The 56,985-nt window shown below is 51.9% G+C and carries 56 protein-coding genes and 7 tRNA genes (1 of these 63 only partly in view); 17 read left to right on the top strand and 46 right to left on the bottom strand.

Annotated features, from left to right (window positions below; genetic code table 11):
* Positions 1-16: the beginning of a thiol:disulfide interchange protein DsbG gene (gene dsbG, locus BZK41_RS01705; protein ID WP_079936955.1), read on the bottom strand. Its footprint begins 731 nt before the window's first position; the window shows 16 of its 747 coding nt (coding positions 1-16); it begins with the start codon at positions 14-16; the stop codon falls past the left edge of the window.
* Positions 17-390: 374 nt separating this feature from the next.
* Between dsbG and ahpC the strand changes: the two genes are divergently transcribed.
* The 6 genes from ahpC to BZK41_RS01675 all read left to right on the top strand — a co-directional run bounded on the left by ahpC (position 391) and on the right by BZK41_RS01675 (position 7,046).
* Positions 391-954 carry an alkyl hydroperoxide reductase subunit C gene (gene ahpC, locus BZK41_RS01700; RefSeq protein ID WP_002894394.1) on the top strand — a complete coding sequence of 188 codons (564 nt, stop codon included), beginning with the start codon at positions 391-393 and terminating at the stop codon, positions 952-954.
* A gap of 154 nt (positions 955-1,108) precedes the next feature.
* Positions 1,109-2,674: an alkyl hydroperoxide reductase subunit F gene (ahpF, locus tag BZK41_RS01695; protein ID WP_003831260.1), complete on the top strand. Its 1,566-nt coding sequence runs from the start codon at positions 1,109-1,111 to the stop codon at positions 2,672-2,674.
* 223 nt (positions 2,675-2,897) lie between these two features.
* Positions 2,898-3,452, top strand: a complete 555-nt coding sequence (locus BZK41_RS01690; RefSeq protein ID WP_079936954.1) for a molecular chaperone TorD family protein — start codon at positions 2,898-2,900, stop codon at positions 3,450-3,452.
* Positions 3,449-5,725 carry a molybdopterin-dependent oxidoreductase gene (locus BZK41_RS01685; protein WP_079936953.1) on the top strand — a complete coding sequence of 759 codons (2,277 nt, stop codon included), beginning with the start codon at positions 3,449-3,451 and terminating at the stop codon, positions 5,723-5,725. Before BZK41_RS01690 ends, BZK41_RS01685 begins: the two co-directional genes overlap by 4 nt.
* On the top strand, positions 5,722-6,279 hold the full coding sequence (locus BZK41_RS01680; protein WP_047412739.1) for a 4Fe-4S dicluster domain-containing protein: 558 nt from the start codon (positions 5,722-5,724) through the stop codon (positions 6,277-6,279). The genes BZK41_RS01685 and BZK41_RS01680 overlap by 4 nt, the downstream gene beginning before the upstream one ends.
* Entirely contained in the window at positions 6,279-7,046 is a 768-nt protein-coding gene (locus BZK41_RS01675) for a DmsC/YnfH family molybdoenzyme membrane anchor subunit (protein ID WP_079936952.1), read from the top strand. Before BZK41_RS01680 ends, BZK41_RS01675 begins: the two co-directional genes overlap by 1 nt.
* Before the next feature lie 69 nt (positions 7,047-7,115).
* On the opposite strand, the gene uspG is transcribed toward BZK41_RS01675, so the two are convergent.
* Complete coding sequence (gene uspG, locus BZK41_RS01670; RefSeq protein ID WP_003022101.1) at positions 7,116-7,544, bottom strand: universal stress protein UspG; 429 nt, start codon at positions 7,542-7,544, stop codon at positions 7,116-7,118.
* Between the two features lie 183 nt (positions 7,545-7,727).
* Complete coding sequence (rnk, locus tag BZK41_RS01665; RefSeq protein WP_005120853.1) at positions 7,728-8,138, bottom strand: nucleoside diphosphate kinase regulator; 411 nt, start codon at positions 8,136-8,138, stop codon at positions 7,728-7,730.
* A gap of 275 nt (positions 8,139-8,413) precedes the next feature.
* On the opposite strand from rnk, the gene BZK41_RS01660 reads away from it, so the two are divergent.
* Together BZK41_RS01660 and BZK41_RS01655 are read left to right on the top strand one after the other, a co-directional pair.
* A complete protein-coding gene (locus BZK41_RS01660) occupies positions 8,414-9,244 on the top strand; it encodes an alpha/beta hydrolase (RefSeq protein ID WP_079936951.1) in 831 nt (276 codons plus the stop codon).
* Between the two features lie 96 nt (positions 9,245-9,340).
* Positions 9,341-9,964 (top strand): flavin reductase family protein, encoded by a 624-nt coding sequence (locus tag BZK41_RS01655; protein ID WP_079936950.1) that lies wholly within the window; start codon positions 9,341-9,343, stop codon positions 9,962-9,964.
* 41 nt (positions 9,965-10,005) lie between these two features.
* Here the strand turns inward: BZK41_RS01655 and rna are convergent, their stop codons facing one another.
* From rna to citC, 8 genes are all read right to left on the bottom strand, one after another.
* Entirely contained in the window at positions 10,006-10,812 is an 807-nt protein-coding gene (gene rna, locus BZK41_RS01650; RefSeq protein WP_003835606.1) for a ribonuclease I, read from the bottom strand.
* 110 nt (positions 10,813-10,922) lie between these two features.
* Positions 10,923-12,386, bottom strand: a complete 1,464-nt coding sequence (gene citT, locus BZK41_RS01645) for a citrate/succinate antiporter CitT (protein ID WP_079936949.1) — start codon at positions 12,384-12,386, stop codon at positions 10,923-10,925.
* A 25-nt stretch (positions 12,387-12,411) separates the two neighbouring features.
* Complete coding sequence (gene citG / locus BZK41_RS01640) at positions 12,412-13,317, bottom strand: triphosphoribosyl-dephospho-CoA synthase CitG (RefSeq protein ID WP_003831272.1); 906 nt, start codon at positions 13,315-13,317, stop codon at positions 12,412-12,414.
* Entirely contained in the window at positions 13,286-13,840 is a 555-nt protein-coding gene (gene citX, locus BZK41_RS01635; protein WP_079936948.1) for a citrate lyase holo-[acyl-carrier protein] synthase, read from the bottom strand. The genes citG and citX overlap by 32 nt, the downstream gene beginning before the upstream one ends.
* Before the next feature lie 3 nt (positions 13,841-13,843).
* Complete coding sequence (citF, locus tag BZK41_RS01630) at positions 13,844-15,376, bottom strand: citrate lyase subunit alpha (protein ID WP_079936947.1); 1,533 nt, start codon at positions 15,374-15,376, stop codon at positions 13,844-13,846.
* A 9-nt stretch (positions 15,377-15,385) separates the two neighbouring features.
* Complete coding sequence (locus BZK41_RS01625) at positions 15,386-16,294, bottom strand: aldolase/citrate lyase family protein (RefSeq protein ID WP_003831275.1); 909 nt, start codon at positions 16,292-16,294, stop codon at positions 15,386-15,388.
* Positions 16,291-16,587 carry a citrate lyase acyl carrier protein gene (gene citD / locus BZK41_RS01620; RefSeq protein ID WP_003831276.1) on the bottom strand — a complete coding sequence of 99 codons (297 nt, stop codon included), beginning with the start codon at positions 16,585-16,587 and terminating at the stop codon, positions 16,291-16,293. Before citD ends, BZK41_RS01625 begins: the two co-directional genes overlap by 4 nt.
* A complete protein-coding gene (gene citC / locus BZK41_RS01615) occupies positions 16,584-17,660 on the bottom strand; it encodes a [citrate (pro-3S)-lyase] ligase (protein WP_079936946.1) in 1,077 nt (358 codons plus the stop codon). Before citC ends, citD begins: the two co-directional genes overlap by 4 nt.
* Before the next feature lie 391 nt (positions 17,661-18,051).
* On the opposite strand from citC, the gene dpiB reads away from it, so the two are divergent.
* On the top strand, positions 18,052-19,713 hold the full coding sequence (gene dpiB / locus BZK41_RS01610) for a sensor histidine kinase DpiB (protein ID WP_079936945.1): 1,662 nt from the start codon (positions 18,052-18,054) through the stop codon (positions 19,711-19,713).
* Complete coding sequence (dpiA, locus tag BZK41_RS01605) at positions 19,682-20,362, top strand: two-component response regulator DpiA (protein ID WP_003831279.1); 681 nt, start codon at positions 19,682-19,684, stop codon at positions 20,360-20,362. Before dpiB ends, dpiA begins: the two co-directional genes overlap by 32 nt.
* Before the next feature lie 149 nt (positions 20,363-20,511).
* Here the strand turns inward: dpiA and dcuC are convergent, their stop codons facing one another.
* Positions 20,512-21,897, bottom strand: a complete 1,386-nt coding sequence (gene dcuC, locus BZK41_RS01600; RefSeq protein ID WP_079936944.1) for an anaerobic C4-dicarboxylate transporter DcuC — start codon at positions 21,895-21,897, stop codon at positions 20,512-20,514.
* A gap of 462 nt (positions 21,898-22,359) precedes the next feature.
* Here dcuC and pagP point away from each other — a divergent pair, with 462 nt between their 5' ends.
* Both pagP and cspE read left to right on the top strand, forming a co-directional pair.
* On the top strand, positions 22,360-22,923 hold the full coding sequence (pagP, locus tag BZK41_RS01595; RefSeq protein WP_003831280.1) for a lipid IV(A) palmitoyltransferase PagP: 564 nt from the start codon (positions 22,360-22,362) through the stop codon (positions 22,921-22,923).
* A 189-nt stretch (positions 22,924-23,112) separates the two neighbouring features.
* Positions 23,113-23,322 carry a transcription antiterminator/RNA stability regulator CspE gene (cspE, locus tag BZK41_RS01590; protein WP_000034825.1) on the top strand — a complete coding sequence of 70 codons (210 nt, stop codon included), beginning with the start codon at positions 23,113-23,115 and terminating at the stop codon, positions 23,320-23,322.
* Positions 23,323-23,375: 53 nt separating this feature from the next.
* Here cspE and crcB read toward each other — a convergent pair whose 3' ends face one another.
* Positions 23,376-23,759, bottom strand: coding sequence for a fluoride efflux transporter CrcB (crcB, locus tag BZK41_RS01585; RefSeq protein ID WP_079936943.1), 384 nt, complete (start codon positions 23,757-23,759; stop codon positions 23,376-23,378).
* A 90-nt stretch (positions 23,760-23,849) separates the two neighbouring features.
* Between crcB and BZK41_RS01580 the strand changes: the two genes are divergently transcribed.
* Both BZK41_RS01580 and tatE read left to right on the top strand, forming a co-directional pair.
* Complete coding sequence (locus BZK41_RS01580; RefSeq protein ID WP_079936942.1) at positions 23,850-24,638, top strand: deaminated glutathione amidase; 789 nt, start codon at positions 23,850-23,852, stop codon at positions 24,636-24,638.
* A gap of 128 nt (positions 24,639-24,766) precedes the next feature.
* A complete protein-coding gene (tatE, locus tag BZK41_RS01575) occupies positions 24,767-24,970 on the top strand; it encodes a twin-arginine translocase subunit TatE (protein ID WP_003022699.1) in 204 nt (67 codons plus the stop codon).
* A 98-nt stretch (positions 24,971-25,068) separates the two neighbouring features.
* Here the strand turns inward: tatE and lipA are convergent, their stop codons facing one another.
* From lipA to BZK41_RS01525, 10 genes are all read right to left on the bottom strand, one after another.
* Positions 25,069-26,034: a lipoyl synthase gene (gene lipA / locus BZK41_RS01570; RefSeq protein ID WP_003022702.1), complete on the bottom strand. Its 966-nt coding sequence runs from the start codon at positions 26,032-26,034 to the stop codon at positions 25,069-25,071.
* Between the two features lie 206 nt (positions 26,035-26,240).
* Complete coding sequence (gene lipB / locus BZK41_RS01565; RefSeq protein WP_079936941.1) at positions 26,241-26,882, bottom strand: lipoyl(octanoyl) transferase LipB; 642 nt, start codon at positions 26,880-26,882, stop codon at positions 26,241-26,243.
* Between the two features lie 114 nt (positions 26,883-26,996).
* Positions 26,997-27,260: a DUF493 family protein YbeD gene (gene ybeD, locus BZK41_RS01560; RefSeq protein ID WP_003022706.1), complete on the bottom strand. Its 264-nt coding sequence runs from the start codon at positions 27,258-27,260 to the stop codon at positions 26,997-26,999.
* 106 nt (positions 27,261-27,366) lie between these two features.
* Positions 27,367-28,578: a D-alanyl-D-alanine carboxypeptidase DacA gene (gene dacA, locus BZK41_RS01555; protein ID WP_003022711.1), complete on the bottom strand. Its 1,212-nt coding sequence runs from the start codon at positions 28,576-28,578 to the stop codon at positions 27,367-27,369.
* 142 nt (positions 28,579-28,720) lie between these two features.
* The gene (rlpA, locus tag BZK41_RS01550; RefSeq protein ID WP_079936940.1) at positions 28,721-29,836 is read right to left on the bottom strand and encodes an endolytic peptidoglycan transglycosylase RlpA; all 1,116 of its coding nucleotides are present in this window, start codon (positions 29,834-29,836) and stop codon (positions 28,721-28,723) included.
* A 10-nt stretch (positions 29,837-29,846) separates the two neighbouring features.
* A complete protein-coding gene (gene mrdB / locus BZK41_RS01545; RefSeq protein WP_003022718.1) occupies positions 29,847-30,959 on the bottom strand; it encodes a peptidoglycan glycosyltransferase MrdB in 1,113 nt (370 codons plus the stop codon).
* A gap of 2 nt (positions 30,960-30,961) precedes the next feature.
* Positions 30,962-32,863: a peptidoglycan DD-transpeptidase MrdA gene (gene mrdA, locus BZK41_RS01540; RefSeq protein ID WP_057063295.1), complete on the bottom strand. Its 1,902-nt coding sequence runs from the start codon at positions 32,861-32,863 to the stop codon at positions 30,962-30,964.
* Positions 32,864-32,893: 30 nt separating this feature from the next.
* Positions 32,894-33,361: a 23S rRNA (pseudouridine(1915)-N(3))-methyltransferase RlmH gene (gene rlmH, locus BZK41_RS01535; RefSeq protein ID WP_003022725.1), complete on the bottom strand. Its 468-nt coding sequence runs from the start codon at positions 33,359-33,361 to the stop codon at positions 32,894-32,896.
* A 3-nt stretch (positions 33,362-33,364) separates the two neighbouring features.
* Entirely contained in the window at positions 33,365-33,682 is a 318-nt protein-coding gene (rsfS, locus tag BZK41_RS01530; protein WP_003022728.1) for a ribosome silencing factor, read from the bottom strand.
* 254 nt (positions 33,683-33,936) lie between these two features.
* Positions 33,937-34,548 (bottom strand): adenosylcobalamin/alpha-ribazole phosphatase, encoded by a 612-nt coding sequence (locus BZK41_RS01525; protein WP_079936939.1) that lies wholly within the window; start codon positions 34,546-34,548, stop codon positions 33,937-33,939.
* Positions 34,549-34,644: 96 nt separating this feature from the next.
* Between BZK41_RS01525 and cobD the strand changes: the two genes are divergently transcribed.
* On the top strand, positions 34,645-35,739 hold the full coding sequence (cobD, locus tag BZK41_RS01520) for a threonine-phosphate decarboxylase CobD (protein ID WP_079936938.1): 1,095 nt from the start codon (positions 34,645-34,647) through the stop codon (positions 35,737-35,739).
* Here cobD and nadD read toward each other — a convergent pair.
* From nadD to leuS, 4 genes are read right to left on the bottom strand one after another with little or no spacing between them, the layout of a single operon-like run.
* The gene (gene nadD / locus BZK41_RS01515) at positions 35,714-36,355 is read right to left on the bottom strand and encodes a nicotinate-nucleotide adenylyltransferase (RefSeq protein WP_139762565.1); all 642 of its coding nucleotides are present in this window, start codon (positions 36,353-36,355) and stop codon (positions 35,714-35,716) included. The genes cobD and nadD overlap by 26 nt on opposite strands.
* A 1-nt stretch (position 36,356) precedes the next feature.
* Positions 36,357-37,388 carry a DNA polymerase III subunit delta gene (holA, locus tag BZK41_RS01510; protein ID WP_032942687.1) on the bottom strand — a complete coding sequence of 344 codons (1,032 nt, stop codon included), beginning with the start codon at positions 37,386-37,388 and terminating at the stop codon, positions 36,357-36,359.
* Complete coding sequence (lptE, locus tag BZK41_RS01505) at positions 37,388-37,981, bottom strand: LPS assembly lipoprotein LptE (protein ID WP_079936937.1); 594 nt, start codon at positions 37,979-37,981, stop codon at positions 37,388-37,390. Before lptE ends, holA begins: the two co-directional genes overlap by 1 nt.
* A gap of 14 nt (positions 37,982-37,995) precedes the next feature.
* Positions 37,996-40,578, bottom strand: a complete 2,583-nt coding sequence (gene leuS, locus BZK41_RS01500) for a leucine--tRNA ligase (protein ID WP_139762564.1) — start codon at positions 40,576-40,578, stop codon at positions 37,996-37,998.
* A gap of 235 nt (positions 40,579-40,813) precedes the next feature.
* Here leuS and BZK41_RS01495 point away from each other — a divergent pair, with 235 nt between their 5' ends.
* Positions 40,814-41,296 carry a zinc ribbon-containing protein gene (locus tag BZK41_RS01495; protein WP_079936935.1) on the top strand — a complete coding sequence of 161 codons (483 nt, stop codon included), beginning with the start codon at positions 40,814-40,816 and terminating at the stop codon, positions 41,294-41,296.
* Between the two features lie 96 nt (positions 41,297-41,392).
* Here the strand turns inward: BZK41_RS01495 and rihA are convergent, their stop codons facing one another.
* The 10 genes from rihA to miaB all read right to left on the bottom strand — a co-directional run bounded on the left by rihA (position 41,393) and on the right by miaB (position 51,792).
* Complete coding sequence (gene rihA / locus BZK41_RS01490; protein WP_079936934.1) at positions 41,393-42,328, bottom strand: pyrimidine-specific ribonucleoside hydrolase RihA; 936 nt, start codon at positions 42,326-42,328, stop codon at positions 41,393-41,395.
* A gap of 116 nt (positions 42,329-42,444) precedes the next feature.
* Positions 42,445-43,170 (bottom strand): glutamate/aspartate ABC transporter ATP-binding protein GltL, encoded by a 726-nt coding sequence (gene gltL / locus BZK41_RS01485; protein WP_003022754.1) that lies wholly within the window; start codon positions 43,168-43,170, stop codon positions 42,445-42,447.
* Positions 43,170-43,844, bottom strand: a complete 675-nt coding sequence (gltK, locus tag BZK41_RS01480) for a glutamate/aspartate ABC transporter permease GltK (protein WP_003022757.1) — start codon at positions 43,842-43,844, stop codon at positions 43,170-43,172. The genes gltL and gltK overlap by 1 nt, the downstream gene beginning before the upstream one ends.
* Positions 43,844-44,584, bottom strand: coding sequence for a glutamate/aspartate ABC transporter permease GltJ (gene gltJ, locus BZK41_RS01475; RefSeq protein ID WP_003831316.1), 741 nt, complete (start codon positions 44,582-44,584; stop codon positions 43,844-43,846). Before gltJ ends, gltK begins: the two co-directional genes overlap by 1 nt.
* Before the next feature lie 159 nt (positions 44,585-44,743).
* Entirely contained in the window at positions 44,744-45,652 is a 909-nt protein-coding gene (gene gltI, locus BZK41_RS01470; RefSeq protein ID WP_003022762.1) for a glutamate/aspartate ABC transporter substrate-binding protein GltI, read from the bottom strand.
* Between the two features lie 419 nt (positions 45,653-46,071).
* Entirely contained in the window at positions 46,072-47,610 is a 1,539-nt protein-coding gene (lnt, locus tag BZK41_RS01460) for an apolipoprotein N-acyltransferase (protein WP_079936933.1), read from the bottom strand.
* Between the two features lie 24 nt (positions 47,611-47,634).
* Positions 47,635-48,513, bottom strand: a complete 879-nt coding sequence (gene corC / locus BZK41_RS01455) for a CNNM family magnesium/cobalt transport protein CorC (protein WP_003022770.1) — start codon at positions 48,511-48,513, stop codon at positions 47,635-47,637.
* 131 nt (positions 48,514-48,644) lie between these two features.
* A complete protein-coding gene (gene ybeY / locus BZK41_RS01450; protein WP_003831323.1) occupies positions 48,645-49,112 on the bottom strand; it encodes an rRNA maturation RNase YbeY in 468 nt (155 codons plus the stop codon).
* Entirely contained in the window at positions 49,109-50,155 is a 1,047-nt protein-coding gene (locus BZK41_RS01445; RefSeq protein WP_003022776.1) for a PhoH family protein, read from the bottom strand. Before BZK41_RS01445 ends, ybeY begins: the two co-directional genes overlap by 4 nt.
* Positions 50,156-50,361: 206 nt before the next feature.
* On the bottom strand, positions 50,362-51,792 hold the full coding sequence (gene miaB / locus BZK41_RS01435; protein WP_079937018.1) for a tRNA (N6-isopentenyl adenosine(37)-C2)-methylthiotransferase MiaB: 1,431 nt from the start codon (positions 51,790-51,792) through the stop codon (positions 50,362-50,364).
* A gap of 145 nt (positions 51,793-51,937) precedes the next feature.
* On the opposite strand from miaB, the gene ubiF reads away from it, so the two are divergent.
* Entirely contained in the window at positions 51,938-53,113 is a 1,176-nt protein-coding gene (gene ubiF, locus BZK41_RS01430) for a 3-demethoxyubiquinol 3-hydroxylase (protein ID WP_079936931.1), read from the top strand.
* Between the two features lie 120 nt (positions 53,114-53,233).
* On the opposite strand, the gene BZK41_RS01425 is transcribed toward ubiF, so the two are convergent.
* The 9 genes from BZK41_RS01425 to nagD form a co-directional block, all read right to left on the bottom strand.
* Positions 53,234-53,308, bottom strand: a tRNA-Gln gene (locus BZK41_RS01425).
* A gap of 36 nt (positions 53,309-53,344) precedes the next feature.
* Positions 53,345-53,419, bottom strand: a tRNA-Gln gene (locus BZK41_RS01420).
* Positions 53,420-53,462: 43 nt separating this feature from the next.
* Positions 53,463-53,539, bottom strand: a tRNA-Met gene (locus BZK41_RS01415).
* Positions 53,540-53,560: 21 nt separating this feature from the next.
* Positions 53,561-53,635, bottom strand: a tRNA-Gln gene (locus BZK41_RS01410).
* 37 nt (positions 53,636-53,672) lie between these two features.
* Positions 53,673-53,747 (bottom strand) — tRNA-Gln (locus BZK41_RS01405).
* Between the two features lie 23 nt (positions 53,748-53,770).
* Positions 53,771-53,855 (bottom strand) — tRNA-Leu (locus BZK41_RS01400).
* A gap of 10 nt (positions 53,856-53,865) precedes the next feature.
* Positions 53,866-53,942, bottom strand: a tRNA-Met gene (locus BZK41_RS01395).
* Positions 53,943-54,166: 224 nt separating this feature from the next.
* Positions 54,167-55,831 (bottom strand): asparagine synthase B, encoded by a 1,665-nt coding sequence (asnB, locus tag BZK41_RS01390; RefSeq protein WP_079936930.1) that lies wholly within the window; start codon positions 55,829-55,831, stop codon positions 54,167-54,169.
* 300 nt (positions 55,832-56,131) lie between these two features.
* Positions 56,132-56,884: a ribonucleotide monophosphatase NagD gene (gene nagD / locus BZK41_RS01380; RefSeq protein WP_003022792.1), complete on the bottom strand. Its 753-nt coding sequence runs from the start codon at positions 56,882-56,884 to the stop codon at positions 56,132-56,134.
* Positions 56,885-56,985 lie beyond the last annotated feature (101 nt).

Here is a 56,985-nt window from a genome sequence, read left to right as displayed (position 1 = left end):
AGGTGCGTTTAAACATTGATTTTCCTTATAAAATCAGCAGGAAAGGGGACTTAGTTGCAAAACCTATCACAGCCATAGGTAAGATCGACGGTCTGTCGATTGCCCTTTCTTGAGTTGGGTGATGTAATCCCAATCGCTGTTACGACCTTTGTTAAGGTAATGTAGAGCGCAACACATAGCCAGCCCTGCTGGCACTGACGTTACCTGCGGGTAGCTCGGGTAATGAGGCTCCCTGCAAAGGGGGCCTTTTTTACTTTTATCTTTAAGTTCACAACATGTGTTTGAGTGAGTTGTTAGTTATCGCTTATTGATTTGATAAAGGAAACGCATTAGCCCTGCGAAGAGATTTTCGTTAACTTATCTCTCAACGAAAACACGGAGGAAGTACAGATGTCTTTGATTAATACCAAAATTAAACCTTTCAAAAACCAGGCGTTCAAAAACGGTGAGTTCATCGAAGTAACCGAGAAAGATACCGAAGGTCGCTGGAGCGTCTTCTTCTTCTACCCGGCTGACTTCACTTTCGTATGCCCGACCGAGCTGGGCGACGTTGCAGACCATTACGAAGAGCTGCAGAAACTGGGCGTAGATGTGTATTCCGTGTCTACCGACACCCACTTCACCCACAAAGCATGGCACAGCAGCTCTGAAACCATCGCGAAAATCAAATACGCGATGATCGGCGACCCGACTGGCGCCCTGACCCGTAACTTCGACAACATGCGTGAAGATGAAGGTCTGGCTGACCGCGCAACCTTCGTTGTTGACCCGCAGGGTATCATCCAGGCAATCGAAGTTACCGCTGAAGGTATCGGCCGTGATGCGTCTGACCTGCTGCGCAAAATCAAAGCCGCACAGTATGTCGCTTCCCACCCAGGTGAAGTTTGCCCGGCGAAATGGAAAGAAGGTGAAGCTACATTAGCTCCATCTCTGGACCTGGTTGGTAAAATCTAAGTCGCATAGTTTGTAGGCCGGATAAACGTAGTGCATCCGGCATTCCACAGGCGCAAATTTGCGCCTGTTTCATTCCAGCACCATGACGCAAGTTGCATTAATGCAGTCCAGCTAAGTCGGCTTGCATGATGATGTTTTCAGAGAGGGAAGAAGAATGCTCGACACAAATATGAAAACCCAGCTCAGGGCTTACCTTGAGAAACTGACCAAACCTGTTGAGTTGATTGCGACGCTGGATGACAGCGCTAAATCGGCAGAAATCAAGGAATTGCTGACTGAAATTGCTGAGCTGTCAGAAAAAGTCACCTTCAAAGAAGACAATACTCTGGCGGTGCGTAAGCCATCGTTCCTGATTACCAATCCCGGTTCTCACCAGGGGCCGCGTTTTGCAGGTTCTCCGCTGGGCCATGAGTTTACCTCTCTGGTGCTGGCGCTGCTGTGGACCGGTGGTCATCCGTCAAAAGAGGCGCAGACGTTGCTGGAGCAGATCCGCGATCTCGACGGTGATTTTGAATTTGAAACCTATTATTCGCTTTCCTGCCATAACTGCCCGGACGTGGTGCAGGCACTGAACCTGATGGCGGTGCTGAACCCACGTATCAAACATACGGCGATTGACGGCGGTACATTCCAGAACGAAATCACCGATCGTAACGTGATGGGCGTTCCGGCGGTATTTATGAACGGCAAAGAGTTCGGTCAGGGTCGTATGACGCTGACTGAGATCGTGGCGAAAGTGGATACCGGCGCAGAAAAACGTGCGGCTGAAGAGTTGAATAAGCGCGATGCTTATGACGTGCTGATTGTCGGTTCAGGTCCTGCGGGGGCGGCAGCAGCGGTGTACTCTGCACGTAAAGGCATTCGCACCGGTCTGATGGGCGAACGTTTTGGCGGTCAGGTTCTTGATACCGTTGATATTGAAAACTATATCTCAGTACCGAAAACTGAAGGTCAGAAACTGGCGGGTGCGCTGAAAGCACACGTTGATGATTATGATGTCGATGTGATCGATAGCCAGAGCGCAAGCAAACTGGTCCCTGCAGCGCAGGAAGGCGGTTTGCATCAGATTGAAACAGCCTCCGGCGCGGTGCTGAAAGCACGTAGCATTATCATCGCCACCGGCGCGAAATGGCGCAACATGAACGTTCCGGGTGAAGATCAGTATCGCACCAAAGGCGTAACCTACTGCCCGCACTGTGATGGCCCGCTGTTTAAAGGCAAGCGTGTTGCGGTGATTGGCGGCGGTAACTCCGGCGTTGAAGCGGCTATCGACCTGGCAGGTATTGTTGAACATGTTACGCTGCTGGAGTTTGCTCCTGAAATGAAGGCCGACCAGGTGCTGCAAAATAAGCTTCGCAGTCTGAAAAACGTCGACATCATTCTGAATGCGCAAACGACAGAAGTGAAAGGCGATGGCAGCAAAGTTACTGGCCTGGAGTATCGTGACCGCGTGAGCGGCGATGTTCACAATGTGGAACTGGCAGGTATCTTTGTTCAGATTGGTCTGCTGCCGAACACCAACTGGCTGGAAGGCGCCGTTGAACGTAATCGCATGGGTGAAATCATCATCGATGCCAAGTGCGAAACCAGCGTGAAAGGTGTTTTCGCTGCCGGTGACTGCACCACCGTACCGTATAAGCAGATTATCATCGCGACCGGTGAAGGCGCGAAGGCCTCATTGAGTTCGTTTGATTATCTGATTCGCACGACAGTAGCATAAAAAAAGTAAGACTCACCTGCAATGCCTAAACCGCCAGCCATCCGCTGGCGGTTTTTTATTTCCACGCTCTCAAATTGTCAATTCTTGAAACAATTAACCGCATAAAACATTCACTTAATTAGTCTGATCATTAGTTTTATCAAAGAAAGATTAGGCGTTTTCTTTATTATATCAACCTGCATTATGTTTTCATTTGTTGTATGAATAAATGGTTGGTTAATTCATGGGTGAAATATATAAAACCCTGACGATCTTTGAATCGACAGGGTTATTATTGCGTGATTTTTTTATCTCTCACGATGGTCAAACACTGAAAGCGGCTTATTCAGCTCTGGATAAAAATGCCGTGGCGCTAACAGAGCAGGAGTGGCTGGAAGCGGAGTACGACTTCAATGCGCTATTTGTCGGGCCGCAGACGCTAAAAGCCCCGCCGTTTGCTTCGGTTTATCTCGAAGAAGATGCCCTCGTAATGGGTAAATCTACCCTAAGCATTCGGGAATTCATGGCGAACATAGGTCTATCTATAAGTCATGTAAATAATATCCCGGATGATCATATTTCCTGTGTATTGGAATTGGCCGTTTTATTATTGGCTAATGCCAGAGCATCAGCTGAATACCAGGTTACGCTCAATCGATATGTAAAAGAGTATATAGCGATATGGGTGCCCGAGTATATAGAAAAAATAAATATAAATGCACAAACCGCCACGTTGAAAACCGTAGCGGAAAGATTGTCTTCTTGGCTTGATGAATTAAACACGAGAGTATCAATATGAGTAATGAACCGGGAGTTCTGAACAGACGTTCATTTTTAAAAGGGTTAATTGCCCTTGGAACAGTAGCTGCCCTGCCAGGGGGATTGCTGACTTCACGCTGTGCATTGGCGCAACCGCCCATACCGTTTAACCCTAAAACCTACAAAATTTCTCGCAACGCCTGTCCGCGTAACTGCTATGACACTTGTAGCCTGAAAACCTGGGTGAAGGATGACGTCATCACCTTCGTGGAAGGCGCACCTGAGTCAACGTTTACACATGGAACTCCGTGTGTAAAAGGTCTGACTTACCCACGCCGGGTATATAGCCCGGATCGCATTAAATATCCGATGGTTCAGGATGTTCGCGGTAGCGGTAACTGGCGTCGTATCTCCTGGGAAGACGCAATGCAGCGCATTGCAACCAAGATGCTGGAGATTAAAAAGAAAGATGGCTCAATGTTGGGGCTGGCGCTGTCAAAATACTCAGGCAACCTTGGTGTGATGGGCTATGCCGTTGAAGGGATGATGTCTTCGCTGGGTTACACCACCCGTTTTGCCGGGACACCCTGCTGGCCAGCCGGTATCGATGCCCAAAACTATGACATGGGCGATATGTGGTGTAACGACCCGGAAGATTTTGTTAAAGCCAAATACATTATCATCTGGGGCGCGAACCCGGCCTGGTGCTCTATGCACACCATGAAATATATCTATCAGGCGCGAGAAAAAGGCGCAAAAGTGGTCGTTATCGATCCGCTTTTAACTCAAACCGCCGCGAAAGCCGATCTCTATTTACGTGTTCGCCCTGGCTCAGATGGCGCTCTGGCGCTGGGCATGGCGCGCCACCTGGTGGATAAAGGCTTGGTTGACCAGGATTTCGTTAACAACTATTCGCATGGTTATGCTGAGTTTGAAGAGTACTTGCGTAATAACGTTACCGTCGAGTGGGCAGCGGAAATTTGCGGACTGTCGGCGGATGTCATTCGCCAGTTGGCGGAAGAGTTTACGGCGGTTAATCCTGCCACCGTGTGGATTGGTTACGGTATGCAGCGCCATGTCAACGGCGGCGCGAATGTACGTGCGATCGATGCCTTTGTGGCGATGACCGGCAATATTGGTATTGAGGGCGGCGGCGCTCGCTACGGCCATCTGCAGACATGGGGCTATAACTACCATGGAATGATGCAAAAGCCTCCTGCAGGTTCTGTCGGCATGAAAGGCGCTGGTGGTCCGGTGGGTGAGTTTGTCAGTGATAGCGGTGAGAAAAGCGAATACTCCGATCGTGCGCTGAATATCAACCAGACGGCTCAGGGGATCCTGGACGCCAGCGAACCGCCGGTACGTATGCTGTGGGTGGCCTCTAAAAACCCATTTGCTCAGGATTTCGACCGCAACAAGATGATTAAAGCGTTTGATAAACTGGAAATGGTGGTTTGTGTTGACCAGTTCTTCAACGAAACCGTCCAGCATGCGGATATCGTGCTGCCTGTCACTACAACCTTTGAACAATGGGATGTCTCTTCGTCCTATTGGCACTATTGGTTATCTGTCAACGAGCCGGCTATCAAACCGCTGTATGAGTGTAAGAGCGATCCGGAAATCGCTGCGCTGCTGTCTAAAACCATCAATAAACTGGAACCCGGTTCATGTACCTTCCCGCAGGAGTTTGATGCTAAACGCTGGTTGGATCAGGAATTCAATGAGGGGATGGGCAAACAGTTCGGCATAGTGGGCTGGAATGACCTGCTGGAAGGACCCCGCAAAGCAAAAATGGTCAGCAGCGCAGCCTGGTACGATCGCAAATTCAAAACGCCGTCAGGTAAGTACGAATTCAAATCAGAACGTTGTGCGGAAAATGGTCACACGGCCTTGCCGGAATATAAAGCAGGTGCGCAGGGGGCGTTGCCGTTTCACCTGTTTACACCTCATCTTCAGTACGGTCTGCACTCGCAGTTTGTCAATCTGGACTGGATGCAGGTTTTCTGGCCAGAACCTTTTGTCTATATCCACCCGCTTGCTGCGCAGAAAAAGGGCATCACGGAGGGCGCTCACGTCAAAGTCTTCAACGAGGCGGGGCATGTTGAGCTGCGCGCCAAAATCACCACGAATGTGCCGGAAGATTTCCTTGTGATGTACGAATCCTGGTTCAACAAGCTTAGTTACAACGTACAGAACGTGGTCAAAGATACGCCAGCCGATATGGGGAAAATGGCGACCGGCGCACCGGGTGCGGCTATTCACAGTCAATTTGTAGATATTACTCTGTCAGGAAATGAAGGAGCTGCGGCATGAGACGCGCGTTTTTAGTTAATAGCGATAAGTGCATCGGCTGCCGTGGCTGTGCGATGGCGTGTAAAAGTTTTAACCAGCTGGAGCCTGAACGTTTCTGGCGCTATGTCTACCCGCTGGATAAAGAAATTTATCCGCATGAAGAGCGGGCATTCTACTCTCTGGCCTGTAACCATTGTGAAAACCCGGCCTGCCTGGCGGCTTGTCCGGTAGAGGCGTACACCAAACGTGAGGATGGTGTTGTGGTGCATAACCCGGAACGTTGCATCGGATGTAAAAACTGTATCCGCAACTGTCCATACGGTGCGCCGCGCTTTAATGAAGAGACGAAAAAAGCGGAAAAATGCAGCATGTGCTATGAGCGCCTTGATGTTGGCATGCAGCCAGCGTGCGTGAATGCCTGTCCGGTAGGTGCGCTGACGCTCATCGACCTGGATGCCGATCCGATCCCCAACAATGCCGTGCAGTATCCGCCGGGGTTCCCGCGTATGCCGCAGCTTAATCCTGGCACGCGTTTTATCCTCGCGCGTCAACCGAAGCAACCGGAGGGCAAGTAATGGAAAAGTATGAACTTCCTCTGGTGATTTTTACCGTGTTGAGCCAGATGTCGGTCGGGATCACGCTCATTCTGACGCTACGCGCGCTGCAAGGAAAGCTGGAAAGCAAACGCCTGTACTGGCTGGTTAGCGGACTGGTTCTGGCTGCGGCTTCGGTGGCGGCGGTATTGCACCTTGCGCATCCGGATCGCGCCTACGATGCCCTGATTAACCTGCAGCACGCCTGGCTGAGCCGTGAAATTCTTGGCGCAACCTTATACGGTGCGGCGGTCGGGGTGACGTTTTTGGCAAAAGGGCACAAAGCGCCGGCGGTTCTGGCCTCTGTTCTCGGTATCGCGCTGGTGGCGGTACAGGGGATGACCTATGCCGCCCCGGCAATGGTGGCGATCGCCAACGGTCTGACAATGCTGTTGTTCTTTATCACGGTGTGGGTAATGGGTTGTGCGGCGATTCCACTGCTTAACCTTGCACCTGCCGTTGCTGCATTGCGCCAGGGGATTGTCGTGTGTATGGCAGTCATGATCGCCGCGCCCATTATCTGGCTAAGCGGCGGCACCATCATGCAAATGACGGCGCATGCCTGGCTGACGTCGCCGCTTTACCTGGCAAGTCTGGTGTGCCTGGCGGTGGCCTTTGTGCTTAGCCGTCAGGGAGAACGTCGCGCAAAAGCGCTTTTTGTCCTGCTGTTTGTTGGCATATTCCTGAGCCGTCTGACGTTTTTTGGCGATACGGTTAGCACCATCGTGAATATCGGTCATTTGTACTGATCGTGAGGTAATAAAAACCCCTGTCAGGCGTTAACCTGGCAGGGGTTTTCTTTAACAAATCAGTGGCTGTTAACGTACAACCAGTACCGGTAAAGTTGCATGGCGAACAACGCTGGAGGCGTTAGAGCCGAGCAGATGGGTGCTGATTGATGGGTTACGCGACCCAATGACAACGACATCCGCATTCAACTCTTCACCCAACTCGTTGACCACGTCACGGACGCTGCCAAAGCGGACGTGTTGCTTAATACGGGAAGGATCGATGCTGAAGTGACCGACCATTGTTTGCAGACGGGTTTCCGCTTCGTGTTGCAGATGTTCTTCAAAACGACGAACGTCAGCGGCAAAGCGGTGCAGGCTTAAGCTCGCTGAGCCTGGCAGCACGTGCAGCAGATGGATAACCCCTTTATCCTGGGCCAGAAATTCTGCATGGCGAATAGCCTTGTCGCTCAGTTCCATTTCGAATACATCAACAGGCATTATGATTGTGTTGTACATAAACATTCTCCTTGTCATTACATGAACACATAACAGCATAGTATTAAAAATGATTCTGTCAGTCACGACACAGATTTATGTTTTGCGAACAGGAAAGAAAGCGAGGAACAGGGAGATCTAAGCGGAAAGAGGATGCGGATGCATCCCCTGTAAGATAAAGCGAGTGGCTTTGATAAGACAGAGTTAGCGCAGGTAGTCGCCTGCAGCTTCAGGCTGGTACTCAAGCTCGATAACTTCGAGGTGCGTTGAGGTCCCGCCAGGCAATTCCCAGTGAATGGTATCACCAACGCGCAACCCCAGAAGTGCAGCGCCGACAGGTGCCATTACTGAAAGCTGTGTGCTGCTGTCAGTCATATTGGCCGGATACACCAGGGTACGCACACGGACTTCGCCATCACTCAGATTGCGGAATTTCACGCGGCTGTTCATGGTTACGACATCGTGCGGCATGGTTTCTGGAGAACACATTTGGGCACGATCCAGCTCGGCGTTAAGGGCGTCGGCAATCGGTAAACCAGCAAACGCAGGTTGCTCCAACAGGCGGTCAATGCGTTCCGCATCGAGGTCGTTAATGATGATAGTTGGTCTGGACATTTATTACTCCATGTCGTCGATACTGCGGGTGCGCAGGTAAATAATCCCAAAAGAAAACCCTCACCGTCAGGCGGCAAGGGTTTAGCTTTTATGATGATACTGAGACTTACCCCATGTTTGAAGTGATTTAGTTCACATTCAGGTAAATCATCACCATTGTCGCATATGGTGTGATTTTAGCCGAAAAACGTGATCGTTCTCCAATTTGCATTATGCTTTTTAAGCGCTCGCTGCGGGCGCGTCAAACAACTCAGTGTTCCGCGACAGGAGATCTCATGAGCCAGTACGACAAACTTACCTTGAAAGACGGCAGCTATTTGCATTTTAAAGATTGGGGAAGTGGACAACCTATTGTGTTTAGTCACGGTTGGCCGCTGACGGCAGATGCGTTTGAAGATCAGATGTTGTTTCTTGGATCGAAAGGATTTCGTGTGATCGCCCATGACAGGCGCGGGCATGGGCGTTCGGCCCAACCCTGGGATGGTCATCATATGGATCAGTATGCTGATGATCTGGCTGAACTTACCGCGCATCTCAATCTTAAAGATGCCGTACATGTCGGGCACTCTACCGGCGGTGGGGAAGTGGCTCGTTATATTGGCCGGCATGGGACGCAGCGGGTGGCAAAAGCGGTGTTAATTGGCGCGGTGACGCCCATCATGGTCAAGACTGACTTTAATCCAAATGGCGTGCCGAAAGAGGTATTCGATGGCATCCGTGAGGGGGTTGTGAACGATCGCGCCGCCTTTTTCTATGAACTGACTGCTGCATTCTATGGCTACAACCGTCCGGGCGCAAAAGAGTCGAAAGCTGTCAGGGAAAGTTTTGTTGAACAGGGTTTACAAGGTTCCATCAAAGCGTTGTACGACTGTATACACGCGTTTTCGGAAACAGATCTGCGTGAGGACCTCAAAAAGATGACCATCCCGACGCTGGTGATCCACGGTGATGACGATCAGATTGTCCCGTTTGAAACCTGCGGAAAGGTCGCGGCGGAAATACTGCCGGACTCGCAGTTGAAGGTATATGTCGGCGGCTCGCATGGAATTTGCACCACCCATAAGCAACAGATCAACGGTGACCTGCTCAACTTTATTCAGTCGTAATCGTTGGCAGATTGTTCTACGCTGATCTTCTTTTTCCAGGGGGATGAGCGAAGCATAATTTGTGCTGAGCTGACGTCAACTTCAACAGGGAACGCTATGTATTTCTATCAACCGTCACAGGGACACGGCTTACCGCATGACCCGCTAAATGCCATCATTGGACCGCGCCCGATTGGCTGGATTGCGTCGCGTGACGGCAATGGTCGGCACAATCTGGCACCCTACAGTTTCTTTAACTGTTTTAACTATCATCCGCCAATTATCGGTTTCGCCAGCAGCGGCTGGAAAGACAGCGTGCAGAATATTATCGAAACCGGTGAATTTGTCTGGAACCTGACGACTCTTGAGTTGGCTACTGCGATGAACGAAACGTCAGCCAGCTTGCCGCACGGTGAGGATGAGTTTTTTGCCGCCGGGCTTAGCAAGGCTGATAGCCGGATAGTCAACGTGCCGCGCGTGGCGCAAAGCCCGGTCAATTTTGAGTGTCGTTTATCGCAAACTCTGCAACTGACTACTGCTGATGGCGCACCTGTTGAAACCTGGCTGGTGCTGGGAGAGGTGGTGGGTATCCACATAGATGAAACGCTCCTGGAAGACGGCATCTATCAGACGGCGAAAGCGAAGCCGGTACTGCGTGCAGGTGGGCCAACGGCGTATTATTCGATCAGTGAAACACACCGTTTTGATTTAGTTCGCCCGGACGCCCGAGCAAAACGCTAAGCTTACGGACCGACGCCAGCTTGCAGCGTCGGTCGCGAGTTTCAGTATCCCACTTTGTCGATAATAAACTGTTTACCGCAGCTACCCGGATGCGGTTGCGGTAAGAATGACTGTGCAGATAACGTCTGGTTGATGTTGTCGGCTTTCAGGGATAACTGGATCTCAGTGAGATACGCCGGATTGCCGTGGCAGCTTAGCTTCACTGCTTTGACGTTTTCTTTGCCCCAGCTTTTGGCAACGGCGGCGTCAAATGCGTTACGGCTGACGGTTTTGCCGTAGTTTTCCGCCAGGAATTTGCCCACCTCGCTGTTCTTAACCTCATTATTCAGTCGCACCATCGTGCCGAAGTATGCGTCGGGATCAAAACCGAAACACGCGCCATGTTTGGCATACTCGTAACGTTCCAGACAGGATCTCCCTCCAGCACCGGGCATTACGGCGCTGAGTTTTGCCGCGCTTTCCAGCGACAGCCCGGTTTCGGGGGCCGCGCATTTACGGCTGGCGCGGGCTTCAGGCAGGTTGGGAATAGGGCGAGTCGCGCAGCCAAAACGCATCCAACGGCGGTTGTCTACTCCACGGGCGGCAATGGATTTAGGCAGGCTGGGCCATAAACCGTGAACGGTCAGGAAATCCGCTTTGTCTGCGCTCTCTTTTTGTAAACGACATTCGTCAGGCTCCTGACGATTACGCTCATGTTGGCTTTGGCAAAATCCGGTTTGCCAGGAGAGGGCCAGCACGTAGCTGTCAAAATCAGCGTACTGTTTTGCCTGAAGTTCATCGGCCTGAGCTGCAGAAACTGGCAGCAGGAGTGCTGCCAGCAACGAAGAATAACGCCATGTTGATGTCATGATGATTTCGGATACTTATATAAATTCTGAATATCATCTATTTAATCATAAAAAATGCCAGTCAGGTTTAGCTGACTGGCATCATTTTCATCAGGCGTGAACAGGAATGATTAGCTCCACATTGCCAGAATCGGCCAACCGACCAGCAGAAGCATAGCGATGTAGATAACGCCGAAGATAGCACCCAGACGCCAGTAGTCTTTGGACTTCACATAACCACAGCCGTAGATGATAACGCCAGGGCCTGTTGCATATGGAGTCAGACAGCCCATGATACCGATGGACAGTACCAGCAGGATACACAGGTGTTCCATCGGCACGCCCGGGATACCTTTACCGACAGCCAGAATAACCGGCAGCATGGTGGCGGTGTGAGCAGAAAGGCTGGCAAACAGGTAGTGAGCAAAGTAGAACACCAGCACCAGAACGATCACGGTCGCGTTAGGGGAGAAGCCTTCCAGGTGCGTGCTCATAGTGTTGGCGAACCAGTCGATGAAGCCTGAACGGGTTAAACCATTCGCCATAACGACCAGCGTGGCGAGGTTAACCAGGGTGTTCCATGCGCTGTTATAACGGGTAATGTCTTTCCACGGTACCACGTGCAGCGCCAGCATCAGGGAGACAGCCAGCAGACCCACTGCGGTTGCATCAATCAGTTTACCACCAAAGACCCACAGGCCCAGGCTGAGCAGAACCAGACCGATCAGGGTCATCTCTTTGCGCGTCAGTTTACCCATGGTTTTCAGTTCATCACCGGCCCATGCGGCAACTTCAGCACTGTGGGTGACTTCTGGCTTGTACAGAACATAGGACAGCCACGGAGCAACGATCAGCAAAATAATACCGACCGGCAGGAAGCTGAGGAACCACTGCAACCAGCTGATTTGAATACCGGCAATTTTGTTAACGAATTCCAGGCCCAGTACGTTAGGCGCAGCGCCGGTCACGAACATAGAGGAGCTCAGGCTGGTACTGATTACCATCATCCACATCAGGTATCCGCCGATACGGCGCGCGGAAGGATCGTTCGGGAATGATTTAAACAGCGGCGGCAGGTTTTTGATAACCGGGAATACGGTACCACCGGTACGCGCGGTGTTAGACGGTGTAAACGGCGCCAGCAAAATGTCGATGATAACAATCGCATAGCCCAGCGTCAGGGTGCGTTTACCCATGAATTTCACCAGGAACAGCGCGATACGACGACCCAGACCGGTGACTTCATAACCCAGTGCGAAGATAAACGCACCAAACACCAACCACACGGTGGTGCTGGAGAAGCCCGCCAGACCCCATTTCAGCGCTTGCTTACCCGCTTTAAACGCCGGGTCGGCCAGTTCTGAAGCATCAAACAGCAGATAGTTGCTGCCGATAACGCAGATCGTTACGGCGATAAAGCTGATCGCTGTTGCCGGGATTGGCTCCAGGATCATACCGACAATCATTGCCACGAATACGGCAAAGTAGTGCCAGGCCTGCGGAGGCATTCCATCAGGGACGGGGATAAGAAACATGACGCCCATTACGACCAATGGTGCCAGCAACTTCCATATTTTATCTTTTGCTAAAGACATGTGTGTGATTCTCCGGAAAGGATCTTTAATTGTGATAATGATGAACTTGTGAAATCTGAGCTAAGAACCAGGTGACGATCAGCAGATCGGCGCAGCCTCCGGGACTGAGGTTGCGTTCAATGCACTGTTGGTCGAACTGGTGTAGATATTCGAGATCGGCAGGGGTACGAATCCCCCCTTGCTGCATCAGGGCGGTGGCCTGCTGCTGTAGCCAACGCAGACCTTCTGCGCCGCCACGTGAAGCCACGTTGGTGTCGCCGTTGATAGACATCAGCAGCAATAAAGTGTCGAGTAACGCCAGTTCAGGGTCGCGGCCCTGAGTCAGCAGTGCGCGATAGTGCGGCAGGGCATGCTGAATGACCAGCGGGTATCCCGCTTCGGCTTCGCCCCGTGCGCCGGTTAATCCCAGTTGCTGATAAAGACGTTGGCCAGCCGTGAGTTGTTGATTGTTCTGGCGCAGTTCGCGCTCGGTCAGGCCACGGCAAAATGTTGCTGCCGTAGAGCAAATGGTTTCAGCGGTAACAGTTAGTTGGAGCTGGTGCAGGCGGCCAATGGCGGCGCACAGCAGGCCCAGAGAAAAGATGCTCCCTTTATGGGTGTTCACCCCGGCGGTGGCGCGGAACATATCGGCTTCGCAGGCCATACCCAGAGGGCGTAGTCCTTTCAATACATCCTCAGGCGACAGCTGTGCGCTAAACGCCCCATACTCAATAAAACGTGGCAGCCATGACTGAATCGCTTCAGCGCTGCGATGAAAATCTTCCAGCGCCATATCTTTATGCGCGCCGTTGTTAATACGATCTACCAGGCCGGGTTTGGGCGACAGGTTGACTTCAGTCAACATGGCGCGCCACGCAAGCGTTGCGTAAGCATCAGGCAGATCCAGAGGAAGGACTGCGTTATTGGTTGATGTTGCGGGAATCGGCATCATGCAGCAGTGCCTCCATCTGAGTGAGTAAGTCGGAAAGCGCGTGGGTTTTACCCCGCGCACAGTCGGCAGCACTTTGCCCGCACAGCAGACAGCGGCGGGCAGGGAGTGCGAAATGACGCCGGGACAGAATTTCCCCTTCAGGGGTCAGGACATCGATGTCCCATAGCCGTCCCAGCGGGTGTGAATGCTCAAGTTCAATCGTGGCGAGCTTGAGGTCATGGGCCGGAGCCTCAATAGACAAAAAACCTTCCGGACCGCTGGCAGAAACCAGCGCTGTTTGCTCCCTGACAATCCAGGCGGATTGTTCCGCCAACGCGAGCAGGGCGGTTACGCCGTGATTAAAGATGCGACGAGTTAATTCGCTGTCTTTAATCGGACCCGGTGCGACTACGGTAAACGAGACCAGCGGCGCAGAGTGGCGTGTCAGCCAGTCCTGTTGCCTTGCTTGTCGCTCATCACGGCTGGCGAGCAGCTCGGGAATGGAAACCGCGTGTTGGGTGGCGTATTCAGGGAGCAGGTGCATGGCTTATTCCTTCACCTGATGCACAACGTCAATCACTGAACCATCGCGGTAACGCACAACGGCAATCACGCGGTCAGTGAATTCGATAGCGCGAGGCTGGCCGGTGAGTTGCTGTGCACGTTCGCGCAGCCATTCAATGGACACCACTTTCATACCGGCTTCTTTCAGACGTTCTGCCAGTTCTGGACGTGCAGGGTTGACGGCGATACCGTGGTCAGTGACCAGAATGTCAACGCTGGAGCCAGGGGTTACGCAAGTCAGCACGTTATCAACCAGCGTCGGGATGCGTCCGCGAACCAGCGGCGCGACGATGATAGACAGCGCAGCGGCAACCGCGGTATCGCAGTGACCACCGGATGCGCCGCGCAGTACGCCGTCAGAACCGGTCAGTACGTTAACGTTGAAGCTGGTATCAACTTCCAGCGCGCTGAGCACCACGACGTCCAGACGATCGACGGACGCGCCTTTTGAGCCCCAGTTGGCATACTGGTTGGCACTGATCTCAATGTGGTTCGGATTGCGGGCCAGTGATTCCGCGGCGTTACGGTCGAAACTCTGAACGTCCAGTAGCTTGCGAATCAGGCCTTTTTCGTGCAGGTCAACGATGGTAGCGGTAATGCCGCCCAGCGCGAAGTCAGCACGGATATCGCGGCTGCGCATTTTGTCTTCCAGGAAACGCGTAACGGCCAGAGAAGCGCCGCCGGTTCCTGTCTGCAGTGAGAAGCCCTCATTGAAGTAGCCGGAGTTAGCAATGACCTCTGCCGCGCTACGGGCGATTAACAGTTCACGCGGGTTGGTGGTCATGCGGGTCGCATCGGCACCAATTTTGTCCGCATCGCCGACCTGATCGATCTGCACGATCAGATCCACCTGATCCTGCGTAATGCTGGCCGGGTTATGTGGATAGGTCAGCAGCTGTTCAGTTAGCAGGACAACTTGTTTCGCGTTTTCGGCGTCTACGCGGGCATAGCCCAGTGAGCCGCAGCACGCTTTACCGGTATAACCGTTGGCGTTACCAAACTGATCGCAGGACGGCACGCCGAGGAACGCCACATCAATGCTGAGTTCGCCACTTTGTACCAGATGTACACGGCCACCGTGGGAGTGAATCTGTACCGGCTCGGCCAGCAGGCCGCGTGAGATTTCTTCCGCCAGCGGACCACGCAGACCGGAGGTATAAATGCGGCTAACCACGCCCTGACGGATGTGCTCAACCAGCGGAGCATGGCAATCGCTCAGGGAACTGGAGGCCAGCGTCAGGTTTTTAAAGCCCATACTGGCGATGGCGTCCATCACCAGGTTAATCGTCAGATCGCCACCGCGGAAAGCGTGGTGGAAAGAGATGGTCATGCCGTCCTGTAAACCTGAACGGCGAATGGCGTCTTCCAGGTTAGCGCACAGCTTTTTGTCGCGCGGTTTTTGCGCCTGCAATTCTGTTTTTGCGGTGCTCTGATAAGCGGAAAGCTCACTTTCTGCATGACGGCTCCAGGTCGCCACGCGATCCTGGCGTTGAGACTGTTCGATTTTCTGCGTCATTTTTTTGCCTTATTCTTCGCGAATGCCGGAAAGTTCTGCACGGGAGATAACCAGAAGGGCGCGCTCGATAACCGGGCTGTCGACCATTTTGCCGTTCAGGGAAACTACGCCACGACCTTCGCGAGCAGCGGCTTCAGCGGCTTCTACGACCAGACGGGCGTGAGCCAGCTCTTTGCGCGTTGGGGCGTACAGGTTATGCAGGAGTTCGATCTGGCGCGGGTTGATGAGCGATTTGCCGTCAAAACCCAGTTGCTTGATGTGTGCGGCTTCGTGCAGGAAACCCGCTTCGTTGTTGGCATCGGAATACACGGTGTCGAACGCCTGAATACCGGCAGAACGTGCAGCCTGCAAAATAGAGCAGCGGGCAAACAGCAGTTCCGTACCTTCCGGTGAGCGCTCAGTGCGCAGGTTACGTACATAGTCTTCCGCACCCAGGGCAATACCGATCAGACGCTCGGAAGCGTGGGCAATTTCTACCGCACGGGTAATGCCTAACGGCGATTCGATGGCGGCTAACAGACCGGTGCTGCCGGGCTCACGGCCACAGGCGTTTTCGATACGCAGAATTTCACTTTCGATGTCGATGACATCCTGTGCGGTATCGGTCTTCGGTAAACGTACGATGTCAGCACCGCCGCGTACCACGGCTTCAAGGTCGTTGATGCCCCATTCGGAGTCGAGGGCGTTTACACGCACGATGGTTTCAACGTCGTGATACAGCGGATGCTGCAGCGCGTGGTACACCATGCGGCGAGCGGTATCTTTTTCACGCAACGCGACGGAGTCTTCGAGGTCGAACATCAGCGCATCTGCCGGGTAGATGAACGAGTTGCTGACCATGGCGGCATTGGCGCCCGGTACGAACAACATGCTGCGGCGAGTACGGGTTTTACGTTGTTGCAAAGATTCGGAAATCACTGGCAATCCTCCCATGGCAGTGCCGGAATACCGCCAGCGCGGGCCAGTAGTGCTTCCAGTCGCGCACGTAAAATGCAGTCCAGTGCGCCTTTATCATCAACATTCAATTGCACGCCGCGTACGTTGTAGCGGGACAGAACGTCCAGAATGGTGGCCCGGATGGCATCACCGAACTGCTTTTCGACGCTACTGTTAACCTGCAGATCAATATCCTGCGAATCGAGTGGGGCGATGCGAATCATCACATCACCGGACTCGAGTGTGCCTGCGACGGCTGCCTGGTTTATTTTCATTTTTCACCTGTTGCTAATGCGGGGGTATTTTGGCGGACTGCCGCACCCGATGAGGCTCGTTCAACCATGCTTTGCAGATACTGCAGCGTGGCGTCCGGGACCAGGGATGCGATAGCCGTGAGATCTTTTTTAACCAGCAGCTTGCGCACCCAGGAGGCGGAAATCGGCAACTCCTGGAAGCACAGCCGCTCAATTTCCACCAGTTCAATCGGCGGGGCGGGAAGCGTTGGAGTCTCCAGCCAGTAGCGCATATCGTTGTTGTACTGGGAGGTGACGGTGCAATAGGGCTCAGTACCGACGAAGCGGTGTGTGACGCCGAGAGCTGGGGCCAGATACTGGCGGAAGATTTTCAGGTCTATTTCGGTGTAGCAGTGGTTAATAACGCTCTGCTCTTTGATGAAGTAACACGGGAACGTGGCGCGGGAAATGATGTATTCCGAACCGCGATGCACGGTTAAACGTGGAATATCTTTTGTCCCTTTAAGCACCAGATCCAGACGGTCTTCATACGGAAAACGCGAGGTATCTTCTTTCACCAAAAACAGATGCAGCCAGTCACATTGCGCGGCAGCCTGTTGGATCAGAAAACGATGTCCGTTAGTGAAAGGGTTGGCGTTCATGACGATACAGCCAATTTTTTTCCCATCATGGCGTTGTTTTGCCAGTGATTCGGCGTAGCGTTTCAGACGCGTAGTACTGTTTTCCATCAACACCATAATGCCGGGAACGCTGGTGAGCGTAGAAAAACCGCACTGTTTAAACAGCGATTCGTACTCGGTTTTGGTATAGATGAAGAGGTGCGTACAGTGGCGTTCATAGGCAAGGTTGATTAACTCGGTCGCCAGTGTTAGCGCCAAGCCCTCGCCACGGACAGATTCACAGATTGCGACACACTTAATAATATTCCCAGCGATACCACCGCAGGCAATCAGACGATCGTCACGGGTGACGGTGATAAATACTTCGACGGTGGTATCAACGCTCAAATCATTCTCTTTCAGAAATTGCGCGATAGCCGCCATCTTTTTATTTTCTGAGCGTTTAACTTGCGTGAATATATTATTGCCGAACATAGTGAATAGAGCCCCGATGCTATATTTGTTACTGGGTTTCTGTTTTTGTTGCTCTGTTTAGCAACCTGATAACGTTTTGTTTGCAACTGAAGGGAATGGTTTTTTATTACGGAGTATTTCTTTTTTTCCCTGCTGCATACATCGTAAGGGGTATTTTAGAGGTAATTTTTGATTTATTTCACAATAAGTTAGAAGGTTTTAATGTGTTTTATGGTTTTAAGTTTTTTAATTAATTTAACCCTAAAATAAGGTGTGGTTTTAATTTGTTTAATTGATTTAAGGTGGGGAATCTGCAACGATCATGTTTTATACCATAACGTGTAAATAGAACATTTTAATTACAACTACAATGAGAAATTAGTTTTAGTTAACGTCGGTGAGGAAAAATGTGATGGTAAAACAGAAAAATAAAACACGGTTTCCTTTTTTTCGCAGTCTGGCGTTTCCTTTACGTATCTTTCTGCTTATTTTGGTCGTTTCTGTTTTTATCATCGCCGCCTTGGCACAATACTTTACCGCCAGCTTTGAAGATTATCTGGCAACGCATGTCCGCGATATGGCAATGAACCAGGCCAAAATCATCGCCTCTAACGACAGTATCATCACGGCGGTTAAGCATCGTGATTACAAGCGTTTGGCGACGATTGCCGACAAACTGCAGAGCGGAACTGACTTCGACTATGTGGTTATCGGGGATACCAACTCCATTCGTCTATATCATCCGAACCCGGAAAAGATTGGCTATCCGATGCAGTTCACCAAACCCGGTGCGCTGGAAAAAGGGGAGAGCTACTTTATTACCGGTAAAGGGTCCATCGGGATGGCAATGCGCGCTAAAACGCCCATCTTTGATGACGATGGCAAAATCATTGGCGTAGTCTCAATTGGTTATCTGATCAGCAAAATCGATAGCTGGCGATCGGACTTCTTACTCCCGATGGCCGGTGTGTTTATTCTGCTGTTGCTGGTCCTTATGCTGCTCTCCTGGTTTTTCGCTGCCCATATTCGTCGGCAGATGTTGGGTATGGAACCGAAACAGATTGCGCGGGTGGTACGTCAGCAGGAAGCGTTGTTCAGCTCGGTATATGAAGGATTGATTGCCGTGGATCCTGATGGATATATCACTGCGATAAACCGCAGTGCGAGGAAAATGCTGGGGCTGTCTTCACCTGGGAGAAAGTGGCTTGGAAAACCGGTGAGTGAGGTGGTTCAGCCAGCGGACTTTTTCACCCAACAGATTGCGGAAAAACGACAGGACGCGATGGTCAACTTTAATGGACTGAGCGTTATCGCCAACCGTGAGGCGATTCGCTCCGGTGACGAACTGCTTGGGGCAATCATCAGTTTTCGTAGTAAAGATGAAATTGCTACTCTTAATGCGCAGTTAACGCAGATCAAACAGTATGTAGAGAGCCTGAGAACGCTGCGTCATGAGCACCTGAACTGGATGTCGACCATCAATGGCCTGCTGCAAATGAAAGAGTATGACAAGGTTCTGGCCATGGTGCAGGGTGAATCCCAGGCGCAACAGCAACTGATTGACAGCCTGCGCGGCGCGTTTGCCGATCGTCAGGTAGCCGGTCTGTTGTTTGGCAAGGTGCAGCGCGCGCGGGAACTGGGTCTCACCATGACTATTGTTCCAGGCAGCCAACTGCATCAACTCCCCGAGGGGCTGGATAGCACAGAGTTTGCAGCAATTGTTGGCAATCTGCTTGATAATGCATTTGAAGCGAGCTTGCGCACCCAGCAAGGCAACAAGGTCGTAGAGCTCTATTTGAGCGATGAAGGGGATGACGTGATCATCGAAGTTGCCGATCAGGGATGCGGTGTGCCGGAAGCATTGCGTGAAAAAATATTTGAACAGGGTGTGAGCACCCGTACCGATGAACCAGGTGAACATGGCATCGGTTTGTATCTTATTGCAAGCTATGTGAGACGCTGTGACGGGGTGATTACGCTTGAAGATAACTCCCCCTGCGGCACCTTATTTTCTTTATTTCTTCCGAAAGTGAAAAAAAACAATGACGGAACCATTAACGCTATTGATCGTTGAGGATGAAACGCTACTGGCGGAAATGCATGCTGAATATATCCGCCATATACCCGGCTTCAGCCAGATATGGCTGGCGGGTAATCTTGCGCAGGCGAGAATGATGATTGAGCGTTTTAAGCCCGGTTTGATTCTGCTCGATAACTATTTGCCGGACGGCAAGGGAATTACGTTATTGCATGAGCTAACCCAGGCGCGTTATCCGGGCGGTGTGGTGTTTACCACGGCGGCCAGCGACATGGAAACAGTCTCCGAAGCTGTGCGCAGCGGCGCGTTTGATTATCTGGTCAAACCCATTGCCTACGAGCGGCTGGGGCAGACCCTGACGCGTTATCAACAGCGTCGACGCATGTTGGCGGGTAATGATAGCGCCAGTCAAAAGCAGATAGATGAGATGTTTAATGCCTACGCGCGGGGCGAGCCGAAAGGGGATTTACCGACCGGGATTGATGCCTTAACGCTGAATGCAGTGCTGAAATTATTTGCCGATCCGACGGTACACCATACAGCAGAAACGATCGCCCAGGCGCTCACCATCAGCCGAACGACTTCCAGGCGCTACCTGGAGTACTGTGCCAGCCGTCATTTGATTATTGCTGAGATTATTCACGGTAAGGTGGGTAGGCCGCAGCGTATTTATCACGGCGGCTAATACACGTCATCCTTTAAGCTGCCTCTTTGTTGGCTGCATGGAGAAACCCCAGTCACATAGTTATCTATGCTCCTGGGGATTTCTTCACTTGCCGCCGCGATGCAGCATAAATGATTTTGTGTATTAAAGTCAGGTATTGACAGGTATTGTTAACCGCCAACGACGGCTGAAGAAGAGCCCGGTACCATCACTTCAGTTGCGATAATCACAACTAACAGCCCAACCAGAACCGGAACCGAGGTACGTTTCACCACTTCGAACGGAGAAATCTTTGCCATACCTGCAACAGCAACCACCACACCGGAGACCGGGGAGATTGTGCGTCCAAGGTTTGACGCCTGCAGCATCGGGATAACAAGGTAAGCAGGGTTAATGCCGGAGGAGTGCGCCAGTTTCGGGATCATCTCAACGAAGGCATAGAACGGAGCGTTACCGGAACCCGTAGTCATTGCCGCCAGCATCGTCAGGATCACCAGCACCATCATCAGAATAATGCTCGCTGAACCAAACGAGGTGGCGATAGAAATCAGACTCTGAATAAAGCCGATTGTGCTCAGACCCTGGGCAAAAACACCCGCAGCGACTAACAACATCACCACGTTAGCAAAGGCATCCGCCATGCCACGGTAAGCGACTTCCAGACCAGAGAAAACCTTTTGGGTGTTGAACCCACGTACGAACTCCAGAATAGCCGCGATGAGCATGCACAGCACCAGAATCGTAATGATGTGCAGCTGCGGGCCCCATTTACCATCAAAAATCAGGACGCCAACGATCGGGGTAAACGGCAGAATGGCGTAAAATGACGGGGCAGTCGTGGTGATTTCCGCCACATCTAACATTTCATGAGAAATGTTCTCTTTTTTATCCAGATAACGCTGCCAGAAAAAGTGGGCAATCGCCATAGCAATGATGGCGGCAATGGAAATGGGCAGTGTGGTTTTAAAGGCGAAATCGATCAGCGGCATTTCCGCAGCTTTTGCCGCCAGTACTACATCACCGGATGTTGGCGAAAGAATGATCGCGGCAGGGGAGGCACAAATGGCCGCTGCAGCGCCACGGCTGATCCCAACGTTAACCATGACCGGGAACAGTGTTGCCATCAGCAATACGCCCAGACCGGTTGCTGAAGAAACCGCCAGTGACATCAGGCAGGCGACAAAATAGGCGGCAATCATTAACAGGTAAGGAGAGTTGATATATTGCAGAGGCCTGGAGGCCAGCTTAACGACCATATCGTTCGCGCCAATATGGGTCATATAGGCGGCAAAACCACACAGCATCATGATCATCATGCCGAGATCGCCACCACGGCTCATCAGCAAAATTTTAATATATTCAACAATGTCTGTTGCCGTATAACCCGTCGATGCCGCGCTGGATGGCAAAACTTTATGCCCCATCAGCGCACTGATAATCAGCAAAACCAGGCCGCCAACAAACAGTACACCTGTCGCGGAATAACCTTTAATGATGTAGCGCGCTACACCGACAATAACCACAACCCCAATAAGGAGTTCAATAAATGTCAACATCGTTTCCCCTGTCGCATCGCTGCCCAGAAAGTAAAAAAACTAAAAAAAGTAAAAAGTGGTGACAGAATGTGCCTAATAAACCGATAACTCTTGCTGATTAAAATCAATAAAAATACGGATTCAAGCGATGGCTAAGCCGTTTTTTCAGCATCGTGGTTAAAAAAAGAATCTCACAATAAGAAACTGTGAAGCGCAGTGCTGATGTGTGTGTTTTGTTTCGATATTGATTCTTGGTTGTTAATTTATTGTGATGATATTTAACTTTTTCCGAAGGAAAGAACAATTTATTGGCAATAAAGAGAAAATAGTTCCTATCAGATGGCTCAATAAATTAAGGGATAATTATCTTAAAAATTATAGGCTGAGGAATATTCTGATTTTTTAGCTGCGCATTTTTGTTAAGCTAACATTAAGGTTGGGTTTGCTACAATTAATAATAAATCCCAGGATGGTAATTAAGTTGTGATTGTCGCTAAACGATATTTTCTCATTTTTTCATTTCTTTTTATTCAGTTAGCTTTCATTCCCCAGGGCGCAGCTGAAGATAAAGGTTGGTTCGCTACTTTTAAAGACAACGTCAGTGAAACCTGGCAGCAGCCGGAACATTATGATCTATATGTGCCAGCTATTACCTGGCATGCGCGTTTTGCCTACGATAAAGAAAAAACGGATCGTTACAATGAACGCCCGTGGGGGGCTGGATTTGGTCAATCCCGTTGGGATGATAAAGGTAACTGGCACGGGCTTTATATAATGGCCTTTAAGGATTCCTACAATAAATGGGAACCTATTGGCGGCTATGGCTGGGAAAAAACCTGGCGACCGCTGGCGGATGAAAATTTCCATACAGGTCTCGGTTTTACCGCTGGTTTTACCGCGCGCGATAACTGGAACTACATTCCGGTACCCGTGCTGTTACCGCTGGCATCGATAGGGTATGGTCCGGCAACGTTCCAGATGACCTACATTCCGGGAACGTACAACAACGGTAACGTCTACTTTGCATGGATGCGTTTCCAGTTTTGATGGACTACCTGTATTGTCAGGTGGCTTATTAAAAAGCCTTTTTAAAACAGTGTGATATCAACTTTAACTGAAAAATAACGCGACATTTATCACTTTTTGATAAAGTTCGACTGGACAAAGTGCACCACAATTGTTGTACTGATACCCGACACAGCATTTGTGTCTATTTTTCATGTAAAGGTAATTTTGATGTCTAAGATTAAAGGTAACGTTAAGTGGTTTAATGAGTCCAAAGGATTCGGTTTCATTACTCCGGAAGATGGCAGCAAAGACGTGTTCGTACACTTCTCTGCAATCCAGACCAATGGTTTTAAAACTCTGGCTGAAGGTCAGCGTGTAGAGTTCGAAATCACTAACGGTGCCAAAGGCCCTTCTGCTGCAAACGTAATCGCTCTGTAAGCATACGACAGCAAGCATTCAAAACCCGCTTAATTGCGGGTTTTTTTTTCGCTTCAGTGTGCGGGAGTGGCCGAAACCAGCCAGAATGCCAGGGCGGTCATCGCAAATGATCCCAACAGATTCACCAGCACATTCACCATAGCCCAACCAAAGCGTCCTTCCTGTAGCAAAAACACCACCTCAGCTGAGAAAGTGGAAAACGTGGTTAGTCCCCCGCAAAAGCCAGTTGTAATCAGTACCTTCCACATTGGGTCAATGTTAGTCATGCGATTAAACCACGCCAGGCCCATACCAATGATAAATGCCCCAATTAAGTTTGCAGCCAGCGTACCGAATGGAATGGCCTGATGCAGCGGGTTAAACCGCATGCTCAACATCCATCTTGCTACACTACCTGTACCACCACCGATAAAAACCGCTAAAAGGAGTTGTAACACTGCATAATCCTGCTATTTGATTGTATATAGGATCAGTGTAACGCTGAATAATCGTGGTTGGCGAGCCTAACAACGTTTTCTGGAGGGAATATGTTCGTTGCTGCAGGGCAATTTGCCGTGGGACCTTCATGGGAAAAAAATGCAGAAACCTGCGTCTTACTGATGTCTCAGGCTGCGGGAGAGGGGGCATCGTTACTGGTATTACCGGAGGCGCTTCTGGCCCGTGACGACCTGGACCCAGACCTGTCAGTAAAATCAGCTCAATTACTGGAAGGCGGATTTTTGACGCGCTTGCTGCGAGAAAGCGCGCAAAACGAGATGACGACAATCCTGACGATTCATGTTCCCTCTGTGCCTGGACGGGCGTTTAACATGCTGGTAGCGCTACGGGCAGGTCAGGTCGTGGCCCATTACGCTAAATTACATCTCTACGACGCCTTTTCGATTCAGGAGTCACGAAATGTGGATGCAGGGGACGCCATAGCGCCTCTGCTGGACGTAGACGGATTAAAAGTAGGGTTAATGACCTGTTATGATCTGCGCTTCCCTGAGCTGGCGCTGGCGCACGCATTGCAGGGAGCGGAAATTCTCGTATTACCCGCAGCCTGGGTACGGGGATCGCTTAAAGAGCATCACTGGTCTACGCTTTTGGCTGCCAGAGCGTTAGATGCAACGTGTTACCTGATTGCGGCGGGAGAGTGTGGTAATAAGAATATCGGCCAAAGCCGGGTCATCGACCCTTTTGGTGTGACCATTGCTGCTGCGGCAGAAACGCCTGCGCTGATTATGGCTGAGGTTTCTGCAGAGCGGGTAAGGCAGGTCAGGGCGCAACTTCCGGTGTTAAGTAACCGACGCTTTGCGCCACCGCAATTATTATGACGTTTTTTTAAACAAGGCTTGATTCACCTTGTTACAGATTGGTATTGTGTGCGCGCGTCGAAAGGCCGTTAATATTCTCAGGTTAATATGGCGCTTTATGCAGCCTGGTTTAAGTGAAGAAGGTATCTATGGGTGAGATTAGTATTACCAAACTGCTGGTGGTTGCCGCACTGGTTGTTCTGCTGTTTGGTACCAAGAAGTTACGTACACTGGGTGGAGACCTGGGAACGGCAATCAAGGGCTTCAAGAAAGCAATGAACGATGATAATGCCGATGCTAAGAAAGATGCTGATGGTAGCGTTCAGGCTGAGAAGCTTTCTCATAAAGAGTAATATCAGGAGCATGATGCTCATACTGCATACTCTGCATGAAAAAAAACCGGCAATTTGCCGGTTTTTTTATTGCTGATATGTAAGTGAGTATTACACGATTACTTCACTTCCAGACCTTTGGCCTGCATGTCAGCATGGTATGAAGAGCGAACGAATGGACCGCAGGCTGCATGGGTAAAGCCCATTGCCATAGCTTCGGCTTTCATCTCATCGAACTCATCCGGGCTTACATAGCGTTGAACCGGCAGGTGATGGCGGCTTGGCTGTAAATACTGCCCCAGCGTCAGCATGGTGACACCATGGCTGCGCAGGTCACGCATGACCTCAATGATTTCCGCATTGGTTTCGCCCAGACCGACCATCAGACCAGATTTGGTCGGAATCTCCGGGTGCGCTTCCTTGAAACGTTCCAGAAGCTTCAGTGACCAGTTGTAGTCAGCCCCAGGGCGTACATTGCGATAAATGCGCGGTACGTTTTCGAGGTTGTGGTTAAACACGTCCGGCGGCGTGGCAGTGAGGATATCCAACGCGCGATCCATACGACCACGGAAGTCAGGTACCAGCGTTTCGATTTTAATCGACGGGCTTTTCTCACGAATAGCGGTGATGCAGTCAGCAAAGTGCTGAGCGCCGCCGTCACGCAGATCGTCGCGGTCGACGGAGGTAATGACGACATAGCGCAGCGCCATGTCAGCAATCGTCTGAGCAAGTTTTAACGGCTCGTTAGCATCAGGAGCAACCGGACGGCCATGGGCAACGTCACAGAATGGACAACGGCGAGTGCAGATTGCGCCGAGGATCATAAAGGTTGCGGTTCCGTGATTGAAACATTCAGCCAGGTTAGGGCAGGAAGCTTCTTCGCAGACAGAGTGCAGGCCATTTTTGCGCATTGCCGCTTTGATGCCCTGGATGCGAGTGGAGTCCGCTGGCAGTTTTATTTTCATCCATTCCGGTTTACGCAGCAGGGCTTCACGCTCTGTTGCCACATTTTTTACCGGGATAAGAGCCATCTTATCGGCATCGCGGTATTTAACACCGCGTTCCATCACAATGGGTTTACTCATAGCTTGCGTGTTCCAGTTGCGAATTACGAAGGAAAGCGTTTCAATCCAAGGGAATGTTGCATTTATCAACTATTTTTGAATTAGTGATACGCAGTATATCATTGAAACGGGCCAGAAAGCAGCCTGACAGGCTGGCAAAATGTAAAATAGTTGTTGTTTTGTGCCATTTGCCACAACATATGCCGTGGCAAAGTATGCGCGTATTTTCAGTCCGCGATGTACTCGTGCGGTGGGTTACCCAACAGCGCCAGAATGTTGCTCAGCAGCCTTGGGCGAATGCTCTCGGTCGTGGCGGTGCTATCCCACTGCGATACCTTCGCCATTTCCATTCCGGCATAACCACAAGGATTGATACGCAGGAAAGGCGACAAGTCCATATCCACGTTGAGCGCTAAGCCGTGAAATGAACATCCTTTACGAATACGTAACCCCAAAGAGCAGATTTTCTTCTCTCCAACGTATACGCCTGGCGCATCGGCTCGCGGGTGGGCATCAATACCGATTTCCGCAAGGGTATTCACCACGGTTTGCTCCAGCAGCGTAACCAGTTCGCGAACGCCAAGTTTACGACGCTTCAGATTCAACAGCACATACATGACCTGCTGGCCCGGCCCGTGATAAGTCACTTGACCGCCACGATCGCTCTGGATCACCGGAATATCTCCCGGCATCAGTACGTGCTCGGCTTTACCTGCCTGACCCTGAGTAAAAACAGGATAATGCTCTACCAGCCAGATTTCGTCATAACTGTTTTCATCGCGGGTATCGGTGAATTCGTGCATGGCCAGAGAAACTGGCTCGTAAGGTTGAAGACCGAGCTGGCGGACAAGAATTTTATCCTGATACAAAACGGCATCTCCGTAGATACTCACATAGAGTAGAGAATATAAAAGAGGGGAAAAAGTATATCACAGGAGGGAGGGGTTACCCGAGCGGGGATGCAGCGGGTAACCAACAGGTTTTTACAGTACCATGCGAACGATATCGATATTGCCTAATTCTTCGTACAGCGTTTCAACCTGCTCAATGTGTGTAGCAGTAATAGTGATTGAGACCGAGTGGTAGTTGCCTTTGCTGCTCGGTTTTACCGTCGGAGAGTAATCACCTGGCGCATGGCGCTGTACCACTTCAACCACCTGATCAACCAGCTCAGGCAACGCCTGCCCCATTACTTTGTAAGTAAATGGAGTAGGGAATTCAAGCAGTTCGTTAAGTTTGGTTTTCATGTCAGCTCCGGCGTTACATCAATAAATAATAACTCCCACAGCGCGTGGGAGTTATCTGGATACCTAGTATATGGGGACGTAAATCACACTTTCAAGTGTTCGATTTTTAGCCAAACCAGTGATGGAACATTAATTTAATGTAATCAATGATTTTCCCAAAGAAGTTGCCCTCAGGGATTTCCTGCAGGACTACCAGCGGGCGCTGCTCGATAGTTTTGCCATCTAACTGGAAGTTGATGGTGCCGACAACCTGGTTTTTCTGCAGCGGTGCGTGCAGTTCCGTGGTGTTCAGTACATAGCTTGCTTTCAGATCTTTCATGCGGCCGCGCGGAATAGTCAGGTAGACATCTTTATCTACGCCTAACGATGCACGATCGGTGTTACCAAACCAGGCGGGTTCTGAAGCAAACTCTTTACCGACTTTCAGTGGGTTCACGGTTTCAAAGAAACGGAAGCCCCAGGTCAGCAGTTTTTTACTTTCGGTTTCGCGACCTTTATAGGTGCGGCCACCCATGACGGCAGAGATCAGACGCATCTGTCCTTCGGTTGCGGATGCAACCAGGTTATAGCCAGCCTTGTCGGTATGACCGGTTTTGATACCGTCGACATTCAGGCTGTTATCCCACAGCAGGCCGTTACGGTTTAACTGACGAATGCCGTTAAAGGTGAACTCTTTTTCTTTATAGATAGAGTATTCGTTAGGCACGTCACGAATCAGCGCCTGACCAATCATCGCCATGTCGCGAGCCGAGCTGTACTGACCGTCAGCATCGAGACCATGAACGGTCTGGAAGTGGGTGTTTTTCAGGCCCAGTGCGTTCACATAGCTGTTCATCAGACCGACGAAAGCATCCTGGCTACCGGCTGCGAAGTCCGCCATTGCCACGCACGCGTCATTCCCGGACTGCAGGTTGATACCACGGATCAGCTGGGAAACAGGAACCTGCATTCCTGGCTTCAGGAACATCAACGATGAACCTTTGAAGACCGGATTACCCGTAGCCCAGGCGTCATTGCCGACGGTGACCAGATCGGTTTCTTTAAATTTCCCGGCTTTCATCGCCTGGCCGATGACGTAGCTGGTCATCATTTTGGTCAGACTGGCGGGGTCGCGGCGAGTGTCGGCGTTCTGTTCTGCCAGAACTTTACCTGAATTGTAATCAATCAGGATATATGACTCCGCATCGATCTGCGGAACACCCGGGATCATGGTTTTAATATTCAGGTCATCGGCATGGGCAGCAGAGAGAGAAGCTGCGCAGAGAGCCGCGGTGAGCGCCATACGCTGCACGAAACGAGCGGAAAAAGTGGTCTTCATGGTCTGAACTACGACGTCCGTGATGAAATTAAAAAAAGTGCCCTACTATAGCAAATGCAAAACGGGCAGGCATCTGACTTTCCGCGTGACTTTGTTAATGTCATTTACAGAAACTGACAGTTCAGATACCTGATTTACGTTATTACACGCCAGTGATGAAGGACTGTAATTGCGCCTCGGATTGAAGACGCTGTTGCAATGTGGAGGCTTCAGCTTTGCTGGCGAACGGCCCCATCTGGATACGCCAGACTGCGCCGTTTTGTACCACCCGACCTGGGACGCCAAACTGCTGGCTTAAACGTTTTTGATACTGCTGCGCACGCGACTGCTCGCTGACAGCGCCAACCTGAACCACGTAGCGTCCGTTGGCTACTGCCGCTGCCGCTGGCGCAGGTGCCGCGACGGCGGCTGGTGTTGCTGCTGGTGCGGTTGGCGTTACCGGTGCGGTAGTGGTCGGTTGCGGAGCCGGAGTCGGTTCGCTACCTTCCAGCACGCCTGCGGCGAGCGTGGTCGGCGCGCCGAGGAATCCACTGCTGTTCACTGGCGCACCAGTTGTATCATCGCTTTTCAACGTGGAATTGCTGATCGGACGAATATCGCCTTGCGGCTGACCCGCATCCGATGGCGCAGGCATGCTGCCCATATTGCCACCGCCGCTTAAATCAGGACGCGCGGGCAGGGCATAGGTTTGTTTCGCTACCGTGGTACAAGCCATTCCCGGCCCGGACAAGGAACCATCCTGGGCGACGATGATCGGGTCGATACGTACTTTGGTATTGTTGGAGGTATTCAGACGGTCGGCTGCTGCACGTGAAAGTGAAATCACGCGATCGTTGCCATAAGGGCCGCGATCGTTAATACGCACGACAATCATCCTGCCGTTTGCCAGGTTAGTTATTCTGGCATAGCTTGGGACTGGCAGTGTCGGATGCGCTGCGGTTAACTGCATCGGGTCGAACGCTTCACCAGACGCGGTTAAGTTGCTTCCGGGTTCCGCATCATAGATAGCGGCAAGCCCTGCCTGGCTAAAGCGGGAAGGGTCCTGGACGATTTTGTAGCTCTTACCATCACGCTGATAGTCCTGATTCGCCGTTGGGTTCAGGGGTTCAAAGCGCGGATCGGCCCCGCTGATTTCAACAATCGGACCATTACACACCGCAGGCTGCGGCGCGACAGCACCCTGTTGCTGACCATCATCACTCGAACACGCCGCGAGCATTCCTGCTGCGATGCAGATACCAAGCCACTGCTTACGCATTGCGTACCCCTTACACGCTTTTCGACAACATTTTTCTATGGGTATGGATCGACATAACAATCCCGAACCCGGCCATCAGCACGATAAGTGCCGAGCCTCCGTAACTGACCAGTGGGAGAGGAACGCCAACCACGGGCAGAATACCGCTCACCATACCAATATTTACGAAGACATAAACGAATAATATCAACATTAAACCACCCGCCATGACGCGACCAAAGGTGGTTTGCGCGTGGGCAGCGATCCATAATCCGCGCATAATCAGCAAAATGTACAGCGCCAGCAGAATTAAGATCCCTACCAGACCCAGTTCTTCCGCTAATACCGCGAAGATAAAATCTGTATGACGTTCGGGTAAAAACTCAAGCTGCGACTGCGTACCGTGTAGCCAGCCCTTACCGCGTAGACCGCCGGAGCCAATAGCAATTTTAGACTGAATGATATGATAACCCGCACCCAGTGGATCGGTTTCCGGATCGAGTAACATCATGACGCGCTGACGTTGATAATCATGCATCAGGAAGAACCACAGTATCGGGATAAATGCCGCGACCAGAACTACTGCAACACCGATTAGGCGCCAGCTTAAACCGGAAAGGAACAGGACAAACAGGCCGGAAAGGGCGACCAGTATTGAGGTACCGAGGTCAGGCTGAGCGGCCACCAGCAGGGTAGGCATAAATATCAGCACCAGCGCAATGGCGGTATTTTTTAGCGATGGCGGGCAAACATCACGGTTGATGAAGCGCGCGACCATCAGCGGCACGGCAATCTTGGCAATTTCGGAAGGCTGAAAACGCACGATACCCAAATCCAGCCAGCGCTGCGCCCCTTTGGAGATAGCGCCGAAAGCATCTACCGCCACCAACAGAATGATGCAAAAGATGTAGAGATAGGGGGCCCAGCCTTCATAAACCCTGGGCGGGATTTGCGCCATCACCACCATGATGACCAGACCCATTGCGATCTGACCGACCTTGCGCTCCATCATGCCGATATCCTGGCCGCTGGCGCTCCAGATGACCAGCGAGCTGTAAACCAGCAGCGCCAGCAAAATAAGCAACATCGTGGGATCGATGTGGATTTTGTCCCAGAATGTTTTTTTGTTCGGATTATCCGTCACGATTATTGGTCCTCCGCTGCTGCAACCGCGGGGTTTTCTGCAGGCAGATTGGTGTTATTGTCGCCCAACATAATGTGGTCAAGGATTTGGCGCATAATGGTACCCACAGCCGGACCCGCGCCACCGTTTTCAAGGATTATGGCGACAGCAACCTGAGGCTTATCATAGGGTGCGAAGGCCGTCATCAGCTTGTGATCACGTAAGCGCTCGGCGATCTTATGTGCGTTATAGGTTTCATTGGCTTTTAGGCCAAAGACCTGTGCAGTACCGGATTTCGCCGCAATTTTGTAAGGTGCGCCAGCGAAATACTTGTGCGCAGTACCGTTAGGACGGTTCGCGACACCGTACATGCCGTCTTTTGCGATTTCCCAGTAACCGGAATGAATGTCGCCAACGGGTGGTTCGTGTGGCTGTACCCACGGTACTTGCTTACCGTTTTCTGCCGTACTCATCAGCAGATGCGGAACTTTTACCAAACCGTCGTTGATAAGGATCATCAGCGCTTTACTCATCTGGATAGGGGTTGCTGTCCAGTAACCCTGACCGATGCCGACCGGAATGGTATCACCCTGGTACCATGGCTTTTTAAACCGTTTTTGCTTCCACTCGCGGGTTGGCATGTTTCCGGCGCGCTCTTCGGCAAGATCGATGCCCGTATATTGGCCGTAGCCAAACTTACTCATCCATTCTGAAAGGCGGTCTATCCCCATATCATAGGCGATTTGATAGAAAAACGTATCCGCCGACTCTTCCAGGGAACGGGTGATGTTCAGATGGCCGTGCCCCCATTTTTTCCAGTCGCGGTAACGTTTTTCAGAGCCCGGTAATTGCCACCAACCTGGATCGAACAGACCAGTATTGCGGGTGATGACGCCTGCACTTAATGCAGAAACCGCGACGTAAGGTTTAACCGTCGAAGCAGGAGGGTAGACACCCTGAGTCGCGCGGTTAACCAATGGGGTATTCGGGTCATTGAGTAAACCGGAGTAATCTTTACTCGAGATACCATCGACAAACAGGTTCGGATCGTAGCTCGGCATGGACACCAGTGCCAGTACGCCACCGGTACGCGGGTCGGTGACGACCACCGCGGCACGACTGCCCGCCAGCAGCGTTTCAATGTACTGCTGAAGTTTCAGGTCAAGGGTGAGATAGATATCGTGCCCGGCCTGCGGTGCCACTTCTTTCAGTTGGCGAATGACGCGGCCGCGGTTGTTCACTTCAACTTCTTCATAACCAGTCTGGCCGTGAAGTACGTCTTCATAATAGCGTTCAATACCCAATTTACCGATGTCGTGCGTTGCCGCGTAGTTGGCCAGCTTGCCGTCTTTGTCCAGGCGGTCCACGTCTTTATCGTTGATCTTCGATACGTAGCCAATGACGTGGGTCAGCGCAGAGCCGTAGGGGTAATAGCGGCGTTTATAGCCTTTAACTTCAACGCCGGGAAAGCGATATTGATTAACGGCGAAGCGTGCCACCTGCACTTCACTCAGGTTAGTTTTTACCGGAATGGAGGTGAAGCGGTGTGAACGGGCGCGCTCTTTTTTAAAGGCGGCAATGTCGTCGTCCGTCAGGTCTACGACGTTACGCAGCGCGTCGAGGGTATCCTGAACGTTGTCGACCTTTTCCGGCATCATTTCTATCTGATAAATGGTGCGGTTAAGGGCGAGCGGAATTCCGTTACGGTCATAAATGATGCCGCGACTGGGGGCGATAGGCACCAGTTTGATGCGGTTTTCGTTCGAGCGGGTCTGATAATCAGTAAAGCGAACGATTTGCAGATTATAAAGGTTGGCGATCAGCACGCCGGTGAGCAGCAAAATCCCCAAAAAAGCGACCAGCGCCCGGCGCACAAACAGCGCGGACTCAGCCGAATAGTCGCGAAAAGAATTCTGTAGTTTCATCCGCTGCTTAATCTACTCAAGAATCAATGATCACTCACGGTGATAAGGATGGTTGGTGGTGATGCTCCACGCCCTGTACAGACTCTCCGCGACCAGAACCCGAACAAGAGGGTGAGGAAGGGTTAACGCAGAGAGTGACCAGCTTTGTTCCGCTGCCGCTTTACAGGCAGGAGAGAGACCTTCCGGCCCGCCAATCAACAGACTGACGTCACGACCGTCCAGTTTCCAGCGTTCCAGTTCAGTCGCCAGCTGCGGCGTGTCCCAGGGTTTACCAGGGATATCAAGGGTGACGATGCGGTTTTTGCCTGCGGCAGCCAGCATCTGCTCACCCTCTTTGTCGAGAATGCGTTTAATATCCGCGTTCTTGCCGCGTTTTCCTGCCGGGATTTCGATCAGCTCAAAGGGCATATCTTTTGGAAACCGACGGAGATACTCCGTAAAACCGGTTTGCACCCAGTCAGGCATCTTCGTACCCACAGCGACAAGTTGCAGCTTCACGCATTAACTCCAGAGTTTTTCCAGTTCATACAGGCGACGGCTTTCTTCCTGCATCACGTGGACAATCACATCACCGAGGTCAACGACGATCCAGTCTGCGACGTTCTCGCCTTCTACGCCGAGCGGCAGCAGACCAGCAGTGCGGGACTCCTGAACAACGTGGTCTGCGATAGACATTACATGACGGCTGGACGTGCCGGTGCAGATAATCATGCAATCAGTGATGCTGGATTTGCCCTGAACGTCTAAGGCGATGATGTCTTGACCTTTCAGGTCATCAATTTTGTCGATTACAAAATCCTGAAGTGCTTTACCCTGCAAGTGTTCCCCCTGGGTGAAAAGAGTTAAAAACGTCTGTTAGTATACCTGAACCAGAGGCGATATCGGGACAAATGTCTCCGAAAGCGCTTTTGAAGTGCGCTATCATCCCACCCCACGCCGCAGAATGCATCGCCATTTTTGTAAAACAATTTCTGCAAAGCTCTGAAGGGCGGGAAAAGTCAGGTTGCGGAGAATAACAGCCTGTCATGGGGTGTCAATGGGAGAGAAGCCCTTCGGCAGAAAAAACAGTGCTTTCACTCCCCGTCGTGCCATACAGCCCGGCTGTTAAGCACTTTCAGAACAGCAAAGTCGTCGCAAAAATCAATCGCGCTCCAGCAACCTTGTTCGACGCGAAAATGCCACATTGCTGCAGCCGGCATGGACAACAGACGGGCGATCAACACGCTTAGTACACCCTGATGGCTCACCACCAGCAGGTTTTGGCACGTTTTGTAATCAGCGAGTTGAGCAATGAAGCGTTCCACTCGCTGGGAAAACGCCTGAAAACCTTCGCCATTAGTGGGCGTAGCATTCTGCCAGTCGTTACACCACACGGCGTAGTTTTCGGCATCTTCGCGCGTCAGATCGCGATGATGGCGCATTTCCCAGTCACCAAAAAACATTTCATTAAGCTCAGGCATGTTGCGCACAGGGATCTCGCGATCGCCTAAGATCAACTGCGTTGTATGGCAGGCACGTTCCAACTCGCTGCACAGAACGTTGTCGACAGGGACATTACGTAACAGCGTACCCAGTGTTTGCGCCTGAGCGATCCCCCGTTCCGTTAGCGGTGTGGGGGCGTGGCCGCTGTATAAACCAGCGACATTGGCTTCAGTTTCTCCATGACGTACTAACCAGAGTCTCATTTTTTCCTCTTGAGGTTATTCGCACAAAACATGATGTTTGCCCTGATTGCGCAGTGATTTTTCACTAAAATACCTTTTTTTGCGTGGAGCGGCACGATGTCTTTATTGAAGAGCGCGCATGGCGGTAATACCCGAGAAGCCGCTGAACTGTTGGGCATCTCGCCTGAACAATTGCTGGATTTTAGCGCGAATATTAATCCGCTGGGTATGCCAGCAAGTTTAAAACGCGCGATCGTCGACAATCTGGACTGCGCGGAGCGTTATCCGGATGTTGATTACGCTAAACTGCATGCGGCGCTGGCGGAGCATCATCAGATTCCTGCCTCATGGATACTTGCCGGAAACGGTGAGACTGAGTCGATTTTCACTTTGGTGCAAGGTCTTAAACCACGCCATGCGATGATCGTGACGCCTGGGTTTGCTGAATATCGTCGGGCTCTGCAGTGGGGAGATTGTACGATCCATGAGTTTGCGCTGCGCGAAGATGATGGCTGGCAGCTTACCGATGCGATCCTCGATGCGTTAACCTCAGAGCTGGACTGCCTGTTTCTTTGTACGCCCAATAACCCCACCGGCTTGCTGCCAGATAACCGCCTGCTGCGCGAAATAGCCGCGCGTTGTGAACGGCTTGGGATCAATCTGATCCTTGATGAAGCGTTTATCGATTTTATTGCCGGGGAGCAGGGGTTTATTCCGCTGCTTCGGGATAACCTGCATATTTGGGTGCTGCGCTCGCTCACCAAGTTCTATGCGATACCGGGGCTGCGTCTGGGGTATCTGGTCAACAGTAATGAACAGGCTGTTGCACAGATGCGCCGTCGACAAATGCCGTGGTCAATTAACGCATTTGCTGCACTGGCAGGCGAGATTATTTTACGCGACAGCGCATATCAGCAGGCAACATGGAAGTGGCTGGAGCAAGAGGGCGCGAGGTTTGATCGGCAGTTGAAAGAACTGCCCGGCTTGGCGGTGTATCCTGGTCGGGCAAATTATCGTTTATTGCGCTGCGAGCGGGCGGATATTGATCTGCAACACGCAATGCTGGAACAACATGTCTTGATTCGCAGTTGTGCCAACTATCCGGGGCTGGATACGCGCTATTATCGGGTAGCCGTTCGCAGCCAGGAAGAAAATTACCGCCTGTTGGCGGCTTTACGTAAGGTGCTTAGCGGTACAACCCCTGCTGATTGATATAGTCAAGCACTGCGCCAGGCATCAGGTCGTCGCACGGCTCGCCTTTTTCCAGACGCTCACGGATGAGCGTGGCGGAGATGTTAAACCACGGCGTTTCAGCCAGATAAATTTTCCCACAAGGCAGGTTGTGCAGGTCATCTGGCGAATGGGTCAGATGATCCTCCAGCCACTGCTGGTGCTTTTCCTGCGCCATTTCGAGCGGATAGCCCGGACGTCGGCACACGATGAGGTGGGTGTTACCCAGAATCGTGTCGTAGTCATGCCAGGAAGGAAAGGTAAGCAGTGAGTCCTGGCCAATAATAAACGCTAGCGGCACGTCCGGACCTTGCTCCTCGCGCCACTCTTTGAGCGTTTGCGCGGTGTAGGAAGCGGTATCACGTTTCAGTTCGCGTTCATCGAGGAAGAACAACGGCTTATCGGCAATGGCCAGTTCAACCATGCGCTGACGTTGTTCGCCGGACGCTTCGGGTTGCGCACGATGCGGCGGCACGTTATTGGGCATGATAATAACCCGGGAAAGGCCAATCAGATTCGCCAGAATTTCAACCGGTTTAAGATGACCATAATGCACCGGATCAAAGGTGCCACCGAACAGAGCCTGCAATGATTTCATATCAACCATCAATAAAAACATCGGCCAGCGATTTATGACAAAGCAAAAGGGAAAGTCCCTCAAGTTCTGCCCACACTGACTGACCATAGTCTTGTTTAAGCGTAATTTCCGTACGCGTTAACAACGTTACCGCCTGACGCAACTGCGCCGGATTCAGCCGGTTTAGCGCATCTCCCATCATACCCCGACGATTTTGCCACACCCGGTGTTTATCAAACAACGTGCGCAAAGGCGTATGGGCTGACTGCCGTTTTAAGTTGACCAACAGCAGTAATTCACGCTGTATCGTACGTAGCAAAATAACCGGCTCACTGCCTTCCAGGCGTAACTGTTGCAGAATGTGCAGCGCGCGTTTGCTTTTGCCCATCAGCAGCGCATCCACCCAATGGAACGGGGTAAAGTGCGCGGCATCGTTAACGGCTTTCTCCACGCGAGGCAGCGTTAGTTTGCCATCAGGCCAAAGCAATGCCAGCCGTTCCAGCGCTTGCGCCAGTGCTAACAGATTACCTTCATAGCAATAGCACAGCAGCTGATTGGCTGCGTCATCCAGTTGCAGATTGTTAAGCTTCGCTCTGGCGGCGACCCAACGCGGGAGCTGTGCTTGCTCCGGCGTCTGGCAGCTTACCTGCACCGCATTATTGGCAAGTCCGGTATACCATGCGGCGTTTTCCTGCGCTTTAGTCAGCTTGTTGCCGCGAACAATCAGCAGCAGGTCGTCATGTAGCAGTGTGACGAGTGAAGCGAGCTGTTCGTTAATGGCAGCATTAGGGCCGTTTTCAGGCAACTGCAGGAGCAGGGTTTGACGGCTGGCAAACAAGCTCATCGCCTGGCAGAGTGAAAAAATCTCTCCCCAGTCGGTGCTGTTGTCCAGAGTGAAGGCATGGTGTTCTTCGAATCCTTGCGTGGCAGCAGCCTGACGGATGGCGTCCTGGCTTTCCTGCAATAAGAGAGGATCGTTACCTAAGAGCAAATACGCCGCGCGCAGCCCCTCATTGAGCTGTGCGCGGAGTTGTTCAGGGTACAACTTGAGCATCAGTTACCCAGCGTGGTGGAGACACGCGCCGGAGATGACGCAGGCGCCTCGGCTTTATTCACCGCAGGCTCAGCATCAGCCTTGGATGACTGAGTATCGGCCAGATGTACGCTTGGCAGCTTACGAATTAACTGTTCAGCAGCTTTGTCATACATCTCTTTAACGATCATCTCTTGCTCGTTATCCTTCGCCAGTGCAGCCTGTGGGTTGTCAAAGAACGAACGATAAACTTTGGCGCTGATTGGATAAATATCATGACCTGGGATCAGCACGGTAGCACTTACGGACATCACCATCTGGTATTCAGCCGTTTGACCGTTCTGGAATACCGACGCCGTATCCTGCGAAATGCTGACCGCGCCAAGACGTAAGGATGTCACATCTTTACGCATTGTACCGTCTTCAAGCAGCGTAACGCCGTTTAGACGCAACTGATTACGAACCGCGCGGCTTAATGGGCCGTTCGGATCACCAGAGTTCAGGATCATGGTTTTCATTGAGGGTGGAACCTGCGTAGTACTACGCAGATGCCAGCCACACCCGGCGGTGACAAGCACCGCCAGAGATAACAACAATGTTGTCAGAAGTCGCACGCTTCCTCCCGCGCTTAGCCAACGACCAGATTGAGGAGTTTACCCGGTACATAAATCACTTTACGTACGGTAACGCCATCAAGATATTTTGCCACCAGATGCTCCTGGCCAGCACGTTCACGAACCTGTTCTTCTGTCGCATTTACCGGAACGGTAATTTTGCCACGGACTTTACCGTTCACCTGAACAACAACCAGCTTCGAGTCTTCAACCATTGCGGTTTCGTCTGCCACCGGCCACGGTGCGTTGTCGATATCGCCTTCGCCTTTCAGCGCCTGCCACATCGTGAAGCAAGCGTGTGGGGTGAACGGGTTCAGCATGCGAACGACGGCCAGTAACGCCTCCTGCATCAGGGCTCTGTCTTGTTCGTCTTCCTGCGGTGCTTTCGCCAGCTTGTTCATCAGCTCCATAATTGCCGCAATTGCGGTGTTAAAAGTCTGACGACGACCGATATCATCGGTAACTTTAGCAATGGTTTTGTGCACGTCGCGACGCAGCGCTTTTTGGTCTTCGCTCAACGCATCAACGTTCAGGGCAGCAACATCGCCTTTGGAAGTATGTTCGTAAACCAGCTTCCATACACGTTTCAGGAAGCGGTTCGCCCCTTCAACGCCAGATTCCTGCCATTCCAGCGTCATATCAGCCGGAGAAGCGAACATCATGAACAGACGTACGGTGTCGGCGCCGTAACGTTCAACCATGACCTGCGGGTCGATACCGTTATTTTTCGACTTGGACATTTTGCTCATGCCGGTATACACCAGTTCATGACCTTCTGCGTCCTGAGCTTTGACGATACGACCTTTTTCGTCGCGCTCAACGATGGCATCAACCGGAGAAACCCAGTTACGCTCGCCGTTTGCACCAACGTAATAGAACGCATCGGCCAGCACCATACCCTGGCACAGCAGCTGTTTAGCTGGCTCGTCAGAGTTGACCATACCCGCATCGCGCATCAACTTGTGGAAGAAGCGGAAGTAGAGCAGGTGCATGATGGCGTGTTCAATACCACCAATGTAGATATCAACCGGCAGCCAGTAGTTTGCCGCTTCAGGATCCAGCATCCCTTCGTTGTACTGCGGGCAGGTGTAGCGCGCGTAGTACCAGGAGGATTCCATAAAGGTATCGAAGGTGTCGGTTTCGCGCAGCGCAGGCATGCCGTTAACGGTGGTTTTTGCCCACTCCGGATCGGCTTTGATTGGGCTGGTAATACCGTCCATAACCACGTCTTCCGGCAGAATAACCGGCAACTGGTCTTCTGGCGTCGGCAGTACGGTACCGTCTTCCAATGTCACCATCGGAATTGGCGCACCCCAGTAACGCTGACGGGAAACACCCCAGTCACGCAGACGGTAGTTCACTTTACGCTCACCCACACCTTTTGCTACCAGCTTGTCAGCAATGGCGTTGAAGGCAGCTTCGAAGCCAAGGCCGTCAAACTCACCGGAGTTAAACAGCACGCCTTTTTCGGTCAGAGCTTGTTCAGACAGATCCGGCTCTGCGCCTTCAGCGGTCAGAATTACTGGCTTGATGGTCAGGCCATATTTGGTGGCAAATTCGTAATCGCGCTGATCGTGGCCCGGAACGGCCATGACTGCGCCTGTACCGTATTCCATCAGGACGAAGTTTGCTGCCCAAACCGGGATCTCTTCGCCAGTCAGCGGGTGAACAGCTTTAAAGCCCGTATCGACGCCTTTCTTCTCCATGGTTGCCATTTCGGCTTCAGCAACCTTGGTGTTGCGGCATTCGTCAATGAAGGCGGCCAGTTCTGGGTTATTTGCAGCAGCTTTCTGCGCCAGCGGGTGACCTGCGGCAACGGCCAGATAGGTCGCACCCATAAAGGTGTCCGGGCGGGTGGTGTAAACGGTCAGCGTGTTGTCGTAACCATTCACATCGAAGGTGATTTCCACGCCTTCAGAACGGCCAATCCAGTTGCGCTGCATCGTTTTCACGGTGTCAGGCCAGTGATCCAGGTTATCCAGGTCACGCAGCAGTTCGTCAGCGTAAGCGGTGATTTTGATGAACCACTGTGGGATCTCTTTACGCTCGACTTTGGTATCGCAACGCCAGCAGCAGCCGTCGATAACCTGTTCGTTCGCCAGTACGGTCTGGTCGTTCGGGCACCAGTTGACCGCAGACGTTTTCTTGTACACCAGGCCTTTTTTGTACAGCTCGGTGAAGAATTTCTGTTCCCAGCGGTAGTATTCCGGGGTACAGGTCGCCAGCTCACGGCTCCAGTCGTAACCGAAACCCAGCATTTTGAGCTGGTTTTTCATGTATGCGATGTTGTCGTATGTCCACGGTGCCGGCGCGGTGTTGTTTTTAACCGCTGCGCCTTCCGCAGGCAGACCGAACGCATCCCAGCCAATTGGCTGCAGTACGTTTTTACCCAGCATGCGCTGGTAGCGGGCGATCACGTCACCGATGGTGTAGTTACGTACGTGGCCCATGTGTAGTCGACCAGAAGGATAGGGAAGCATAGACAGGCAGTAATACTTCTCTTTGCTCTCGTCTTCGGTAACTTCAAATGTGCGCTTCTCATCCCAGTGAAGCTGTACTTTGGATTCTATCTCTTCCGGGCGGTATTGCTCTTGCATGGCAGCCAGTGGTCCTGTTTTCAATACAGCTACAAACGTAGCTCTAGATGTGGTGTTTCAGATCCGCATAGCATAGCCCAAACGCCCGCGCCAAAACAGCCTTTCGCGCATTCAGCGTTGAATTCCCGCAAGGATAATTCTTGCACGAATTTACACACTCTGTGGACAGTCTTGCAAAGCGTAGCGTAAATAACGTCTATTATTATAGACAGTTAACGACCCAGGAGGCGAAGCGATGAACAAGGTTGCTCAATATTACCGTGAACTGGTGGCTTCACTGAGCGAACGTCTGCGTAATGGCGAACGCGATATCGATGCGTTGGTGGAGCAGGCGCGTCAACGAGTTATGCAGACCGGGGAGTTAACGCGAACCGAGGTGGAAGAACTCACTCGGGCCGTCAAACGCGACCTGGAAGAGTTTGCTCTGAGCTATGAAGAAAGTCTCGATGAGGAAACAGACAGCGTCTTTATGCGGGTTATCAAGGAGAGTATCTGGCAGGAACTGGCCGATATTACTGATAAAACGCAGCTCGAATGGCGCGAAGTGTTCCAGGACCTCAGTCATCACGGGGTTTATCACAGCGGCGAGGTGGTCGGATTAGGTAATCTGGTCTGCGAGAAGTGCCACTTCCATTTAGCGGTTTACACCCCGGATGTGCTGCCGCTATGTCCGAAATGCGGACACGATCAGTTTCAGCGCCGACCATTTGAACCGTGATCGCTTATTGCCGGATGGCGACGCAAAACGTCTTATCCGGCCTACAAATTGCACGATTTTGTAGGCCGGATGAGCGTTAGCGCTATCCAGCGTGTATTAGGCGTAAAACTTCAGCCGTTCTGCCAGCAAATCGACAAACCCTTCGCGATCCACGTCCACCATTACGGTGGCATTTGGCGTATTGCCGCTCAGGAAGTAGTAGTCTACCACGGTCATTCCCTGGGTATATTTACCCTGAGTTTCCACGCCGACCCAGCGTTCAACGGTGGTAAATAGTTCAGGTTTCAGCAGCCAGGCAATGGTGCATGGGTCATGCAGTGGTGCGCCGATGAATCCCCACTTTTCATCTTTGTGATATTCAAAGAAGAAGTCGAGTAGTTCAGCAACGATCGTCGAAATAGGATTGCCGATAGCGCGGAACCGCTCGGTATCTTCGCGATGTATTTGCGCTTTATGTGTGACGTCCAGCCCAGCCATCACCACCGGAATACCCGACTGGAATACGATCTCCGCGGCTTCAGGATCCACGAAAATGTTGAACTCGGCGGCGGGCGTCCAGTTTCCGAGGCCCATTGCACCACCCATAATCACGATACGGGCGATTTTGGCGTGCAGCTCAGGATAGCTATTCAGAAGCAATGCTACGTTAGTTTGCGGCCCGGTGGAGACAATGGTCACCGGTTCCAGGCTGTCACGCAGGGTTTTCGCCATCAGTTCCACAGCGGTACAGTCCAGTGGCGCAAAAGCGGGTTCCGGCAGCGCCGGGCCATCCAGCCCACTCTCACCGTGGACGTTATCGGCAATAATCAGATCGCGCATCAGTGGCTTCACTGCGCCGCCGGCCACGGGGATATCCGTACGGTTGAGTAACGTTAACATGCGTAATACGTTACGCAGCGTTTTGTCGGGCGTCTGGTTACCGGCAGATGAGGTTATCGCTTTCACATCCAGTTCAGGTGAGGCGAGGGCGAGAACAATTGCGATAGCGTCGTCATGACCTGGATCGCAATCAAACAGGATAGGAAGTGCCATTGTTGCTCCTTGTAAGTGGGACTTTGTGACAAGGTTAACGCTGGGCTGTACCTGTTTCGAGAAGTGAAGAGATAAATCGTGAGGTGGCGCGCACATGGAGGTGCGCGCCAGCAAGATTAATGCAGGATTTTCGCGAGGAAGTCTTTGGCTCGGTCCGATTTCGGATTAGCGAAGAACTCTTCTTTCGGTGAGTCTTCAACAATTTTCCCTTCATCCATGAAGATCACCCGGTTCGCCACTTTACGCGCAAAGCCCATTTCGTGGGTTACCACCATCATGGTCATCCCTTCATTGGCCAGTTCAACCATAACGTCCAGTACTTCGTTGATCATTTCAGGATCAAGCGCCGACGTTGGTTCGTCAAACAGCATGGCGATAGGATCCATACACAGCGCCCGGGCGATAGCGACACGCTGTTGCTGGCCCCCTGAGAGCTGAGCTGGAAACTTCTCGGCATGTGCTGACAGACCAACGCGTTCCAGTAACTTTTGCGCTTTGTCGCGGGCCGGCTTTTTATCGCGCTTAAGCACTTTTACCTGCGCCAGAGTCAGGTTCTCAATGATCGACAGATGCGGGAACAGTTCAAAGTGCTGGAACACCATACCAACGCGGGAGCGCAGTTTAGCCAGATCGGTTTTTTTATCATTCACCACGGTGCCATCAACGGTGATGACGCCCTGCTGTACCGGCTCCAGCCCGTTCACCGTTTTGATAAGCGTTGATTTACCTGAACCTGACGGGCCGCAGACCACCACCACTTCACCTTTTTTCACTTCTGTGGAGCAGTCGGTCAGCACCTGAAAGTGACCATACCATTTAGAAACATTTTTCAGGGTAATCATTAAACTGTCCTTTTCTTCAAATAGCTGACCAACAACGATGCGCTCAGACTGAATACAAAATAAACGGCGCCAGCAAACAGGATCATTTCAACCTGTGTGCCGTCACGCTCGCCAATGGTAGAGGCGGTACGGAAGAAGTCTGCCAGACTTAATACATAGACCAGCGAGGTATCCTGGAAGAGTACGATGCCCTGGGTCAGCAGCAGCGGTACCATCGCGCGGAATGCCTGCGGTAGAATAATGAGCTTCATCGACTGCCAGTGGGTCATCCCCAGCGCCAGCGCGGCACTGGACTGCCCACGAGAAATACTCTGGATACCGGCACGGATAATCTCGGAATAGTACGCGGCTTCAAACATCGAAAACGCGACCATCGCTGAGATCAGGCGAATATCGGTTTTTGGCGACAGACCCAGTACGTTTTGCAGGAAGCCGGGCACAATCAGGTAGAACCACAGCAGCACCATGACCAGCGGAATGGAACGAAATACGTTGACGTAGCCTTTCGCAAACCAGGCAATTGGCGCGAAGCTGGACAGACGCATTACGGCAAGGATGGTTCCCCAGACAATACCAATGACCACTGCCGTAACAGTGATTTTCAGCGTGATGATCAGCCCATCCAGCAGATAAGGCAGGGAAGGGACGATTGAACTCCAGTCAAATTCGTACATTATTTGCCTCCCAAATTGCCAGGCAGGCGGATTTTACGTTCAACGAGATTCATCACCAGCATGATGACGGCGTTAATCAGGACGTAGGCCAGAGTGATAGCGGTAAACGATTCCCATGCGTGGGCGGAGTAATCCAGCAGTTTGCCGGCTTGTGCAGCCATATCGACCAGGCCGATGGTGGAGGCGATCGCGGAGTTCTTCACCAGGTTCATCATCTCTGAGGTCATTGGCGGAACAATCACGCGGTATGCGTTTGGCAACAGAACATAGCGGTAGGCCTGCGGTAACGTCAGCCCCATCGCCAGTGCGGCATTTTTCTGCCCACGCGGCAGAGACTGAATAGCGGCACGAACCTGTTCGCAGACGCGCGCGGCGGTAAACAGCCCCAGACAAAGCATCGATGAGAGGAAGAACTGGATGTTGGGATCCAACTCAGCCTTGAACCACATCCCAATGTTTTCCGGCAGCAGTTCAGGAATAACCAGATACCAGGTGAAAAACTGGACGATGAGCGGAACGTTACGAAACAGCTCAACGTATAGCGTGCCGATCCCGGAAAGAAAACGATTTGGAACGGTACGTAAGATGCCGAATAAAGAGCCTATGAGGAAAGCGATAATCCAGGCTGTGATGGATAACGCGACCGTGACCTGGAAGCCACTCCAGAGCCAGCCGAGATAGGTGGTGTTGCCGAACGGGGCTTGTTGTAAAAAAATACCCCAGTTCCAGTCTATAGACATAAATCTACTCCAGAAAAAAAAGGGTAGCAGCGCTACCCTCGAAGATTGTTATTCGGCGTTTTGCGGTTTTCAGGCCTGATGGGGAACGACCATCAGGCTTATAGTCTGTCCGTGCCGAGTAGCAATCGAGAGGGAGGGGAAGCCTCCCATTTATTTTAGTTAGTTAAGCGCTTTATCATTCGGTTCTTTGAACAGGGCTTTCATCTCGTCTGACAGTTCGAAATTCATGTTCAGGTTCTTCGGTGGAATTGGATTTTTAAACCACTTATCAAACCATTTCTCAGCTTCGCCTGAGGTTTGCGCCTTGGCGATAGTGTCGTCCATCAGCTTTTTGAACTCAGGGTCATCTTTGCGCAGCATGCAGCCGTAGGCTTCCTGAGACTGTGGTTTGCCGACGATCTCCCAGTTGTCTGGTTTCTTCGCTTTCGCGCGCTCGCCAGCCAGCAGGGCGTCATCCATCATAAAGGCAACGGCGCGACCGCTTTCCAGAGTACGGAAAGAGTCACCGTGGTCTTTCGCGCTGATGATGCGCATATCCATTTTTTGTTCTTCGTTCAGCTTATGCAGCAGAACTTCTGAGGTGGTACCCGAAGTCACGACTACGGCTTTACCTTTCAGATCGGCGAAATCTTTGACGTCGCCGCCTTTTTTCGCCAGCAGGCGGGTGCCGACAACGAAAATGGTGTCAGAAAAAGCCGCTTGTTTTTGGCGTTCGACGTTGTTGGTGGTGGATCCGCACTCAAAGTCGAAGGTGCCGTTTTGCAGCAGCGGGATACGGTTTTGTGAAGTAATCGGGATCAGTTTCACCTGTAGATCAGGCTTGTTCAGCTTTTTCTTCACGGCTTCAACGATCGCGTTGGAATAATCCTGTGAATAACCGACCACTTTTTGCTGATTATCATAGTAAGAAAACGGTACTGATGATTCACGGTGGCCGACAACGATCACGCCATTTTTGGCGATCTTATCCAGCGTGCTGCCTGCCGCTGGTGCTGCGTCTTCTGCGTGCGCCAGACCGGCGGACATTCCCATGACCAGCATGGCAGTGGCGAGCTTACGTAATTGCATATCCAACTCCTTTATCGTCTGCGCCAGGGACGCATTGATACCCATTGTGATGTTGTTATTGTTTGCTACTAAAACGTGCAGTCTTGTATGTGTTTGTTAACATTTAGTTTGGATGAATGTAAAGAATTTGCTGTGTTATTGTTTATTTTTGCGAAGTGCGCCGCACCATTTGGGGGCAAAAATATCTTGTTGCACTTTTCAGGTGCTACCGGCGCTCAACTTTGGTGCGACCAGGTTGCACATTCAGCCAAAACAGCGTTTGCCTTGTAGAACAAAGCAATAGACGTGCCAGAATGGGCATTGGAAGGGAGGAAGGGGGGAGTAGGCCTGATAAGCGTAGCGCCATCAGGCACGATGCGGCACAACTGCCGGATGGCGGCGTACCGCCTTATCCGGCCTGCATTTGATGGGGCACTGGTTTATTTGCGACGCTGGCGCAGACTCATTACCACCGCGCCAAAGCCAAATAGCGCGGTAAGCAGCCAGAGCGGCCAGTTACCGGTACGGGCATAAGGGGTTAAGCCTGTGGTTGGTGTAACGCTGGTGGTCAGCACCTGACGGGTAAACTGCGGGATCATCGCCTGAATCTCACCCTGTGGGCCAATCACCGCCGTAATACCGTTGTTGGTGCTACGCAGCAGAGGGCGCGCCAGTTCGAGAGAACGCATACGCGCCATCTGGAAGTGCTGCCACGGACCGATGGATTTACCAAACCACGCATCGTTGGAGATAGTCAGCAGGTAGTCCGTATCCGGGCGGAAGTTATCACGAACCTGTTCGCCAAGAATGATTTCGTAGCAGATGGCTGCCGTCAGCTTAAAGCCGTGCGCATGCAGTTGTGGCTGCACATAAGGGCCACGGCTGAACGAAGACATTGGCAGGTCAAAGAACGGCGCTAACGGACGCAGGATCGATTCCAGCGGGACAAACTCGCCAAATGGTACCAGATGGTTTTTGTTGTAGCGGTTGCTGGAGTCGTAGCTGTACGGACTGTCTTTACCCAGCGTGATAATGGTGTTGTAGGTGTCGTAACGATTCTGCTTGTTCAGACGTGCGTCTACGATACCGGTAATCAACGTGCTGTTTTTCGATTTCAGCAGGTCATCCATCATACTCAAAAAACGCTGCTGGTTAATTTCCAGGTCCGGAATAGCGGATTCTGGCCAGATGATGAGCTGTGATTTGCCCATCTCAGGCTGGGTGGCGTCGAGATAAATCTTCAGGGTGTTGAGTAACTGGCCTTCATCCCATTTAAGCGACTGCGGAATGTCACCCTGCACCATCGAGACCTGGGTGGTTTTTTCCGGCTCAAGCGTGTACCACTGGATATAGCGCAGCGGAAAGGGCAGAGCGAAAAGCACCAAGGCGGCAACCAGCGGCTTCCAGTTACGCGTAACCAGCGCCAGCGCCAGCAGGCCGCTAACCATCATCAGCAGGAAATTAATCGCCTCAACGCCCATTACCGGCGCCAGTCCTTTTAACGGACCGTCGATCTGGCTGTAGCCGAACTGTAGCCATGGGAAGCCGGTCAGCACCCAGCCGCGCAGGAATTCAGTGATTTGCCAGACTACCGGCGCGGCAATCGCTACGCGTATCCAGGTGGTTTTCGGCCACAGACGCGCCAAAACACCGGCAAACAGACCCGTGTAGAGGGAAAGGTAAGCAGCAAGCAGAACCACGAGTAAGACGTTAACGGGGCCCGGCATACCGCCAAACTGCGCGATACTGACGTAAACCCAGTTGATGCCTGAGCCAAACAGTCCCAGTCCCCAGAAGTAGCCGATAGCGGCAGACTGGAGCGGACGGAGGTTGAAGGTGAGAGCCTGCAGGCCCATCAGCGAAACAATCGCAGCGGGCCAGATGTCATACGGTGAGAAAGCCAGTGTCCCGCAGGCACCGAATAATAACGCCAGCAGCAGGCGAATGCGCTGGCGTTCAATTAATGGGGCAAATGCCATGTAGTCTTAGATCCAGTTTCGGGTTTATTCGTCCAGTTTGGGCTGGGGTGAGTCGTCCGGAATTCTGACATGAACCTGAATAATACGACGGCTGTCGGCCATTGCCACTTTGAACTGGTAACCATCAATGTCGATGGTCTCTCCACGCGCGGGCAGATGACCGAAGGCCTGCATGACCAACCCGCCAATGGTATCCACTTCTTCATCGCTGAAATGCGTGCCGAAAGCTTCGTTGAAGTCTTCAATTGGCGCCAGCGCGCGAATAGTCCAGGTGTGGCGACTGAGCTGACGGAAATCAATATCGTCTTCTTCGTCGTACTCATCTTCAATTTCACCGACGATCAGTTCAAGGATGTCCTCAATGGTCACCAGACCTGAGACACCGCCAAACTCGTCGATAACGATAGCCATATGATAACGCTGGGAGCGGAACTCTTTCAGCATGCGGTCAACCCGCTTGCTTTCAGGGACGACAACCGCCTGGCGTAACACTTTCTCCATGCTGAAGGCTTCGGCATCGCTACGCATAAACGGCAGCAGATCTTTGGCCATCAGAATCCCTTCAATGTGATCCTTGTCTTCGCTAATTACCGGGAAACGCGAGTGGGCAGACTCGATAATGACATCGAGGCATTCGTCCAGAGTTTGGTTGCGTTTCAGGGTAATCATCTGGGAGCGAGGGATCATGATGTCGCGAACACGTTGGTCCGCAATATCCATTACCCCTTCGAGCATATCGCGCGTATCTTCATCGATAAGGTCGTTTTGCCCGGAATCACGGATCAGCTCCAACAGTTCGTCGCGGTTTTTCGGTTCACCGTGGAAAAGTTGGCTCAGTAACAGGGAAAAAAATCCCTTTTTGCTGTTTAAGGTGTCACTACTGTGTGAATTGTCGTCGCTCATGGCGTCGTATGGGTTCTCATGTTAGTTAATACAAAGCGCGTCATGTGCGTATATTCAGCTGTTGACGGCATATCTCTTCATTGTACTTCAAACCTTGTAGGCTTTATCAGGCCTACAAGATGTCGAAATGCTTACTCTTTCTCGGCAATGTACGGATCCTCATAGCCCAGAGCAAGCATAATCTCTGTTTCGAGGGATTCCATCTCTTCCGCTTCATCGTCTTCAATATGGTCGTAGCCGAGTAAATGCAGGCTACCGTGCACCACCATGTGCGCCCAGTGGGCCTCAAGCGGTTTGCCTTGCTCCTGCGCTTCTTTCTCAACCACCTGACGGCAGATGATCAAATCGCCCAGCAGCGGCATCTCAATGCCCGGTGGGGCTTCAAACGGGAAAGAAAGCACGTTGGTGGATTTATCTTTCCCGCGATAGGTCAGGTTCAGGTCGTGGCTTTCCGCGTCATCGACCAGACGAATAGTCACTTCAGACTCTTCCTGAAACTGCGGGATCACCGCATCCAGCCAGCCCTGAAACTGACTTTCTGTTGGTAAACCGGATTCGTCTTCACATGCCAGCTGTAAATCGAGGATAACCTGACTCATTTTTGTTCCTGCTCCTGAGCTTCGCGCTTGCGTTCTGCAGCCTGCTCGGCTTTGCGTTTCTGTTCTGCTTCTTCCCAGGCTTCATACGCTGTGACGATACGGGCGACTACCGGGTGGCGCACCACGTCTTCGCTATGGAAGAAATTAAAACTAATTTCGTCGACTTCAGCCAGCACTTCAATGGCATGACGCAGACCGGATTTGGTGCTACGCGGCAGGTCAATCTGGGTAATATCGCCAGTGATGACAGCTTTGGAGTTAAAGCCGATACGGGTCAGGAACATTTTCATCTGTTCGATGGTGGTGTTCTGGCTCTCATCAAGAATGATGAATGCATCGTTCAACGTACGACCGCGCATATAGGCCAGCGGCGCAACTTCAATGACGTTACGCTCAATCAGCTTTTCAACCTTTTCAAAGCCGAGCATTTCGAACAGCGCGTCATACAGCGGTCGTAAATACGGATCGACTTTCTGGCTGAGATCTCCCGGCAGGAATCCCAGTTTTTCACCCGCTTCTACAGCCGGACGGGTCAGCAGAATACGACGGATCTCCTGACGCTCAAGCGCATCGACCGCAGCGGCAACCGCGAGATACGTTTTACCCGTACCCGCAGGGCCAACGCCAAAGGTGATATCGTGGTCGAGGATATTCGCAATGTACTGTGCCTGGTTCGGGGTACGCGGCTTTATTACTCCGCGCTTGGTTTTGATGTTCACCGCTTTGCCAAATTCAGGCACGCTGTCTGCGCTTTGCTCAAGCACACGCGCTTCTTTGATCGCCAGATGAATTTGTTCAGGCTCGATGTCCTGCGTCTGACCGCGCATTGGGGCGGTATCGACGTACAGACTACGTAAAATATCTGCCGCAGCGGTGACGCAAATTGGGCGACCGGTCAGTTTAAAGTGGTTATCACGGCGGTTAATTTCGATGCCGAGGCGACGTTCCAGCTGTTTGATGTTGTCATCAAATGGGCCGCAAAGGCTCAGCAGTCGTGCGTTGTCTGCGGGTTCAAGGGTGATTTCGCGAGTGTCTATGTTCAAACTGTTCCTCTTATGCATGTCTCGCCGGACGCTGAACATTTACCGGCATCTAAGGAAATTATTCACGCCATGGGGGAAAGGCGCAAGCATTGCAGTAAATATGGGGATGATAGGGCAGATTACAAGGCCCGCCGGGATAGCGAGCCCAGGATTGTAGGCCCGATAAGTGTAGCGGTATCGGGCCTTTTTTACGTCTTTCAGCAGGATTAAGGCTGATAAATACCGACGCCCAGATCGTTTTCTTTACGGGTACGCGCAATGACCGATTCAGGGGACTCTGCGATACGCAGACCCATTTCATCTTCGGTACGCACCACTTTACCGCGCAGGGAGTTAGTCCAGACATCGGTAATTTCTACGTCTACGAACTTACCGACCATTTCCGGGTTGCCTTCAAAGTTCACCACACGGTTATTTTCGGTACGGCCTGACAGTTCCATGATGCTCTTACGCGATGTGCCCTCAACCAGAATGCGCTGGGTCGTGCCGACCATACGACGGCTCCAGGCCATAGCTTGCTGGTTGATACGCTCTTGTAGAATGTACAGACGCTGTTTCTTCTCTTCTTCCGGCACGTCGTCGACCATATCGGCGGCAGGGGTGCCAGGACGCGCAGAGAAGATAAAGCTGTAGCTCATGTCAAAATTGACGTCAGCGATAAGCTTCATGGTCTGCTCGAAATCCTGCGTGGTTTCACCCGGGAAACCAACAATAAAGTCGGAGCTAATCTGGATATCCGGACGCGCTGCGCGCAGTTTGCGGATGATCGCTTTGTATTCCAGCGCGGTATGAGTACGCCCCATCAGGTTCAGTACGCGGTCTGAACCGCTCTGTACCGGCAGATGCAGGAAGCTCACCAGCTCTGGCGTATCGCGATAAACTTCAACGATATCATCGGTGAATTCGATCGGATGGCTGGTGGTGAAGCGAATACGGTCGATGCCGTCGATCGCGGCCACCAGACGCAGCAGATCGGCAAAAGATCCGATCGTGCCGTCGTAGTTTTCACCGCGCCAGGCATTCACGTTTTGCCCCAGCAGGTTCACTTCACGCACGCCCTGGGCTGCAAGCTGGGCGATTTCAAACAGAATATCATCCGCCGGACGGCTGACTTCCTCACCGCGGGTGTAGGGCACCACGCAGTAAGTACAATATTTATTACAACCTTCCATGATGGACACAAACGCGCTTGGACCTTCAGCACGCGGTTCCGGCAGGCGGTCGAACTTTTCGATCTCCGGGAAACTGATATCAACCACCGGGCTACGGGTCGTACTTCCACGCACTTTGTTGATCATTTCCGGCAGGCGGTGCAGCGTTTGCGGCCCAAAAATAATATCGACATAATGCGCGCGCTGGCGAATATGATCGCCTTCCTGAGACGCAACACAGCCACCGACCCCAATAATGAGCTTGGGATTTTTCTCTTTTAACAGCTTCCAGCGGCCCAGTTGATGGAACACTTTTTCCTGAGCCTTCTCACGGATTGAGCAGGTATTCAGCAGCAGCACATCCGCTTCTTCCGCCACGTCAGTCAGTTGATACCCATGAGTGGCATCCAGCAGATCGGCCATCTTCGATGAATCGTATTCGTTCATCTGACAGCCCCAGGTTTTAATATGGAGTTTTTTGGTCATCGACTTGCTCTTGCGAAATTGTGGCTGAAATGCAGGGCGCATAGTGTACTGCTTTGGCGCGGTTGTGACCAGTATGACGGATGTCAGCCTCAAGGGGTAAAAAATCCTGTAAACTTACACAATACATGTAACTGGATAATTGACCATGACAAATCAACCAACGGAAATTGCCATTGTCGGCGGGGGGATGGTCGGCGGCGCGCTGGCGCTTGGACTGGCGCAGCATGGATTTACGGTAACGGTCATTGAGCATGCCGTTCCAGCGCCGTTTGTGGCTGACGGACAGCCTGATGTCAGAATTTCTGCCATTAGTTCCGCGTCGGTGTCGTTGCTAAAAGGGCTTGGCGTCTGGGATACGGTGCAGGGGATGCGCAGCCATCCTTATCGTCGACTGGAAACGTGGGAGTGGGAAAATGCCCATGTGATGTTTGATGCCGCCGAGCTTAAGCTGCCTCTGTTGGGCTATATGGTGGAAAACACGGTCTTGCAGCAGGCGCTCTGGCAGGCGCTGGAAGCTCACCCCAAAGTCACGTTGCGCGTACCGGCGTCCCTGATTTCTTTGCATCAACATAACGATCGACATGAGCTTGAGCTGGCAGGCGGCGAAACCATCAGCGCGAAGCTGGTCATCGGCGCCGATGGTGCCAACTCTCAGGTGCGAAAAATGGCCGGGATTGGTATCCATGCCTGGCAGTATGCACAGTCCTGTATGTTGATAACCGTGCAATGCGAAAATTCACCGGGAGATAGCACCTGGCAGCAATTTACGCCTGACGGCCCGCGCGCGTTTTTACCGCTGTTTGATAACTGGGCCTCGCTGGTGTGGTACGACTCACCGGTTCGCATCCGCCAATTGCAAGCGCTGAATATGTCGCAATTGCAGACGGAGATTGCTAAACATTTTCCATCGCGACTCGGTAACGTGATGCCATTGGCAGCGGGGGCGTTCCCGCTTACGCGTCGTCATGCGCTGCAATATGTGCAACCGGGGCTGGCGCTGGTAGGTGATGCCGCGCATACCATTCACCCACTGGCGGGGCAGGGCGTTAATCTGGGTTTTCGTGATGTCGATGCGTTGATTGATGTGCTGGTGAACGCGCGCAGCTACGGTGAATCCTGGGCCAGTCAGCCGGTGCTCAAGCGCTATCAGAATCGCCGTATGACTGACAATTTCATCATGCAAAGCGGTATGGATCTGTTCTACGCCGGATTCAGTAATAACCTGCAGCCGCTGCGCATCATGCGCAATCTCGGGCTCATGGCCGCAGAGCGCGCTGGCGTACTGAAACGTCAGGCACTGAAGTATGCGTTAGGGTTGTAGCTCGAGCGGTGCCTGATGGCGCTACGCTTATCAGGCCTACATAACCTGTAGGCCGGGTAAGACTTGCCGTCACCTGGCGTTAGAAAAGCAAAAAGCTCGCCGAAGCGAGCTTTTTTAATATGGCTGGGGTACGAGGATTCGAACCTCGGAATGCTGGTATCAGAAACCAGAGCCTTACCGCTTGGCGATACCCCAACGGGTGCACCCACAGAGTGGACGACTTTTTGAAATTGGCTGGGGTACGAGGATTCGAACCTCGGAATGCTGGTATCAGAAACCAGAGCCTTACCGCTTGGCGATACCCCAACAATTTTTTGGATTTACCGAACGAATCGATACGTCCTTAATATGGTGGCTACGACGGGATTCGAACCTGTGACCCCATCATTATGAGTGATGTGCTCTAACCAGCTGAGCTACGTAGCCAAATACTAACATTTTCTTCGATGGCTGGGGTACCTGGATTCGAACCAGGGAATGCCGGTATCAAAAACCGGTGCCTTACCGCTTGGCGATACCCCAATGACCGTTGCGGTGAACCGCTATATCGAAGAAAAAATGGCTGGGGTACCTGGATTCGAACCAGGGAATGCCGGTATCAAAAACCGGTGCCTTACCGCTTGGCGATACCCCATCCGTGCAACGCTTACGGGTGAATGGTGCGGGAGGCGAGACTTGAACTCGCACACCTTGCGGCGCCAGAACCTAAATCTGGTGCGTCTACCAATTTCGCCACTCCCGCAAAAAAAAGATGGTGGCTACGACGGGATTCGAACCTGTGACCCCATCATTATGAGTGATGTGCTCTAACCAGCTGAGCTACGTAGCCATCTTTTTTTTCGCGTAACCTTATCGGCGTTGCGGGGCGCATTATGCGTATTGAGCCTTGAAGCGTCAACCCCTTTTTCATTGAAAATAGCTGGAATGTGACTGTTTGGTTAGGTTGCGAACAGCATGACGCAATATTCGGCAATTATTAGTTATTAATTGTTTTTTTGCACAGAAAACAAACATAAAAAAAGAGCCCCGCAGGGCTCTTAGCTAAGGATTAACTTATTTATAAGCGGACTGGTGTACGCCAACGGCGCGGCCAGACGGATCGTTCATGGTTTTAAACGCCTCATCCCATTCGATCGCCTTGGCAGAAGAACAGGCAACCGACGGCCCGCCAGGCACGCATTCGGCAGCGCTTGCTACCGGGAATAACTCTTCGAAAATCTCACGGTACAAATACGCTTCTTTGGAAGATGGCGTGTTGTACGGGAAACGGAAGCTGGCAGTTTCCAGTTGTTGGTCTGAAACTTGTTCTGCAGCCACCTCTTTCAGTGTGTCAATCCAGCTGTAACCGACACCATCAGAGAACTGCTCTTTTTGACGCCATGCGACGCTTGCCGGCAGGTATGACTCAAAACATTCGCGCAGAACGTGTTTCTCCATTTTGCCGTTGCCGCACATTTTATCCTGCGGGTTGATGCGCATCGCCACATCAAGGAATTTCTTATCCAGGAAAGGCACGCGAGCTTCCACGCCCCAGGCCGACATGGCTTTGTTGGCACGGGCGCAGTCGAACATATGCAGCGCCTGCAACTTGCGCACGGTTTCTTCGTGCAGTTCTTTCGCATCTGGTGCTTTGTGGAAGTAGAGATAGCCGCCAAACACTTCGTCAGAACCTTCACCCGACAGCACCATTTTAATGCCCATTGCTTTAATTTTACGCGACATTAAGTACATTGGCGTTGAGGCGCGAATCGTCGTGACATCGTAAGTTTCGATGTGGTAAATCACGTCGCGGATCGCATCCAGACCTTCCTGCACGGTGAAGTGGATCTCGTGGTGGACAGTACCCAGATGGTTCGCCACCTCTTGCGCGGCTTTCAGATCCGGAGCGCCTTCCAGGCCGACGGCGAAGGAGTGCAGCTGTGGCCACCAGGCTTCGCTACGTTCCTGATCTTCAACACGGCGTGCCGCGTATTTTTTAGTGATTGCGGAAATGACGGATGAATCCAGACCGCCGGACAACAGAACTCCATAAGGAACATCTGACATCAGGTGGCTTTTCACCGCATCTTCCAGCGCCTGACGCAGCTCGTTTTTATCGGTAACGTTATCTTTTACCGCATCGTATTCAAACCAGTCGCGCTGGTAGTACTGACGAATTTCACCGTCTTTACTCCACAAATAGCTACCGGCCGGGAATTCTTTGATCGTGCGGCATACAGGAACCAGCGCTTTCATTTCAGACGCTACGTAGAAGTTACCGTGCTCGTCGTAACCCATATACAGCGGGATGATCCCGATATGATCGCGACCGATCAGGTAGGCGTCCTGCTCGCTGTCGTACAGCGCAAAAGCAAACATGCCTTGCAGGTCATCGAGGAACGCGGGTCCTTTTTCCTGATACAGCGCGAGGATAACTTCGCAGTCGGAACCGGTCTGGAACTGGTAGCGATCGCCGTATTCAGCACGCAGCGTCTGGTGGTTATAAATTTCACCGTTAACCGCCAGGATATGTGTCTTCTTCACGTTGTACAGCGGTTGAGCACCGGCATTGACGTCGACGATGGACAGACGTTCGTGTGCCAGAATGGCGTTATCACTGGCGTAAATACCTGACCAGTCCGGGCCGCGGTGGCGCATCAGACGAGACAGTTCCAGGGCCTTTTTACGCAGTTCAACTGCGTCAGTTTTAATATCGAATACGCCAAAAATAGAACACATAACCTTCTCCGTTAACCTGTTGCGTGATGCTTTTTATGTTTGCTTGATAAAGAAAATGCCGCAAAGGCGGAGAGGGCGCAAGTGAATTACGGGGCAAAAAATAAAAAACGCAATGGTCATTGTGGATTAGTGAAAAAAGATTACAGAATAGACGCGTTTATTGATGAATCGCCAGTTTTATGGCGGTTTTATTAAATGGAGGGGCTGCCGTAGGCTGGATACGGCGTTGACGCCGCTATCTGGCCATAACGCCGCAAAATTGCCGAATAAGACGCACTCGTGTCTTATCCGGCCTGCGAATTAAATCACATCAATTTCCGCAACGGACGGGTAAATCCAGCTTGGTCTGAACGGCATGTTGTCAATATCATCAAGCTTGGATACGCCAGACAGAACCAGGATTGTTTCCAGACCCGCCTGGAAACCAGCCAGAATATCGGTACGCAGGTTGTCGCCAACGATAACGGTTTCTTCTGAGTGCGCCTGCATTTTGTTGAGCGCCGCTCGAATAATCCACGGGCTGGGTTTGCCGACATAAAACGGTTTACGACCTGAGATCTTCTCAATACCGGCACAGAGCGCTCCACAGGCGGGATAAAAGCCGCGACCGTGGGTATCCGGGTTAGTGGCGATAAAACGAGCGCCGTTGGCGACAAAATACGCCGCTTTGTGCATCATGTCCCAGTTATAAGAACGTGTCTCGCCAACAATCACAAAATCGGGGTTCACGTCGGTAATGGTAAATCCAGCTTTATACAGTTCGTGAATTAACGCGCCTTCGCCTACCACGTAGGCCTTTTTCCCTTCCTGGCGACGAAGAAAATCAGCGGTAGCCATCGCGGAAGTATAAAAGACGCTATCAGGGACATTCACACCCGCTGTGGCAAAGCGGTTTGCCAGATCTTGCCCGGTCTGCGAAGGGTAGTTAGTCAGCAGGACTAACGGCAGACCTTTTTCCAGGATCCCAGTCAGAAATTCTGCCGCACCTGGTACGGCAACATTGTCGTGCATCAGCACGCCGTCGATATCACAAATTACATTCTTAATGGCCATGGACAATCCGACATTAAAAAAAGAAGGCATTACTATACACAAAATACACTACATCATTCGAGTTGCATCAAGGCGGCAAGTCTGCGAACCCCTGGAGCTTA

Origin of the sequence: Citrobacter sp. A316 (assembly GCF_002042945.1) — a bacterium.
GTDB lineage: Bacteria > Pseudomonadota > Gammaproteobacteria > Enterobacterales > Enterobacteriaceae > Citrobacter > Citrobacter portucalensis.
The sequence above is the reverse complement of the archived record's forward strand: the minus strand, read 5'-3'. Positions and strand labels throughout refer to the sequence as shown.

What these genes read in the sequence shown, in the direction of transcription:
- ahpC (WP_002894394.1), top strand. Translation starts at nt 391, where the DNA reads ATGTCTTTGATTAATACCAAAATTAAACCTTTCAAAAACCAGGCGTTC.
- ahpF (WP_003831260.1), top strand. Translation starts at nt 1,109, where the DNA reads ATGCTCGACACAAATATGAAAACCCAGCTCAGGGCTTACCTTGAGAAA.
- BZK41_RS01690 (WP_079936954.1), top strand. Translation starts at nt 2,898, where the DNA reads ATGGGTGAAATATATAAAACCCTGACGATCTTTGAATCGACAGGGTTA.
- BZK41_RS01685 (WP_079936953.1), top strand. Translation starts at nt 3,449, where the DNA reads ATGAGTAATGAACCGGGAGTTCTGAACAGACGTTCATTTTTAAAAGGG.
- BZK41_RS01680 (WP_047412739.1), top strand. Translation starts at nt 5,722, where the DNA reads ATGAGACGCGCGTTTTTAGTTAATAGCGATAAGTGCATCGGCTGCCGT.
- BZK41_RS01675 (WP_079936952.1), top strand. Translation starts at nt 6,279, where the DNA reads ATGGAAAAGTATGAACTTCCTCTGGTGATTTTTACCGTGTTGAGCCAG.
- uspG (WP_003022101.1), bottom strand. Translation starts at nt 7,544, where the DNA reads ATGTACAACACAATCATAATGCCTGTTGATGTATTCGAAATGGAACTG.
- rnk (WP_005120853.1), bottom strand. Translation starts at nt 8,138, where the DNA reads ATGTCCAGACCAACTATCATCATTAACGACCTCGATGCGGAACGCATT.
- BZK41_RS01660 (WP_079936951.1), top strand. Translation starts at nt 8,414, where the DNA reads ATGAGCCAGTACGACAAACTTACCTTGAAAGACGGCAGCTATTTGCAT.
- BZK41_RS01655 (WP_079936950.1), top strand. Translation starts at nt 9,341, where the DNA reads ATGTATTTCTATCAACCGTCACAGGGACACGGCTTACCGCATGACCCG.
- rna (WP_003835606.1), bottom strand. Translation starts at nt 10,812, where the DNA reads ATGACATCAACATGGCGTTATTCTTCGTTGCTGGCAGCACTCCTGCTG.
- citT (WP_079936949.1), bottom strand. Translation starts at nt 12,386, where the DNA reads ATGTCTTTAGCAAAAGATAAAATATGGAAGTTGCTGGCACCATTGGTC.
- citG (WP_003831272.1), bottom strand. Translation starts at nt 13,317, where the DNA reads ATGATGCCGATTCCCGCAACATCAACCAATAACGCAGTCCTTCCTCTG.
- citX (WP_079936948.1), bottom strand. Translation starts at nt 13,840, where the DNA reads ATGCACCTGCTCCCTGAATACGCCACCCAACACGCGGTTTCCATTCCC.
- citF (WP_079936947.1), bottom strand. Translation starts at nt 15,376, where the DNA reads ATGACGCAGAAAATCGAACAGTCTCAACGCCAGGATCGCGTGGCGACC.
- citD (WP_003831276.1), bottom strand. Translation starts at nt 16,587, where the DNA reads ATGAAAATAAACCAGGCAGCCGTCGCAGGCACACTCGAGTCCGGTGAT.
- citC (WP_079936946.1), bottom strand. Translation starts at nt 17,660, where the DNA reads ATGTTCGGCAATAATATATTCACGCAAGTTAAACGCTCAGAAAATAAA.
- dpiB (WP_079936945.1), top strand. Translation starts at nt 18,052, where the DNA reads ATGGTAAAACAGAAAAATAAAACACGGTTTCCTTTTTTTCGCAGTCTG.
- dpiA (WP_003831279.1), top strand. Translation starts at nt 19,682, where the DNA reads ATGACGGAACCATTAACGCTATTGATCGTTGAGGATGAAACGCTACTG.
- dcuC (WP_079936944.1), bottom strand. Translation starts at nt 21,897, where the DNA reads ATGTTGACATTTATTGAACTCCTTATTGGGGTTGTGGTTATTGTCGGT.
- cspE (WP_000034825.1), top strand. Translation starts at nt 23,113, where the DNA reads ATGTCTAAGATTAAAGGTAACGTTAAGTGGTTTAATGAGTCCAAAGGA.
- BZK41_RS01580 (WP_079936942.1), top strand. Translation starts at nt 23,850, where the DNA reads ATGTTCGTTGCTGCAGGGCAATTTGCCGTGGGACCTTCATGGGAAAAA.
- tatE (WP_003022699.1), top strand. Translation starts at nt 24,767, where the DNA reads ATGGGTGAGATTAGTATTACCAAACTGCTGGTGGTTGCCGCACTGGTT.
- lipA (WP_003022702.1), bottom strand. Translation starts at nt 26,034, where the DNA reads ATGAGTAAACCCATTGTGATGGAACGCGGTGTTAAATACCGCGATGCC.
- ybeD (WP_003022706.1), bottom strand. Translation starts at nt 27,260, where the DNA reads ATGAAAACCAAACTTAACGAACTGCTTGAATTCCCTACTCCATTTACT.
- dacA (WP_003022711.1), bottom strand. Translation starts at nt 28,578, where the DNA reads ATGAAGACCACTTTTTCCGCTCGTTTCGTGCAGCGTATGGCGCTCACC.
- rlpA (WP_079936940.1), bottom strand. Translation starts at nt 29,836, where the DNA reads ATGCGTAAGCAGTGGCTTGGTATCTGCATCGCAGCAGGAATGCTCGCG.
- mrdA (WP_057063295.1), bottom strand. Translation starts at nt 32,863, where the DNA reads ATGAAACTACAGAATTCTTTTCGCGACTATTCGGCTGAGTCCGCGCTG.
- BZK41_RS01525 (WP_079936939.1), bottom strand. Translation starts at nt 34,548, where the DNA reads ATGAGACTCTGGTTAGTACGTCATGGAGAAACTGAAGCCAATGTCGCT.
- cobD (WP_079936938.1), top strand. Translation starts at nt 34,645, where the DNA reads ATGTCTTTATTGAAGAGCGCGCATGGCGGTAATACCCGAGAAGCCGCT.
- nadD (WP_139762565.1), bottom strand. Translation starts at nt 36,355, where the DNA reads ATGAAATCATTGCAGGCTCTGTTCGGTGGCACCTTTGATCCGGTGCAT.
- holA (WP_032942687.1), bottom strand. Translation starts at nt 37,388, where the DNA reads ATGCTCAAGTTGTACCCTGAACAACTCCGCGCACAGCTCAATGAGGGG.
- leuS (WP_139762564.1), bottom strand. Translation starts at nt 40,578, where the DNA reads ATGCAAGAGCAATACCGCCCGGAAGAGATAGAATCCAAAGTACAGCTT.
- BZK41_RS01495 (WP_079936935.1), top strand. Translation starts at nt 40,814, where the DNA reads ATGAACAAGGTTGCTCAATATTACCGTGAACTGGTGGCTTCACTGAGC.
- rihA (WP_079936934.1), bottom strand. Translation starts at nt 42,328, where the DNA reads ATGGCACTTCCTATCCTGTTTGATTGCGATCCAGGTCATGACGACGCT.
- gltL (WP_003022754.1), bottom strand. Translation starts at nt 43,170, where the DNA reads ATGATTACCCTGAAAAATGTTTCTAAATGGTATGGTCACTTTCAGGTG.
- gltK (WP_003022757.1), bottom strand. Translation starts at nt 43,844, where the DNA reads ATGTACGAATTTGACTGGAGTTCAATCGTCCCTTCCCTGCCTTATCTG.
- gltJ (WP_003831316.1), bottom strand. Translation starts at nt 44,584, where the DNA reads ATGTCTATAGACTGGAACTGGGGTATTTTTTTACAACAAGCCCCGTTC.
- gltI (WP_003022762.1), bottom strand. Translation starts at nt 45,652, where the DNA reads ATGCAATTACGTAAGCTCGCCACTGCCATGCTGGTCATGGGAATGTCC.
- lnt (WP_079936933.1), bottom strand. Translation starts at nt 47,610, where the DNA reads ATGGCATTTGCCCCATTAATTGAACGCCAGCGCATTCGCCTGCTGCTG.
- corC (WP_003022770.1), bottom strand. Translation starts at nt 48,513, where the DNA reads ATGAGCGACGACAATTCACACAGTAGTGACACCTTAAACAGCAAAAAG.
- ybeY (WP_003831323.1), bottom strand. Translation starts at nt 49,112, where the DNA reads ATGAGTCAGGTTATCCTCGATTTACAGCTGGCATGTGAAGACGAATCC.
- miaB (WP_079937018.1), bottom strand. Translation starts at nt 51,792, where the DNA reads ATGACCAAAAAACTCCATATTAAAACCTGGGGCTGTCAGATGAACGAA.
- ubiF (WP_079936931.1), top strand. Translation starts at nt 51,938, where the DNA reads ATGACAAATCAACCAACGGAAATTGCCATTGTCGGCGGGGGGATGGTC.
- asnB (WP_079936930.1), bottom strand. Translation starts at nt 55,831, where the DNA reads ATGTGTTCTATTTTTGGCGTATTCGATATTAAAACTGACGCAGTTGAA.
- nagD (WP_003022792.1), bottom strand. Translation starts at nt 56,884, where the DNA reads ATGGCCATTAAGAATGTAATTTGTGATATCGACGGCGTGCTGATGCAC.